Origin of the sequence: Phaeobacter sp. CECT 5382 (assembly GCF_001457775.1) — a bacterium.
Taxonomy (GTDB): Bacteria; Pseudomonadota; Alphaproteobacteria; order Rhodobacterales; family Rhodobacteraceae; genus Pseudophaeobacter.
This window is the reverse complement of sequence record NZ_CYSG01000001.1, coordinates 283,025-340,376: the sequence shown is the minus strand read 5'-3', so window position 1 is coordinate 340,376 and position 57,352 is coordinate 283,025. Positions and strand designations below refer to the sequence as shown.

General features: G+C 58.8%; 50 protein-coding genes (2 of these 50 cut by a window edge). 31 read left to right on the top strand and 19 right to left on the bottom strand.

Translation table 11 applies throughout. The features are described from left to right. Positions 1-2,030, bottom strand: the 5' portion of a protein-coding gene (pepN, locus tag PH5382_RS01580; RefSeq protein ID WP_058332579.1) for an aminopeptidase N. It extends 541 nt beyond the left edge of the window; the window shows 2,030 of its 2,571 coding nt (coding positions 1-2,030); the start codon lies at positions 2,028-2,030; its stop codon lies beyond the left edge, outside the window. After that, positions 2,027-2,347, bottom strand: a complete 321-nt coding sequence (locus PH5382_RS19660; RefSeq protein WP_156414814.1) for a hypothetical protein — start codon at positions 2,345-2,347, stop codon at positions 2,027-2,029. The genes pepN and PH5382_RS19660 overlap by 4 nt, the downstream gene beginning before the upstream one ends. Between PH5382_RS19660 and PH5382_RS01575 the strand changes: the two genes are divergently transcribed. The 3 genes from PH5382_RS01575 (at position 2,347) to PH5382_RS01565 (ending at position 6,029) form a co-directional block, all read left to right on the top strand. After that, complete coding sequence (locus PH5382_RS01575) at positions 2,347-4,479, top strand: malate synthase G (protein WP_058332578.1); 2,133 nt, start codon at positions 2,347-2,349, stop codon at positions 4,477-4,479. The genes PH5382_RS19660 and PH5382_RS01575 overlap by 1 nt on opposite strands. An 84-nt stretch (positions 4,480-4,563) precedes the next feature. After that, positions 4,564-4,989 carry a GlcG/HbpS family heme-binding protein gene (locus PH5382_RS01570; RefSeq protein ID WP_058332577.1) on the top strand — a complete coding sequence of 142 codons (426 nt, stop codon included), beginning with the start codon at positions 4,564-4,566 and terminating at the stop codon, positions 4,987-4,989. Between the two features lie 257 nt (positions 4,990-5,246). Next, the gene (locus PH5382_RS01565; protein WP_058332576.1) at positions 5,247-6,029 is read left to right on the top strand and encodes a gamma-glutamyl-gamma-aminobutyrate hydrolase family protein; all 783 of its coding nucleotides are present in this window, start codon (positions 5,247-5,249) and stop codon (positions 6,027-6,029) included. 91 nt (positions 6,030-6,120) lie between these two features. Here PH5382_RS01565 and PH5382_RS01560 read toward each other — a convergent pair whose 3' ends face one another. Together PH5382_RS01560 and PH5382_RS01555 are read right to left on the bottom strand one after the other, a co-directional pair. Further along, complete coding sequence (locus PH5382_RS01560) at positions 6,121-8,361, bottom strand: xanthine dehydrogenase family protein molybdopterin-binding subunit (RefSeq protein WP_058332575.1); 2,241 nt, start codon at positions 8,359-8,361, stop codon at positions 6,121-6,123. 4 nt (positions 8,362-8,365) lie between these two features. Then, a complete protein-coding gene (locus PH5382_RS01555; protein ID WP_058332574.1) occupies positions 8,366-8,830 on the bottom strand; it encodes a (2Fe-2S)-binding protein in 465 nt (154 codons plus the stop codon). A gap of 131 nt (positions 8,831-8,961) precedes the next feature. Here PH5382_RS01555 and PH5382_RS01550 point away from each other — a divergent pair, with 131 nt between their 5' ends. Next, positions 8,962-9,540, top strand: a complete 579-nt coding sequence (locus PH5382_RS01550; protein ID WP_058332573.1) for a TetR/AcrR family transcriptional regulator — start codon at positions 8,962-8,964, stop codon at positions 9,538-9,540. A 198-nt stretch (positions 9,541-9,738) separates the two neighbouring features. Here the strand turns inward: PH5382_RS01550 and kynA are convergent, their stop codons facing one another. The 4 genes from kynA to PH5382_RS01530 all read right to left on the bottom strand — a co-directional run bounded on the left by kynA (position 9,739) and on the right by PH5382_RS01530 (position 13,155). After that, positions 9,739-10,590: a tryptophan 2,3-dioxygenase gene (kynA, locus tag PH5382_RS01545; protein WP_058332572.1), complete on the bottom strand. Its 852-nt coding sequence runs from the start codon at positions 10,588-10,590 to the stop codon at positions 9,739-9,741. Positions 10,591-10,738: 148 nt separating this feature from the next. Next, positions 10,739-11,932: a kynureninase gene (kynU, locus tag PH5382_RS01540; protein WP_058332571.1), complete on the bottom strand. Its 1,194-nt coding sequence runs from the start codon at positions 11,930-11,932 to the stop codon at positions 10,739-10,741. 96 nt (positions 11,933-12,028) lie between these two features. Continuing rightward, positions 12,029-12,403: an MmcQ/YjbR family DNA-binding protein gene (locus tag PH5382_RS01535; protein ID WP_058332570.1), complete on the bottom strand. Its 375-nt coding sequence runs from the start codon at positions 12,401-12,403 to the stop codon at positions 12,029-12,031. Continuing rightward, on the bottom strand, positions 12,403-13,155 hold the full coding sequence (locus PH5382_RS01530) for an SDR family NAD(P)-dependent oxidoreductase (RefSeq protein ID WP_058332569.1): 753 nt from the start codon (positions 13,153-13,155) through the stop codon (positions 12,403-12,405). Before PH5382_RS01530 ends, PH5382_RS01535 begins: the two co-directional genes overlap by 1 nt. 164 nt (positions 13,156-13,319) lie before the next feature. Here PH5382_RS01530 and PH5382_RS01525 point away from each other — a divergent pair, with 164 nt between their 5' ends. The 5 genes from PH5382_RS01525 to PH5382_RS01505 all read left to right on the top strand — a co-directional run bounded on the left by PH5382_RS01525 (position 13,320) and on the right by PH5382_RS01505 (position 19,883). After that, positions 13,320-14,288, top strand: a complete 969-nt coding sequence (locus PH5382_RS01525) for an MBL fold metallo-hydrolase (protein WP_058332668.1) — start codon at positions 13,320-13,322, stop codon at positions 14,286-14,288. Positions 14,289-14,562: 274 nt separating this feature from the next. Further along, positions 14,563-15,012 (top strand): methyltransferase family protein, encoded by a 450-nt coding sequence (locus tag PH5382_RS01520; RefSeq protein WP_058332568.1) that lies wholly within the window; start codon positions 14,563-14,565, stop codon positions 15,010-15,012. 252 nt (positions 15,013-15,264) lie between these two features. Then, entirely contained in the window at positions 15,265-16,836 is a 1,572-nt protein-coding gene (locus PH5382_RS01515; RefSeq protein WP_058332567.1) for a Re/Si-specific NAD(P)(+) transhydrogenase subunit alpha, read from the top strand. 13 nt (positions 16,837-16,849) lie between these two features. Continuing rightward, positions 16,850-18,283 (top strand): NAD(P)(+) transhydrogenase (Re/Si-specific) subunit beta, encoded by a 1,434-nt coding sequence (locus PH5382_RS01510; RefSeq protein WP_058332566.1) that lies wholly within the window; start codon positions 16,850-16,852, stop codon positions 18,281-18,283. Between the two features lie 319 nt (positions 18,284-18,602). After that, the gene (locus PH5382_RS01505; protein ID WP_058332565.1) at positions 18,603-19,883 is read left to right on the top strand and encodes a DUF3422 family protein; all 1,281 of its coding nucleotides are present in this window, start codon (positions 18,603-18,605) and stop codon (positions 19,881-19,883) included. On the opposite strand, the gene PH5382_RS01500 is transcribed toward PH5382_RS01505, so the two are convergent. The 4 genes from PH5382_RS01500 to PH5382_RS01485 all read right to left on the bottom strand — a co-directional run bounded on the left by PH5382_RS01500 (position 19,819) and on the right by PH5382_RS01485 (position 24,955). Continuing rightward, positions 19,819-20,904, bottom strand: coding sequence for a YeeE/YedE family protein (locus tag PH5382_RS01500; protein WP_058332564.1), 1,086 nt, complete (start codon positions 20,902-20,904; stop codon positions 19,819-19,821). The two genes, PH5382_RS01505 and PH5382_RS01500, sit on opposite strands and share 65 nt — an antisense overlap. Positions 20,905-21,195: 291 nt before the next feature. Beyond that, positions 21,196-22,107: an ABC transporter permease gene (locus PH5382_RS01495; RefSeq protein WP_058332563.1), complete on the bottom strand. Its 912-nt coding sequence runs from the start codon at positions 22,105-22,107 to the stop codon at positions 21,196-21,198. Further along, on the bottom strand, positions 22,100-23,107 hold the full coding sequence (locus PH5382_RS01490; RefSeq protein WP_058332562.1) for an ABC transporter permease: 1,008 nt from the start codon (positions 23,105-23,107) through the stop codon (positions 22,100-22,102). Before PH5382_RS01490 ends, PH5382_RS01495 begins: the two co-directional genes overlap by 8 nt. A 147-nt stretch (positions 23,108-23,254) precedes the next feature. Further along, positions 23,255-24,955, bottom strand: a complete 1,701-nt coding sequence (locus PH5382_RS01485; protein WP_058332561.1) for a peptide ABC transporter substrate-binding protein — start codon at positions 24,953-24,955, stop codon at positions 23,255-23,257. 409 nt (positions 24,956-25,364) lie between these two features. Between PH5382_RS01485 and PH5382_RS01480 the strand changes: the two genes are divergently transcribed. The 6 genes from PH5382_RS01480 to PH5382_RS01455 all read left to right on the top strand — a co-directional run bounded on the left by PH5382_RS01480 (position 25,365) and on the right by PH5382_RS01455 (position 32,590). Then, complete coding sequence (locus PH5382_RS01480) at positions 25,365-27,185, top strand: ABC transporter ATP-binding protein (protein WP_058332560.1); 1,821 nt, start codon at positions 25,365-25,367, stop codon at positions 27,183-27,185. Positions 27,186-27,189: 4 nt separating this feature from the next. Beyond that, a complete protein-coding gene (gene argE, locus PH5382_RS01475; protein ID WP_058332559.1) occupies positions 27,190-28,356 on the top strand; it encodes an acetylornithine deacetylase in 1,167 nt (388 codons plus the stop codon). 77 nt (positions 28,357-28,433) lie between these two features. Continuing rightward, complete coding sequence (locus PH5382_RS01470) at positions 28,434-28,919, top strand: MarR family winged helix-turn-helix transcriptional regulator (protein WP_058332558.1); 486 nt, start codon at positions 28,434-28,436, stop codon at positions 28,917-28,919. A gap of 53 nt (positions 28,920-28,972) precedes the next feature. Continuing rightward, positions 28,973-30,139, top strand: a complete 1,167-nt coding sequence (locus tag PH5382_RS01465; protein ID WP_058332557.1) for a M20 aminoacylase family protein — start codon at positions 28,973-28,975, stop codon at positions 30,137-30,139. Between the two features lie 12 nt (positions 30,140-30,151). Beyond that, the gene (locus PH5382_RS01460; RefSeq protein ID WP_058332556.1) at positions 30,152-31,321 is read left to right on the top strand and encodes a M20 aminoacylase family protein; all 1,170 of its coding nucleotides are present in this window, start codon (positions 30,152-30,154) and stop codon (positions 31,319-31,321) included. 105 nt (positions 31,322-31,426) lie between these two features. Continuing rightward, positions 31,427-32,590 (top strand): M20 aminoacylase family protein, encoded by a 1,164-nt coding sequence (locus tag PH5382_RS01455; protein WP_058332555.1) that lies wholly within the window; start codon positions 31,427-31,429, stop codon positions 32,588-32,590. A gap of 93 nt (positions 32,591-32,683) precedes the next feature. Here the strand turns inward: PH5382_RS01455 and PH5382_RS01450 are convergent, their stop codons facing one another. From PH5382_RS01450 to moaA, 3 genes are read right to left on the bottom strand one after another with little or no spacing between them, the layout of a single operon-like run. After that, on the bottom strand, positions 32,684-33,727 hold the full coding sequence (locus PH5382_RS01450; protein ID WP_058332554.1) for a glycosyltransferase family 4 protein: 1,044 nt from the start codon (positions 33,725-33,727) through the stop codon (positions 32,684-32,686). Further along, a complete protein-coding gene (locus tag PH5382_RS01445; protein WP_058332553.1) occupies positions 33,724-35,052 on the bottom strand; it encodes a 3-deoxy-D-manno-octulosonic acid transferase in 1,329 nt (442 codons plus the stop codon). The genes PH5382_RS01450 and PH5382_RS01445 overlap by 4 nt, the downstream gene beginning before the upstream one ends. A gap of 10 nt (positions 35,053-35,062) precedes the next feature. After that, positions 35,063-36,073, bottom strand: a complete 1,011-nt coding sequence (gene moaA / locus PH5382_RS01440; protein ID WP_058332552.1) for a GTP 3',8-cyclase MoaA — start codon at positions 36,071-36,073, stop codon at positions 35,063-35,065. Positions 36,074-36,174: 101 nt separating this feature from the next. Here moaA and PH5382_RS01435 point away from each other — a divergent pair, with 101 nt between their 5' ends. Further along, entirely contained in the window at positions 36,175-36,690 is a 516-nt protein-coding gene (locus PH5382_RS01435) for a lipoprotein (RefSeq protein ID WP_058332551.1), read from the top strand. Between the two features lie 262 nt (positions 36,691-36,952). Here the strand turns inward: PH5382_RS01435 and PH5382_RS01430 are convergent, their stop codons facing one another. Genes PH5382_RS01430 through glmU form a run of 3 tightly spaced genes read right to left on the bottom strand, consistent with a single transcriptional unit; the run spans position 36,953 to position 40,878 of the window. After that, positions 36,953-37,693: a DNA alkylation repair protein gene (locus tag PH5382_RS01430; RefSeq protein WP_058332550.1), complete on the bottom strand. Its 741-nt coding sequence runs from the start codon at positions 37,691-37,693 to the stop codon at positions 36,953-36,955. Between the two features lie 4 nt (positions 37,694-37,697). Then, a complete protein-coding gene (gene glmS / locus PH5382_RS01425; RefSeq protein ID WP_058332549.1) occupies positions 37,698-39,521 on the bottom strand; it encodes a glutamine--fructose-6-phosphate transaminase (isomerizing) in 1,824 nt (607 codons plus the stop codon). Between the two features lies 1 nt (position 39,522). Further along, a complete protein-coding gene (glmU, locus tag PH5382_RS01420; RefSeq protein WP_058332548.1) occupies positions 39,523-40,878 on the bottom strand; it encodes a bifunctional UDP-N-acetylglucosamine diphosphorylase/glucosamine-1-phosphate N-acetyltransferase GlmU in 1,356 nt (451 codons plus the stop codon). 141 nt (positions 40,879-41,019) lie between these two features. Here glmU and PH5382_RS01415 point away from each other — a divergent pair, with 141 nt between their 5' ends. From PH5382_RS01415 to PH5382_RS01405, 3 genes are all read left to right on the top strand, one after another. Further along, positions 41,020-41,682 carry an HAD-IA family hydrolase gene (locus PH5382_RS01415; protein WP_058332547.1) on the top strand — a complete coding sequence of 221 codons (663 nt, stop codon included), beginning with the start codon at positions 41,020-41,022 and terminating at the stop codon, positions 41,680-41,682. 79 nt (positions 41,683-41,761) lie between these two features. Further along, positions 41,762-42,958 (top strand): DegT/DnrJ/EryC1/StrS family aminotransferase, encoded by a 1,197-nt coding sequence (locus PH5382_RS01410; protein WP_058332546.1) that lies wholly within the window; start codon positions 41,762-41,764, stop codon positions 42,956-42,958. A gap of 243 nt (positions 42,959-43,201) precedes the next feature. Then, complete coding sequence (locus tag PH5382_RS01405) at positions 43,202-44,362, top strand: isovaleryl-CoA dehydrogenase (protein WP_058332545.1); 1,161 nt, start codon at positions 43,202-43,204, stop codon at positions 44,360-44,362. A gap of 99 nt (positions 44,363-44,461) precedes the next feature. Here PH5382_RS01405 and PH5382_RS01400 read toward each other — a convergent pair whose 3' ends face one another. Further along, positions 44,462-45,064 (bottom strand): OmpW/AlkL family protein, encoded by a 603-nt coding sequence (locus PH5382_RS01400; protein WP_058332544.1) that lies wholly within the window; start codon positions 45,062-45,064, stop codon positions 44,462-44,464. Positions 45,065-45,214: 150 nt separating this feature from the next. Here PH5382_RS01400 and PH5382_RS01395 point away from each other — a divergent pair, with 150 nt between their 5' ends. The 12 genes from PH5382_RS01395 to nuoF all read left to right on the top strand — a co-directional run. Further along, entirely contained in the window at positions 45,215-46,765 is a 1,551-nt protein-coding gene (locus PH5382_RS01395; protein WP_058332543.1) for an AMP-binding protein, read from the top strand. Next, entirely contained in the window at positions 46,762-48,366 is a 1,605-nt protein-coding gene (locus PH5382_RS01390; protein ID WP_058332542.1) for a carboxyl transferase domain-containing protein, read from the top strand. Before PH5382_RS01395 ends, PH5382_RS01390 begins: the two co-directional genes overlap by 4 nt. An 87-nt stretch (positions 48,367-48,453) precedes the next feature. Continuing rightward, a complete protein-coding gene (locus tag PH5382_RS01385; protein WP_058332541.1) occupies positions 48,454-50,388 on the top strand; it encodes an acetyl/propionyl/methylcrotonyl-CoA carboxylase subunit alpha in 1,935 nt (644 codons plus the stop codon). Positions 50,389-50,469: 81 nt separating this feature from the next. Continuing rightward, on the top strand, positions 50,470-51,327 hold the full coding sequence (locus tag PH5382_RS01380; RefSeq protein ID WP_058332667.1) for a hydroxymethylglutaryl-CoA lyase: 858 nt from the start codon (positions 50,470-50,472) through the stop codon (positions 51,325-51,327). 51 nt (positions 51,328-51,378) lie between these two features. Continuing rightward, positions 51,379-52,161: a crotonase/enoyl-CoA hydratase family protein gene (locus PH5382_RS01375; RefSeq protein WP_058332540.1), complete on the top strand. Its 783-nt coding sequence runs from the start codon at positions 51,379-51,381 to the stop codon at positions 52,159-52,161. 272 nt (positions 52,162-52,433) lie between these two features. After that, entirely contained in the window at positions 52,434-52,799 is a 366-nt protein-coding gene (locus tag PH5382_RS01370) for an NADH-quinone oxidoreductase subunit A (RefSeq protein WP_058332539.1), read from the top strand. Beyond that, on the top strand, positions 52,790-53,323 hold the full coding sequence (locus PH5382_RS01365; RefSeq protein ID WP_082645529.1) for a NuoB/complex I 20 kDa subunit family protein: 534 nt from the start codon (positions 52,790-52,792) through the stop codon (positions 53,321-53,323). Before PH5382_RS01370 ends, PH5382_RS01365 begins: the two co-directional genes overlap by 10 nt. A 22-nt stretch (positions 53,324-53,345) precedes the next feature. After that, entirely contained in the window at positions 53,346-53,951 is a 606-nt protein-coding gene (locus PH5382_RS01360; protein ID WP_058332537.1) for an NADH-quinone oxidoreductase subunit C, read from the top strand. Further along, positions 53,951-55,162 (top strand): NADH-quinone oxidoreductase subunit D, encoded by a 1,212-nt coding sequence (locus tag PH5382_RS01355; protein WP_058332666.1) that lies wholly within the window; start codon positions 53,951-53,953, stop codon positions 55,160-55,162. The genes PH5382_RS01360 and PH5382_RS01355 overlap by 1 nt, the downstream gene beginning before the upstream one ends. Further along, complete coding sequence (locus PH5382_RS01350; RefSeq protein ID WP_058332536.1) at positions 55,162-56,346, top strand: NADH-quinone oxidoreductase subunit E; 1,185 nt, start codon at positions 55,162-55,164, stop codon at positions 56,344-56,346. The genes PH5382_RS01355 and PH5382_RS01350 overlap by 1 nt, the downstream gene beginning before the upstream one ends. 62 nt (positions 56,347-56,408) lie before the next feature. Beyond that, positions 56,409-56,648 carry a DUF5337 domain-containing protein gene (locus PH5382_RS01345; protein ID WP_058332535.1) on the top strand — a complete coding sequence of 80 codons (240 nt, stop codon included), beginning with the start codon at positions 56,409-56,411 and terminating at the stop codon, positions 56,646-56,648. 6 nt (positions 56,649-56,654) lie between these two features. Continuing rightward, positions 56,655-57,352 carry the 5' portion of an NADH-quinone oxidoreductase subunit NuoF gene (gene nuoF / locus PH5382_RS01340; protein WP_058332534.1) on the top strand. 601 nt of this gene lie beyond the right edge of the window, so only the first 698 of its 1,299 coding nucleotides appear in the window; it begins with the start codon at positions 56,655-56,657; its stop codon lies off the right edge, out of view.

Here is a 57,352-nt window from a genome sequence, read left to right as displayed (position 1 = left end):
AGCGACAGGATGCGGCCATTCAGGGCCCGTTTGCCAGCACTGGTTGCATCCGGCGAATAGGGGCCATCGACCGTGGTTGCCGCATAAAGCCGGGGCAAGCTGTCAGCGAGTTGCTGCGCCAGGGTCATGGCAAAGGTTTCAGCGGCATCGTCAATCTTTTGCGGATCCGGCACGGTGCCATCTTCGAACAGGGCCTGAGCAATATCGGATTGGCTGGGCGGCTGTAGCATCAGTGCCCGAAAGGCCGGATCAAGTGTGTCGTCACGCAGCAGTTTCTGCAACGCATCCAGATAGGCCGGATCCGGGGCTGAACCAGTTTTTACCATCGACAGGCGCGAGGCGCGCGCGAGGCTGTTTCCGGCTTCCCACTGATTAAAAGGGTCGCTGTCATGGGCCAGCAAAAAGGCCCGTTCGGCATTGCTGGTTTCGCGCTCCAAAACCACCGGGGCGGAAAACTCGCGCAGGATCGAAGGCACTGGTTTGCTGGCGAGATCTTTGAATTCAAAGACCTGCTTTGCCTCGGTCATTTCCAGAACCGTGGTAGGCAACACTTCATCACCGTTGTCATTCAACAGACCAATGGCGATCGGGATGACGCGGGGATCCTTTTGCGGCTGACCCGGTGTTGGTGCCGTGTCTTGTTCGAATGTCAGGGTGTAGGTGCCCTCTTCATAGGCCTCGTCTACCTTCAGGCGCGGGGTGCCGGCCTGGGAATACCAGCGTTTGAACTGGCTCAGATCGCGGCCAGTGGTGTCTTCGAACACTTTCAGCCAGTCTTCGATGGTGCAAGCTTGCCCATCGTGACGCTCAAAGTAGAGATCTAGCGCGCGACTGTAGGCCCCATCCCCGACCAGACGTTTCAGCATGCCGATGACTTCGGCGCCTTTTTCATAGATGGTGGCAGTGTAGAAGTTGTTGATTTCCTGAAATTCTTCGGGGCGTACCGGGTGCGACAGCGGGCCCTGATCCTCGGGGAACTGGCGCGCGCGCAGGTCAATCACGTCAGAGATCCGTTTCACCGGGGCCGAGCGCATGTCAGAAGTGAATTGCGCATCGCGAAACACCGTCAGCCCCTCTTTCAGGCAGAGCTGGAACCAGTCGCGGCAGGTGATGCGGTTGCCAGTCCAGTTGTGAAAATACTCATGGGCGATGATCGCCTCGATACGTTCGAAATTGGCGTCGGTGCTGGTTTCGGGGCTGGCTAGAACACAAGAGGAGTTGAAGATGTTCAGCCCCTTGTTTTCCATCGCGCCCATGTTGAAATCATCCACCGCGACGATGTTGAAGATATCTAGGTCGTATTCGCGCCCATAGGCCTGTTCATCCCAGGTCATGGATTTCTTCAGGGCATCCATGCCAAAGGCGCATTTGTCTTCGTCACCCGGACGTACCCAGATGTTGAGCTCGACCGCGCGACCGGACTTGGTGGTGAAGGTGTCCGGATGATTGACCAGATCACCGGCCACCAGTGCAAACAGATAGGCCGGTTTCGGCCAGGGGTCATGCCATTCGGCAGCACCTGCGCCCTGCGATACTGGATTGCCGTTTGACAACAAGACCTCTTCATCGCCCTCGATACGCACGGTAAAGGTGCTCATGACATCGGGGCGATCGGGGTAATAGGTGATCTTGCGAAAACCTTCGGCCTCACACTGGGTGCAATACATGCCATTGGACATATAGAGCCCCTCGAGGGCGGTATTGCCTGCGGGGTCGATCTCGACCTCTGCTTCCCACAGAAAGGCGGTGTCTGGGGTGGTGCAGACCAGACCTTCGGGGGTCACATCAGGCGTTACGGCGACACCATCAATACTGGCCGAGATCAGTTTGAGCTTTTCGCCATGTAAAAAGAACTGCGGATCAGCTGCGTCGGCCTTTGGCGTAAAATGGATCCGGCTGATCACGCGGGTGGCATTGGGAGCCAGACGAAAGGTCAGATCGACGCTGTCGACCTCAAACCCAAAGGGGGTGTAGTCCTTCAGATAAAAGGTTTGCTGCGCTGTGCTGTCGTGGCCTGTTGCTGCCGTCATCTTCGGATCCTTGCTGTCGCTATCAGGCTGGATTCCAAAGGCACTTGCAAAGTCGCAGTTCCGGGCATCTGGCCTGTCTCATCGGTTGCACCAGTGGTAGGCAATGGCTGCGCCGTCGGCAAGCAGGTGGTGGCAAAAATGCGATTTATGCCTCTTCGTTGAAAGTTCCCGAGATTTTGAAAATATCCGAGATTTGCAAATGGATTTTGAAGCAGCTGTGCGATAATTGGTAAAATAATATTACCACGCATGTTGCCGATAGGAAACTTATCCTGTATCCGAGAAACAGGATCGGCAACCCGCAGGGAGGAATTCAATGAGCGGCATGCGCAAAATCGAGGGGATGCAGGTGGCATCCGAACTGGCGGATTTCATTGAAACCAAGGCCTTGCCGGGAACCGGCGTAGCGGCAGATGCCTTTTGGGCCGGGCTGTCAGGGCTGGTCAATGACATGGGTGATGAAAATCGCGCCCTGCTGGCCAAACGGGCTGATATCCAGGGCAAGATCGACGCCTGGCACATTGAACATCGCGCAGCCCCACAGGATGCCGCAGCTTATCAGGCATTTTTGAAAGAGATCGGCTATCTGGTGCCTGAAGGCGATGATTTCGAGATCGACACGGCCAATGTCGACGCTGAAATCGCCATGACACCGGGCCCGCAGCTGGTGGTGCCGATCACCAACGCACGCTTTGCACTGAATGCCGCCAATGCCCGCTGGGGCAGTCTTTATGATGCACTCTATGGCACCGATGCGATGGGGGATCTGCCCTCCGGTGGTGGGTATGATGCCTCGCGCGGCGCAAGGGTGATCGCCTGGGGACGTAATTTCCTGGATGAGACTTTCCCGTTGGCCAGTGGTTCCTGGAGCGAGATTTCCGGCCTTGCGGTTGTGGATGGCGCGCTGGTGCCTGCGCCAAAGTCGGCGGATCAGTTTGTCGGCTATGTCGGTGACGCCGCGAACCCCAGTCGTGTCCTGTTGAAAAACAACGGGTTGCATGCGGTCATCGAAATCGACGCCGCAGGCAACATTGGGGCGTCAGATGCAGCAGGCATCAACGACATCACGCTGGAATCGGCGCTGTCGACCATCATGGATTGCGAAGATTCCGTGGCCTGCGTCGACGCCGAAGACAAGGTTGTTGCCTACTCCAACTGGCTGGGCCTGATGAAGCGTGACCTGACCGAAGAGGTCACCAAAGGTGGAGAGACCTTCATCCGGGCTCTGAATCCGGATCTGAAGTACACCACCGCCAAAGGCGAGACCGCCAGCCTTAAGGGGCGCTCACTTTTGCTGGTGCGCAATGTTGGTCATCTGATGACCAACCCTGCCGTGCTGGACAGTGCAGGCCGCGAGGCGGGCGAAGGCTTTCTGGATGCGATGATAACCGTGCTCTGCGCCATGCATGACCTGCAGGCTGAGGGCGGTAATTCGCTGCATGGCTCGGTCTATGTGGTGAAACCCAAAATGCACGGCCCCGAAGAGGTCGCTTTTGCCTGCCGTATCTTCGACCATGTCGAAGCGGCGCTGGGCCTGCCTGCCAATACGGTCAAGATCGGCATCATGGATGAGGAACGCCGCACCTCGGTGAACCTTAAGGAATGCATTCGCGCCGCGAAGTCGCGTGTTGCCTTTATCAACACAGGCTTCCTTGATCGCACCGGCGACGAGATCCATACTTCGATGGAAGCGGGTCCAATGCTGCCCAAGGGAGAGATGAAGGGAACCGCTTGGATTGCGTCCTATGAGGATCGCAATGTTGATATCGGTCTGGCCTGTGGCCTGAAGGGGCGCGCGCAGATCGGCAAGGGCATGTGGGCCATGCCGGATCTGATGGGCGAAATGCTGAAAGCCAAGATTGGCCACCCTCAGGCCGGTGCGACCTGCGCCTGGGTGCCGTCGCCGACTGCGGCGACCCTGCATGCGACCCACTATCACCAGTTTGACGTTCTGGCGCGGCAGGATGCTCTGCGTGCCGCAGGGCCACGTGGCACGTTGGAGGATCTGCTGACCATTCCCGTTATGCAGGGACAGAACCTGTCTGATGGTGAAATTACCCACGAGGTTGAAAACAACGCCCAGGGTATTCTGGGCTATGTGGTGCGCTGGGTGGATCAGGGGGTTGGTTGCTCGAAGGTACCTGACCTGAACAACGTCGGCCTGATGGAAGACCGCGCCACCTGTCGGATCTCCAGCCAAGCGCTGGCAAACTGGCTACATCACGGCGTCGTGGATGAATCCCGCGTGATGGAGGCGATGCAAAAGATGGCTGCAGTGGTGGACGGGCAAAATGCGGGGGATGCCAGCTATACCCCCATGGCGCCGGGGTTCGATGGCATTGCCTTTCAGGCGGCCTGTGATCTGGTGTTTAAGGGACGGATCCAGCCGTCTGGCTATACCGAACCGGTGCTGCATGCGCGCCGCCTTGAACTCAAGGCCTCCAGCTAGGATACTCGAAACAGACAAGGGTCAGGTCAGGTGCCTGACCCTCTTTGTTTGTAAGCGAACAAGATAAGACAGAAGGATAAGATCATGACAGTTTCCCTCAGACGCGCACGCACCATCATTCGCAAAGCTCTGGAAAAGGGCCGCGAGATGGAGTTGAAACCGCTTTCGGTCGTGGTGCTGGATGCCGGCGGCCATGTGCAGGCCTTTGAACGCGAAGATGGTGCTGCCCCGGGTAGGTTTGCCATTGCCCATGGCAAGGCCTACGGCGCAGTGATGCTGGGCATGGCGGGCACCGCCCAGATGGCACGGGCTGAAAATCAGGCCTACTTCATGGCAGCCGTGAACGGTGTCTATGGCGGTCAGGTGATCCCGGTTCCCGGAGGCGTGTTGCTGCGTGACAAAAAAGGTGCTGTGATTGGCGCTGTTGGGGTCACTGGCGACAGTTCGGACAATGATGCCATCGCGGCCATGGCTGGCATTGATGCGGTTGGCCTGACCGGAGAAATCTAACCGGAGAAATCTGGCTGAAAAACCTGACCGCGGCGCGGTGATGGCTGCAGTCTATCCCATACGATTGAGGAGTGCCAAGACCCTTGGCGCTCCTTTTGTTTGCGTGTTCTTTGTGCACGAGCTGCATATCCGGGCAAAGTGACGCTAGGATGTGCAGGGCTGAACAGTCGCCTGCGCACCTGTCGCACTGCTCGGCTGTTGCGAGATCCATGCGGAGCGCTTAGTTTTACAGGGTCCAATTCATATCCGGAGTCCCCATGGCGCGTCCCAAAGTCGGCATTATCGGCAATTCCTATCTGATCAACGATCAATACCCGGCCCATGCCGGCGGCACGATGAATTCCGAAGCCGTGGCCGAGGTTGCTGATTGCATGCCCTTGCTGATCCCCTCAGATCCGCGGTTTTTGTCAGTTGATGAGCTTCTTGAGACCTTTGACGGCTTTTTGCTGACCGGCGGGCGACCCAATGTGCACCCCAATGAATATGGCGAGGCGGAAACCGAAGCCCACGGCGCCTTTGACCGGGCCCGCGATGCTATTGCCCTACCGCTCGTGCGAGCCTGCGTGCAGCGCGGCCAACCGTTTCTGGGTATCTGCCGCGGCTTTCAAGAAGTGAATGTGGCGATGGGCGGCACGCTTTATCCGGAAATCCGTGATCTTCCGGGGCGCATGAATCACCGCATGCCGCCGGATGGCACGCTGGAAGAAAAATTTGCTTTGCGCCATTTGGTGAAAATGACCACAGGCGGAGTGTTTCATCAGCTGTTTGGCGCGGATGAGGTGATGACCAATACGCTGCACGGGCAGGGCATCAAAACGCCGGGCCAAAGCATTGTTATTGATGGTGAAGCCCCGGATGGCACACCGGAGGCGATCTATGTCAAGGACGCGCCCGGATTTACCCTTGCGGTGCAGTGGCATCCCGAATGGGACGCCGCAAATGATCCGGTCAGTCGTCCTCTGTTTCAGGCCTTTGGCGCCGCCGTGCATGCCTGGGCCGCAGGCGAACGCCCTGCGCAGGGCTTGCAGAAAACCGCCTGATGTTCTGATAAAACTGAAGCGATACAAAAAGGCCACCCGATGGGGTGGCCTTTTGCGTTGTGATAGGGATGACGCAAGGCTGGGCGCTGACTTAGCTCAGCAGATCGAAGTCATGCATCAGGGGCAGGCGGCGTGCGCGTGTGCCTGTGAGGTCAAAGATCGCATTTGCCAGTGCGGGGGCTGCTGGCGGCGTGCCGGGCTCCCCTGCGCCGCCCATGTGTTTTTGCTCCTGCAGCACGGCGACTTCGACCCGTGGCATGCTGGGCATGCGGATGGCGTCATAGTCAGGGAAGTTTTCCTGCTGCACCGCGCCACCGTCAAAGGTGATCTCGCCAAAGCAGGCCGCCGAAAGCCCATAGGCAAGGCCGCTGAACAGCTGTGCCTCGACATTGCGCGGATCCACAGCAGTGCCCAAATCAGCGGCAATCCAGGCGTTCTTGATGGCAATCTGCCCGTCCTGATCCGCCACCTCGATGACCTGCGCCACCGGGGTGCCAAAACTATAGACAAAGGCGACACCGCGGCCGATGCCCTCGGGTGTTTTGCCGCTCCAGCCGGACATATCGCGCACGGTTTCAAGAACCTTCGCACCCGGCTCCCATTCGGCACGGGCCAGCTCCAGCCGGAACTCCAGCGGGTCGCGCCCGGCCTTATGGGCCATCTCGTCGATGATACTGTCCGAGAAGAAACCGTTGAACGAGGCTGCAACCGACCGCCAGAACCCCACCGGGATCATCGGCTTGGTGATATAACCTTCGACGCGGAAATTGGGGATTGCCAGCGGCTGGTTAAAGGCGGCGTCCACATGACCCTTGTCAGGGCCTGACATCGGCAGTCCCAACATGCGGCCAGCGCCTTCCTGTGTGGTGGATTGCGCGGCGATCTTGCCGTGTACCATCACTGCCTTGCCATCCTTGATCGCAGCGCGATAGCGGCCGATGGCACCGGGGCGGTAAAAGTCATGGCGCATGTCTTCTTCGCGCGACCAGGTGAGCTGCACCGGCGTGCCTTTCATCTGCCGGGCGATCTGAACGGCGCGATCAGCGTAGTCCACCTCGATCCGGCGACCAAAACCGCCGCCCAGATAGGTGGTGTGGACCGTGACTGCCTCAGTTTCCAGACCGGCTAGCTCTGCGGCGGATTTCTGTACCACGGTCGGGCCCTGATTAGGGGCCCATATTTCCAGTGCGTCCCCAGTATACAGGGCCGTGGCATTCATCGGCTCCATGGTGGCATGGGCCAGATAGGGCAGCTGGTATTCGGCCTCAATCACCTCGGCCCCTTCGGGCAGGTCGTCCACATCGCCATCGTCACGCAGGGTTGAATTGGCAGAGCCGTCAAAGCTGGCGGCGATCTCTGCAAACAGTCCTTCGGTGGTTTGCGGATAGCTCGCAGGCTCCCAGTCGACTGTGATCGCATTCACAGCCTGTTGCGCCAGCCAGGTATTGCTGCCGACAACCGCAACCGCGTCACCCAGATCAAGGATCTGTTCCACCCCGGCCATGGCTTCGGCCGCTGAAGCGTCAAAGCTGCGCATGCCCGCACCAAAATGTGGGTTCTGCTTGATGGCGGCAAATTTCATACCTGGGATGCGGGTGTCCACACCAAATCCAGCGGTACCAGTGACCTTGGCCACCATGTCAATGCGCGGCACGGTCTTGCCGATGTATTTCCACTGCGCGGCAGGGCGCAGCTCAACCTCTTGCGGGGCAATGCCTGCAGCTTCAACAGCGAGCTCAGCATAAGATAGCGTCACACCACCGGGGGCCAGCACATGCCCGTCTTTTGTTTCAAGCAGGGCACGCGACACACCCAGTTTTTGAGCGGCCGCCTCTTTCAGGGTTTCGCGCGCAGAGGCGCCAGCGCGGCGCATGCGCTCAAACCCGTCCTTCATCGAGGAGGAACCACCTGTGACCTGCAGATCCAGGAACTTGGAGAAATTGCCGACAACCTGTCCCAATGAGTGCTGGAAATCGCTGGCGTTGTAGCCGCGCCCGGGCAGGGCTTCGGCCATCATGGCACTGTTGTAATAGGCCTTGGCGGCGGGGCCGTGGATCACGTTCACCGCATTCGGATCCACATCCAGTTCTTCGGCGATCAGCGCCGCCCAGGAGGTGCGCACGCCCTGTCCCATCTCGGCGCGGGGGGCAATCAGGGTGACTCCTGACTGGTCCAAAAACACAAAGGGATTGAGCACCGCTTTGCCCGCACCGGGCTCCAGCGGGTTGGGAGCGGGCTGGTGATATTTGTAGGTGCCAAAGGCGACCCCGCCCAGAATGGCGGCAGAACCGACCAGAAAGCTGCGGCGGGCAATTTTTTTCAAGCTGGCCATCGGATCACGCCTCCTGCATCATTTTGGCGGCGGAATGGATGGCGGCGCGGATACGGGGGTAGGTGCCACAGCGGCAAAGGTTCCCCTGCATCGCCTCGTCGATGTCCGCGTCGCTTGGCGTGGGGTTTTCCGCCAGAAGGCTGGCCGCCTGCATGATTTGACCTGACTGACAGTAGCCGCATTGCGCGACCTGGTGTTCGACCCAGGCCGATTGGATTGCTGCCATATTGTCTGGCGTGCCGAGACCTTCGATGGTGGTGATGTCGCCCTCAACATCGCCAAGCGGCAGCTGGCAGGATCGGATGGCCTCGCCGTTCACTTGCACGGTGCAAGCACCACAGGCAGCGACGCCGCAGCCGAATTTGGTGCCGGTCAGGCCGATCTCATCGCGCAGCACCCACAGCAGGGGCACATCGTCGGGCAGATCCACCTGATGTGGTTTTCCATTGATGCGGAGGGTTTTCGACATGGAACTGGCCTTTTTGCTGGGTCCGACTGGGGCTGGAATATTTTGAGTCATGCATTTTGAGTTGTGACAAAATGCACGAAATATGTCAGCGCGTCAATTGACATTTTTCACCCAAAGTGTCAGATGGAGATATGAGCACCGCAAATCCCGATCCAAAAACTCAAATCATCCTTCAGGCCGCCTGGGAGGGTTTTTCCGCCTATGGGTTTCGCAAGACCTCAATGGATGACATAGCGCGCGGTGCGGGCATGTCACGCCCGGCGCTCTATCTGCATTTCAAAAACAAGGAGGCGATTTTTCGCGCCCTGGTCGAAGGCTATTATGCCACCGCCCGTGCCGAGATCACTGCTGCTTTGCAGGTCGACGGCGCGCTGTCGCAAAAGCTCGCGCGTGCCTTTGCCGCACATGGTGGCGAAACCATGGAGGCGATGATGACTTCGGCGCATGGGATGGAGTTGTTTGAGGCCAGTATGAGCGTGGCGGGTGAGGCGATTGAGGCCGGTGAAGCAAGCCTTCGTGATCTTTACACAGATTGGTTGGCCGATGAGGCCGCGCAGGGACGTCTGCGCCTGAGCGGCGAGGCGTGCGACATGGCCCGCCTGTTCTGCGCTTGTCTGAAAGGGGTGAAACATACCTCCCAGAGCTTTGAGACCTACCGTCGTGGTGTGCAAGACTATGCTGCACTTTGTGCGCAGGCATTGCAGCTCTAGGCCTTTTTGGGAAACCCGACTGTGAACCGGAAAAGGGGCCCATTTCTTATTTGGTCTTATTTGGCCCCGTTTTCTGTTACGGCCAAGTTTGACTGAAAGAGCTGCCGCGCCGCGTGAAACGCGGCGCCGGGCCCAACGGGATGTGGCATTTCCAATGCCGAAAGACGGGCGGGAGCCCGCCGTTATATCTGTGTGAGGCTAGAGTGTTGTGCGCAGGTGCCAGAGTTCAGGAAACAGTTCCACCTCCAGCATGCGTTTCAGGTAGTTCACCCCGCCGGTGCCACCGGTGCCGCGTTTGAAGCCGATGACCCGTTCGACGGTGGTCACGTGATTAAAGCGCCAGCGGCGGAAGTAATCCTCGAAATCCACCAGTTTTTCCGCCAGCTCATACAGCTCCCAATGGGCCTCAGGGGCGCGGTAGACTTCGGACCAGGCGGCCTCTACCGCATCACTGGCCTGATAGGCCGCAGATAGATCGCGGGTGATGACCTCCTCGGGGAGGGCAAAGCTCTGATGCAGAGCCTGTAGTGCGACATCATAAAGCGACGGCTGGGCGAGTTCATTCTCAAGCAGGGCCACCAGATCGGGGCGGTGTGCATGCGGTTTCAGCATCGCCTTGTTGCGGTTGCCCAGCATGAATTCAATCTGCCGGTACTGATGTGATTGAAACCCCGAACTTTGCCCCAGGGCGTCGCGGAACGCGGTATAATCCGACGGCGTCATGGTGCGCAGCACGTCCCAGGCCGAATTCAGCTGTTCAAAAATGCGCGCCACCCGTGCCAGCATTTTGAAGGCCTGACGAAATTCACCTGCGATCAACCGTGCACGGGCGGCCTGCAATTCGTGAATGGCCAGCCGCATCCATAGCTCAGAGGTCTGGTGTTGGATGATGAAAAGCATCTCATCATGAGTGTCGCTCCAGGTCTTCTGGGACGTCAGCAACATGTCCAGCGACAGGTAGTCACCATAGGACATACGCCCGTCAAAATCCATCTGGGCGCCATCGTCAGCCGGATTGAAAGGGCAGTTTGGGGTCTTGGAATCGCTCATCGGATCCCTCCTTTTCCTAGATATTATCGTGTTCAGGGAAAGGTGGAGATCCTTTTATTCAACGCACCACTTTGGGCCAGGCGGCGCCACTGCGCTACCCAGCCAAAGGGCCGGCACAGGGGCAAGGCCTTTGTGCCAAGACAGCTCATCAGGTCACGGCCGCGCGGATTTTATATTCGGGGCGGTCCCATAGGCGGTTGTTCATCACGTCGGCGATAATTTCGACCGCGCCGTCCACGTCTGCCTCGTCGATATACAGCGGGGTAAAGCCAAAGCGCATAATGTCAGGCGCGCGGAAATCGCCGATCACGCCGCGGGCAATCACGGCCTGCATCGCAGCATAGCCATTTTCAAAGGCAAAAGAGACCTGGCTGCCGCGCGCAGTGCCATCCCGGGGGGAGGCCAGCGTCAGTTCCGGGCATTTTGCCTCGACCCCAGCAATGAAGCGATCACACAGGGCAATGGATTTGGCCCGGACATCCGCCATCTCAACCTGATCCCAGATATCCATCGAGGCCTCAAGCGCGGCCAATTGGATGACAGGCGGGGTGCCGACGCGCATGCGTTCGATGCCAGTGCCGGGGCGGTAGTCCAGATCAAAAGCAAAAGGGGCTTCATGCCCTAGCCAACCAGACAGCGCCGGACGTGCAGTATCGACGTGGCGGGGTGCCACATAGATGAAGGCCGGGCCGCCGGGACCAGAGTTGAGATACTTATAAGAACAGCCCACCGCAAAATCCACCTTGCAGCCAGCCAGATCGACCGGCAGCGCGCCTGCGGAATGGGCCAGATCCCAGACTGTGACCACGCCTTTGGCATGGGCCAGCTCGGTCAGGGCCTTCATGTCGTGCCTGCGTCCCGACCGGTAGTCGACTTCGGTGAGCATCAGCACGGCAAGGTCATCGGTGATATTGTTGGCGACATCCTCGGGGTTCACCACCCGCAGCTCATAATCATCGCCAAGCGATTTCAGCAGCCCCTGCACGATATAGAGGTCTGAGGGAAAGTTGCCGTTGTCCGACAGGACCACTCGGCGGCCGGGGTTTAGCTCCAGTGCCGAAGCGACGGCCTGATAGACCTTGATCGATAGGGTGTCGCCCATCACCACATGGCCCGCTTCGGCCCCGATCAGCCGCCCAATACGGTCGCCGACCGATGTGGGCTTCTGCATCCAGCCAGCCTTGTTCCAGCCGGTGATCAGCATCTTGCCCCATTCGTCCTCGATCATCGAGGCAACACGATCCTTGGCGGCCTTGGGCAGGGGGCCAAGAGAGTTGCCATCGAGATAGATCATCCCCTCAGGCAGGTCGAACATTGCCTTGGTGGCAGCAAAATCAGTCATGAGAGCCTCGCTGGGTCGTGCATTTACTTCAAGCTTAAAGCTTTTGATATTTCGTATCCGATCCGCGCAGGCCTGTCCAGTGCCTGATACGACGTTCTAAGTGTTTGACACCGGGTCGGGAATGCCCAGTTCAACCCGCTTCTTTTTGGAAAGTCCCGCCGTTACCATCTGATAGGAGAGAGTGATGCAGTCGCGCAGCTCTTCGTCTGTCAGGCCATCATCGGCGTATTGCTGCAGCCATTTCATCCCGCGTGAGGCGAGATAGGGGGCGGGGCGCACCCCTGGGCGTGATTGCAGGACCTCATAGGCGATCTCGCCTGCCTTGAAGGTAAAGGCGTCGTCACCATCGGCCCAGCCGCAGACGGCAAAGAGCTTGCCGCCTGCTTTCCAGACATCGGAATTGCCCCATTGCACCACATGCTCCGCCGCTTGGAATGTGGCGCAGAACTGGTTGAATTCCGCCCGGTTCATCAGGTTTGCCCACCTGCAATTTCGATGGTCTGGCCGTTGATCGACTGCGATCCGGGACCGCACAGCCAAAGCGCTGCAGCTGAGACCTCTTCGGGTTCAATCAGGCGCTGGTGGCGGTTGGCATTGACCATGACCTTCAGCGCTTCATCTTCACTGATGCCAGCGCGGGTCGCGATCGAGGAGATGTTGCGATCCACAATCGGGGTGTCGACATAGCCCGGGCAGATGGCATTCACGGTGAAAGCGGTGCCCATGTAGTCTTCGCTCAGCGCGCGGGTGAGACCAATCATGCCGTGTTTGCTGGCACTGTAGCAGGCGCCGCCTTTCAATCCGCGCAGCCCGGCGATCGAGGCCACGGTGATGACCCGGCCCCAGTCGGTCTGATGCATCGATTTCAGACATTCGCGAATGGTCAGAAACGCGCCGTCCAGATTGGTTGCCATCATGTTGCGCCAGAACTCCATCGAGGTCTTGTGCAGGGCTTTGCCTTCGGCGACGCCAGCATTGGCGACACAGATCTGAATGGGGCCGCGTTCGTTCACGGCGGCTTCGATCTTGGCCACCACATCGGCTTCGTCGCGCACATCCATGGCCATCGGAAACAGGCCTTCGGTTGCGACCTCTTCCAGCACCTCCTGGCGGCGCCCGGTGATGGTCACCTTGGCGCCCTGATCGGCCAATGCTTTAGCGATGGCCAGGCCGATGCCGGTGCCGCCGCCGGTGACCAAAGCATGCTTTCCTGTCAGGTTCATTGTTCTTTCCTCCCGTTTTGCGCCAGCCTATCCGGGGCAGGGCAAGGCGCAAGCGCGCCGTTCCGTCACAGCCAGAGGCAGTGGCAGCGATGGGGGATTTACAATCATATTCGCAAGTGTGAATAGTTATGGCGAAAATTGCATGAATGATCTGGGAGGCAGGAATGAATTTTGCATCGATTACACAGAGGATAGCCCTCGCACTGGCCACGACAGCCATCGCAACCGCGACCACCGCCAGTGATGATATCGCAGACCAGTACCCCCAGTCAGAGCTCTATTCAAAGCCGGTTGAGGTGATCCCGCATGTGTTTTCCGCCATCGGCGCTACGGCACCTCCTCGATATGAAAACGCAGGGCACAACAACAACCTGTCGTTCATCGTGACGGATGCAGGCGTTGTGGTGGTGAATGCAGGCGCATCAGATGCGCTGGCCGCGGCCTTGCATGCCGAGATCAAAGCGCAAACGGATCAACCTGTTGTGCTGGTGATCAATGAAAACGGTCAGGGTCACGCCATGCTGGGCAATGGCTATTGGCGCGACCTGGGCGTTGATGTGTTGGCCCATGCCGACGCCATTGCCGAAACCAAAAAGAACGGCGATTTCATTCTTCAGCGAATGCAGAGCTACAACAAGGACCGGGCAGGCGACACGCGTATTGAGCATGCTAACCTCAGCTTTGAGGATCGATATGACCTGACGCTGGGCGGGGTCAAGATCGAGGTGCTGCATCTGGGACCTGCCCATGATCCCGGTGATCTGCAGGTCTGGATTCCCGAATGGAAAATGATGATTGCCGGCGATATTGCCTTTCACGAACGCATGTTGCCAATCTTTCCCCATACCTGCACCAGCTGCTGGATCGAGACTTGGGTTGAAAAGCTGGAACCGATGAACCCGACCTATCTGGTGCCGGGTCACGGCCATCCCACCAATCTGGCCCAGGTCCGGCGCTATACGCTGGATTATCTGACGGATCTGCGGGCCAAGATCGGTGCCCATATTGAGGACGGCGGTGATCTCGCTGAGGCCTATTATGTCGATCAGGATCAGTGGCGTCGTCTCGACACCTTTGATGAGCTGGCGACCAAGAATGCCGGCCGCGTATATGAGGAAATGGAGTGGGAGTAACATTTCCGACAGAAGTATAGCATTGACGCCGTAAGGGGCTCATTTTGTCGCAGAAGGCGCGCGGTACGTTGCGGGTCGGAACAGAGTCGTGAATTGTCGGGAATGCATAGGTGTTTCGTCCTTTTCTTTTGTCAGTCTCTCGCCAGGTCCCTATGGGATCTGGACCTTGTTGGCTGATCCGGAAAAGGTGCAGCGGTGCAAAACCTGTAGCACGAAACCTCTGATTTGCGGTCCTGTTGGCCAAAGTTTGTAGCCTGATAGAGAGAATGCTCGAATGAAATGGATTGATATCCCACCAGTCTGGCTTGGTGCCTGTGTTGCCCTAGCCTGGGCGCAGGCGACATATCTGCCGTTTGGACTGGGGTTTGGAGAGATCTGGGCGGATCTTCTGGGCGGGCTTCTGGTTGGCGGTGGTCTGGTGCTGATGCTTTTGGCCCTGACCGAAATGCGTCGTCAGAAAACAACGATCATGCCACATGAAACTCCGTCACAGCTGGTTCAGTCAGGGATTTTCACCCGCAGCCGCAATCCGATTTATCTCGGCGATGTCCTGATCCTGGCCGGGTTGATCCTGCGTTTTGATGCAGTTCTCTGCCTGCCACTGATCCCGATCCTGACCTGGGTGCTGGAAAAGCGCTTTATCATCGGGGAAGAGGACAGAATGCGACGCACGTTCCGGGCGGACTGGGCCAGATACGAAGCAAAGGTGCGCCGATGGCTGTAAGACCGGCTTTGGCCGCAGGCTCTAGAAGCCGTGGAACGCCTGCAGACAGGTTGGCGACAAACAGGTCACGCAGGGAAGTGGTTGCAAAATCGGCTTCCATTGCGTTGACTGGTGCAGAAATGCGGCAACGCGGCAGTGAAATGCGGCGACGCAGCGAAACGCTTGCGCAAAGATGTTGCGCAATATAGCTAGAATATTTGCGATCCGAACCCGGCCGATGTCGGCACGGGCGAGACGAGGGGGACCGACAAGGTGAAAATTGGAACACCCAAAGAGGTGATCAACGGCGAGGCGCGTGTCGCCATGACGCCCGATTCTGCGCGTCAGTTGCAGAAACTGGGTTACGACTGCGCCATTGAAAGCGGTGCCGGGCAACTGGCCGGCTTTAGTGATGCCACCTACGAGGCAGCCGGGGTTGAGGTGATCAAGACCGCTGCGGCGCTGTGGAAGGCATCAGACATCATCGCCAAGGTGCGCCAGCCCAACGAGGCTGAGCTGAAACGCCTGAATTCGAAGAAGACGCTGATCTCCTTCTTCAATCCCGGTGGCAACGAAGAAGGCCTGGAGCTGGCCAAATCCAAAGGCGCCAGTGTGGTTGCCATGGAAATGGTGCCGCGTATCAGCCGGGCGCAAAAGATGGACGCGCTGTCGTCGATGGCCAATATCGCGGGCTACCGCGCGGTCATTGAGGCGGGCAACAACTTTGGTCGCTTCTTTACCGGCCAGATCACGGCTGCGGGCAAGGTGCCCCCAGCCAAGGTTCTGGTGGTTGGCGCTGGTGTGGCCGGTCTGGCTGCTATCGGTACCTCGACCAGCCTTGGCGCGATTACCCTGGCCTTTGACGTGCGTCCCGAAGTGGCGGAACAAGTCGAAAGCATGGGCGCCGAGTTCGTCTATCTCGACTTCGAAGAAGATCAGGCAGATGGTGCGGCAACCGGTGGCTACGCCTCTGTGTCCAGCCCCGAGTTCCGCGAAGCCCAGCTGGCCAAGTTCCGCGAATTGGCACCCGAGGTGGATATTGTTATCACCACGGCACTGATCCCCAACCGCGAGGCTCCTGAGCTCTGGACCGAAGACATGGTTCAGGCGATGAAGCCCGGTTCGGTCATTGTCGACCTTGCGGCGGAAAAGGGCGGCAACTGCAAGCTCACCATGATGGACGAAAAGATCGTGACCGACAATGGCGTGACCATTATCGGCTACACCGACTTCCCATCGCGCATGGCGGCGCAGGCTTCGACGCTTTATGCCACCAACATTCGCCACATGATGACCGACCTGACCCCTGAAAAAGACGGCCAGATCAATCACAACATGGAAGACGACGTCATCCGTGGCGCCACCGTGACCCATGGTGGTGAAATCACTTTCCCGCCGCCACCACCTAAAGTGGCTGCAATCGCTGCCAAACCCAAAGAGGTGGTGCCGGAACTGACGCCCGAAGAAAAACGCGCCGAAGAGGTTGCGGCTTTCAAGGCGGCGACCAAGCAGCAGGTGACCCTGCTGGCCGTTGGCGGTGCGCTATTGCTGGCTGTTGGCCTAGTGGCCCCTGCCAGCTTCATGCAGCACTTCATCGTCTTTGTTCTGTCGGTCTTTATCGGCTTCCAGGTGATCTGGGGTGTGGCGCACAGCCTGCACACACCGTTGATGGCGGTGACCAATGCGATCTCCTCGATCATTATTCTGGGGGCCCTGATGCAGATCGGATCGGGCAGCTTCCTGGTGATCCTGCTGGCGGCGCTGTCGGTCTTTATGGCGGGTATCAACATCTTTGGTGGCTTCCTCGTCACCCGGCGCATGCTTGCCATGTTCCAGAAATCTTAAGGAGGCTACAGAGATGGAATATGGATTTACCACTGCTGCCTACGTGGTTGCAGCTGTTCTCTTCATCCTGTCGCTGGGTGGGCTTTCCGGTCAGGAAAGCGCCAAGCGCGCGGTTTGGTACGGCATTGTCGGCATGGCCCTTGCGGTTTTTGCAACCTTGGTCGGGCCGGGCTCGGGCCTGTGGCTGCTGTCGATCCTGCTGATCGCAGGCGGCGGTGCCATTGGTTATCAGCTGGCAACGCGGGTTCAGATGACCCAGATGCCGGAACTGGTGGCTGCGATGCATTCGCTGGTTGGTCTGGCGGCGGTCTTTGTGGGCGTGATTGCCCATGTTGAGCTGGGTCGTGTCCTGGCGATGGACGCCGAACAGAAACAGGCGCTTGAAGGTTTTGCCAAGCTTTTGGCCAAAAAGGACGGCGTTGAAGTCTCGATCCTTCGGGTTGAGTTGTTCCTCGGCATCTTTATCGGCGCGGTGACCTTCACCGGCTCCGTCGTGGCCTATGGCAAACTGGCAGGCAAGCTGACCTCGGCGGCGACCAAGCTGCCCGGTGGTCATATGCTGAATGCCGGCGCTGGCGCGCTGTCGCTGATCTCGCTGATCTGGTACTTCAACACCGGTGGTCTGCTGCCGCTGGCGCTGATGACCCTGGCGGCCTTGTTCATTGGCTATCACCTGATCATGGGCATCGGCGGCGCCGATATGCCTGTCGTGGTCTCGATGCTGAACAGCTATTCCGGCTGGGCTGCTGCCGCGATCGGCTTTAGCCTTGGCAATGACCTGCTTATCGTTGTGGGGGCTCTGGTTGGCTCCTCGGGTGCGATCCTGAGCTACATCATGTGTAAGGCGATGAACCGCTCGTTCATCTCGGTGATCCTTGGCGGCTTTGGTGGTACCACCGGCCCGCAGATGGAGGTCGAAGGCGAACAGGTGGCAATCGATGCCGATGGTGTCGCAACCGCGCTGGAAGAAGCCGACAGTGTCATCATCATCCCCGGTTACGGCATGGCGGTTGCTCAGGCGCAACAGAACGTGGCAGAGCTGACCCGCCGCCTGCGTGCCAAAGGCAAAAACGTGCGGTTCGCTATCCACCCCGTTGCGGGGCGTCTGCCGGGCCACATGAACGTGCTGCTGGCCGAGGCCAAGGTGCCTTATGACATCGTCATGGAAATGGACGAGATCAACGAGGACTTCCCGGAAACCGACGTAGCGATCGTTATTGGCTCCAATGACATCGTCAACCCGGCGGCACAGGAAGACCCCAACTCGCCCATCGCCGGCATGCCGGTTCTGGAGTGCTGGAAGGCCAAGCAGGTCTTTGTTTCCAAGCGTGGCCAGGGCACCGGCTACTCTGGTATCGAGAATCCGCTGTTCTTCAAAGAGAACACCCGGATGTTCTATGGCGATGCCAAGGCCAGCCTCGATCAGCTACTGACGCTGATCCAGTAAGGTCGAAATATTCCATTCAAAGGGCGCGCCAGAGAGATCCGGCGCGCCCTTTTGTTTTGTGACTCTACGCAACAGCTTGGCAGTGCCCAATAGAAGTTTCCTATAAAGGACCATCCGTCTTGCCTTGGCACGCAGCAGATATTGGTTAAGCGGAGGGGCAAGTCGCCATTGGGATGAAATGCGGCCATCCAATTGAGCTAACCGGCGGAAAAGGACCATTGTATACGAAGGTATTCGTCTAACGCATTGAAATAAAAGAACTCTGTACAGATTTTGCGCATTAAGCTATGCTCACTCCCACTTTGTTGGAGACCCGCCCATGCCCCCGATCCAGGATCACCCCTTGCGCTATCATCTCGCGAACGAGCTGCACGCACGTCCCTTTCCGGCGATGCAAAGCCCGAGCACGGTGATCTATCTGGCGGTGAAACAGCCCAAAGAAGCAGTGCATCGTGACCGTACGCTGGATCTGGCGCATCTGCGTGCCTTGCTGGACCGTCACGGTGCCGCACACCCGCAGCCAGGGTCTACGCATCACTCGGCGCAGCTGGGGCGCTACACGCTGAAATGGGAACAGCACACAGAATTCGTCAGCTATACGCTCTATGGCGATGGCGTCAGCGAGCGCGCCTTTGATCCGGCGGATTTTGATATTTTCCCATCTGATTGGCTGACGGAGGCCCCTGGTCAGCGCGTGACCTCACTGATGATGCGGATCCTGCCGCGACCAGATCCCGATGACATCCGCGCCAAACTGCAGGACTGGTTCGTACCCGAAAGCCTGGCAGTGGCCGAGGTTCTCGATGACAGCGCGGTCGTGGCGGGCGATTTTCGCATTGATCCGGCCGGGCATATGCGGGTCGCGGGGGTTGCCCATGCCACCACCGGCAGCCAGCGCATCGGTCGCGGGGGGCCGCGGCTCTGCGAGATCGAGACCTATCGCGCCATGTCGATGCTGGGCTTTTCCCGCGCCCGCGGTCTGGCGCCGACAATTGGCGCCCTGGACACCTATCTGAGCGAGATGATGGCTGAGATGACCTCGGACACGGTTCCGGCGGAACAGACGCTGACGCAGCTTCTGCAGGTCTCTGCTCAGCTGGAGGCAATGGCCGCGCAATCGGCTTTTCGCTTTGGGGCCACTGGCGCCTATGAGGCGTTGGTCAACCAGCGGATCAGTCTTTTGCGTGAGACGCGTCATGGCGGCTTTCAGATGTTTTCGGAATTCATGCTGCGCCGCTATGAGCCGGCCATGCGCACGGTGAAATCCACCGAGAAACGCATTGCTACCCTGGCGGATCGGGCACGGCGCGGCGGAGAGCTTTTACGGACGCGTGTGGATGTGGAGCGCAGCGCGCAGAACCAGGCGCTGTTGGCGAGCATGGATCGCCGGGCCGATCTGGCGCTGCGGTTGCAGCACACGGTCGAAGGACTGTCGGTGGTGGCGATCAGTTATTACGCAGTCTCGCTAGCTGCCTATCTGATGTATCCCCTCGCGGATGTTATGGGCATCAGCAAGGGGATGATGACGGCGATGATCACGCTGCCGGTTGTGGGGCTGGTGTGGCTTGCGGTGCAGCGGGTGCGAAAGAAGCTGCATTAGCACGCCTTTGCAGCAGCCGGTGTGCGGCCCAGCCACCCAGACCTATGGAGGTCAGCGCCAGCAGTGCAGCGACGCCGAGCGTGGAAATCCCGGCGAGCCCGGCCCCAAGGGTACAGCCGCCGGCCAGAACACCGCCAAACCCCATCAGGGCAGCACCCAGCATGTAGCGACCGGTTTGACGCGGGTTTTCAAAGCTCTGCCATTGGAATTCGCGGCGCAACAGTGCGGCGATCAGGGCACCGCCAAGTGCGCCTGCCATCAAGCCGGGGCCAAACCCTGCAGGCACTGCACTGGCAGCGATGACGTAGAACAGCCCTTCGGTCATGGGTGCTGTGAAGGACAGGCTTTCCATAGCGATGGGGTCGAATTCATCAAACAATACAAAACCGGTGCCGACCCAGGCCAGTGGGACCAAGGCACCGATCAGCGCGCCGCCCAGCAGGGCTGTTGCCCGGTTTTCGGACCGTAGCGCCAGCCAAAGGGCGGGCAGGGCAATCGCTAGGCTCCAGACCTGGGCACCACCGGGCAGGGCTGCCAGCGAGGCTGCATCGCCTAACGGAACGGTATAGCCGCTCACAAGGGTGCGCAGCGGCGCCAGAACACCTTTGAGCGTGGCGTGGGCGATGATGGCGAAGATACCGACACAGAGCAATGCGCGCAGGTTGCCAGTCGCGGACAAGACTGTGAGACGGGATATGCAGCCGCGCGTCAGCACCATGCCGGTGCCGAACATGACGCCCCCCAGAACAATCGCCAGCAGCGGTAGGTCTGAGGCAAGCAGGCGGTGGCCCTCGAAATTGATCCAGCCCATGGCCACAGAACCCTGGGTGCCAAGCACGGAGACTGCCAGTGCCAGTGCCCAGACGCCTGCGGCCTGACGGCGATCCTCGCCAACCACAGCGCGGCGGAAACAGAAACGGGTGATCTGCGCCAGAAGGCCAAAGACAAGCCCGAGCCCGAGGGCAAACAGGACAGAGACCTCGCGAGCACTGGTGTCTTCAAATCCAAAGGTTTCAAACATTGGTATCTCCTGTGGAGTGGCTTGCTGGGAGGGGTGCAGCAAAGGGTGGAGTTGGAATTATCTCCCGAAATGGCCGGGAGGTTTCAGCAAAGCAAGGAGTCCTTTGCCGCTCAGCCTTGGTTGTTGTGGGAAATAATTCCACTGCAGGCGGTTTGACAGGGATGGCGGTTTTCTGAACTTCTGGCGCGCAAAACAAAGTGGCCGCCCCCGAGGGAGCGGCCAAATGTCATGTTCTTATTTGAATATGTCTCAGTGATCCGCTGATTTTAGCCGCCGGATCTTGAAACGCTTCTAACGGCCGCGAATCCGTGGATCCAAGGCATCGCGTAGGCCATCACCGAGGTAGTTCACGCTCAGTACTGTCAGCGAGATCGCCATGCCGGGCCAGAACACCCGTTCGGGGTATTGCTGTAGATAGTCAGTCGCATCAAACAGCAGCCGTCCCCAGGTCGGGAAATCCGGCGGAAAGCCCAGGCCCAGGAACGAGAGCGAGCTTTCGGTGATGATCGCCGTCGCGATACCCAGCGTCGCTGAAACCATGATCGGAGACAGCACATTGGGCAGGATGTGACGGGTGACCAGCTTGTTGTCTGGTGTGCCGATAGAGCGGGCTGCCATCACAAACTCGCGTTCCTTGATGGCCAGAACATCACCGCGCACGATCCGCGCAGTTGGCATCCAGGAGGTGATCCCGATGGCCCCGACGATGAGGATGAAAATCCCCTGTTCCGGTCCAAAGGCGGCGTTCAGCGGTTCGCGGAACAACAGCATCATCACCAGTAGCAAAGGCAGCAAGGGCAGGGCCAGAAACAGATCCGTCAGCCGCATCAAAGGCCCGTCGAGCCGCTTGAAGAAGCCAGCCAGTACGCCAATGAAAGAGCCGAGAAACAGCGCCAGCAGCATCGCGGTGAGACCAACCGAAACCGAGGTCGACCCACCGGCCATCATCCGGGCCAGCATATCGCGCCCCAGCTGGTCGGTGCCAAAAGGATGCGCCCAGCTGGGGCCCTGATTACGGGCACGGATGTCAATATGGGTAGCCTCAATGTCCCAGATCAACGGCCCCAGATAGACAGAGGCCACGATAAGCAGGAACAGGATACCGCCCATCAAAGCGCCGCGGTGCGATTTGAACTGGTCCCAAACATCCAGCCACTGGCTGCGCGGCGGGTTGCTGGGAATGGGATTGCTAAGATCAGTCATAGCGGATCCTCGGGTCTAGAATACCATACAGAACATCGGCGATCAGGTTGAACAGCACGATGAGCACGGCAAAGATAAAGGTGAGCGTCTGCACCATCGGCAGGTCATTGGCTTGGATCGCACCAATCAGCAGCTGGCCGATACCATTCACCTTGAATACCTGCTCGGTGATGATGGCGCCGCCAAAGATCGCAGGGATCCCCAAGGCAATCACGGTAACCACCGGGATCATCGAGTTCCTGAGCACATGCACCATGACTACGACATATTCGCTGAGCCCCTTGGCGCGGGCGGTACGGACATAATCCTGGTTGAGGTTGTCCAGCATCGAGGCCCGCATGAAACGGCTGAGCTGTGCGGTAATCTGCAGGGCCAGAACCATGACGGGCATGATCATCTGTCGCAACTGGTAGACAAAGCTGTCCCAGCTGTCGACCACATGGGTGGTGTCATAAATCGACGGGAACCAGCCCAGCTGTACCGAGAAGATCACGATCACCAAAACGCCGGAAAAGAAGGGCGGCACGGAGAACCCCACCATGGAGACGAAAGTCCCCATTTGGTCGAACCAGCTGTACTGGCGATAGGCGGAATAGATACCGATAGGCAGCGCAATGATGATAGCGACGACATAGGCGGTGCCCACAACCCACAGGGTCTGCGGCATGCGCTGGATGACGATATCCATCACTGGCGAACGGGTCTGCCAGGAGATGACCCGCAGATCACCCTGCGAGAATGTGGTGCCAAAGTAATGGTCGATCATCACCTGGGGTTCGATCCAGAAGAACTGAACCAGCCATTTCCAGAACCGGATCGGCGCGGGTTGGCCAAGGCCAAGCGCTTCGCGCATCTTTTCTTTGACTTCAGGGGGAACAGTAAGGGGAACCTGGGCCATCGGGTCGCCCGGGGCGAGCTCGAGCAGCAGAAAAATCACGAGACTGATGAACAGCAATGTCGGAACCGACAGGATCAGTCGCCTGATTGTAAAGGTCAGCATGGGGTGTGCGCCTTTTGTTATTTGTTGTTGTTGATTGGGGCAGAGGGAGGAGCCACTGCCAAAGTGCAGGTGCGGTAGAACGGATCGCAGCACTCAAGGCAAGAGGCCCCGGTGATATCACCGGGGCCTCGTTAGGCTCTGGACCACTTACTTGATGCGATACCAGTCAGCAGCATTCCAGATTTCGCTGTCCCAAACGTTCAGCACAACACCGCCAAGAGTATTGGCATGTGCTGAAAGACGGCCACGGTGAACCAGCGGGATCATACCGCCGTTTTCAACGATGATGTCATTGAGACGCTTGGAGATTTCGGCACGGGCTGCGGCACCGGCTGTGGTTGTCAGCTCAGCATGCAGCTTGTCGAACTCTTCGTTACAGAAGCGCGAGATGTTCTCACCCTGCCACTGCGATGCAGGAGTAGGTGCCTTGTCGCACAGACCGTTGGCCAAGTAGGACTGAGGGTCGGTGCCGTTGAAGGTATTTGCATACATTTCAACGTCAGCATAGAACTTCTGGAAGGTGTCGGGCGAGCCGGGATCACCACCAAAGAACACGGAGCCGCTGAGGTTACGCAGTTCGGATTCGATACCGATTTCGCTCCACCACTGTTTGATCAGCGCCTGGAAATCCTGACGCACGGCATTGGTCGAGGTCTGGTACAGGATCTTCATTGGAACGCCAGCAGGGGTTTCGCGTACGCCGTCACCATTGGTGTCTTTGTAGCCCGCTTCGTCCAGCATCGCGTTTGCAGCTGCGATGTCTTGCTTGTCGCAGGTGAAAGTGTCGGAATTCACCGCCGCAGGAGCCGGGATCCAGTTACAGGTGACTTTACCCGCTTTGCCGTAGCCGATTTCGACCAGCAAAGGACGGTCGATCGCCAGCGACATGGCTTTGTAGACGGCAGGGTCGCCCAAGAAGGGGTGCGGACGGATCACCGAACGCTCATCCGGGCCAAGCGCCGGATCAGGGTTGGTGTTGTTTAGCATGATGCGCTCAACCAGCGGGCCGAAACCAGCGACGGGGGTACCTTTGCCGGCTGCTTCCATGCGGGCAATGACTTCGGGTGCCAGCTGCAGGTTCCAGGCGTAGTCGAATTCGCCGGTTTCCATTACGGCACGACCAGCAGCGGTTGCGTCGCCGCCCCCTTTGAACAGGACCTTGGCAAAGGCAGGCTTGGCCGGGTCACGGTAGTTCGGGTTGGCTGACAGGGTGATCACGTCGTTTGGTTTGAATTCATCAACCACAAAGGGGCCGGTGCCGATGGGGCCAAAGTTGGCCTCGGTGCATTCAGGTGCTTTGGCGCCCATGCAGTTGGCGAACTGGGCTGCCTGGATGATGGGGCTTTCACCGCCAACGAAGGGGCCATAAGGGAAGGGGGTAGGCTTTGCGAAGGTGACTTTGACGGTCAGATCGTCCAGCGCTTCAACCGAGCTCACGCCTTCGTATTTTGTAACCTGGGCACAGCCGCCTTCGGGATCCATGCAGTAGTCGGCAGTGAATTTCACGTCGTTGGCAGTGAAGGCAGAGCCATCGGACCATTTGAGGCCGGGGGCAATTTTCCAGGTGATGGTGGTCAGATCTTCGCTGACGCCGCCATTTTCAACCGTTGGGATCTCGGCGGCCAGGAAAGGCACCATCTCACCAACTTCGTTGTAGCGCGCCAGAGGTTCGATAACCAGCGAGGCGGCTTCGACGTCTTTGGTACCACCAGAAAGGAAGGGGTTCATGATCGAGGGCGCTTGCCAATAGATGATATTGACCTGGCCGTCGGAGCCGCGCTCGGCAAAGGCCGCAGGCGCGATAGCAGCCGAGGCGATGGCTCCCATCAATAGGGTTTTGAGTTTCATTACACTCTCCTTGTCGGACACATTACGTGTCTTTTTGTGCCAGGCGTCAGTCGGTCCCGGCTTGTTGCCGCATCGCTGCGGATATGAGGTCGCTCTGCTCAGGATCATTTATGGGAACAATTGCAACTGAGCGTTTTCAAAAGAATTCGATCAATTAACGAACACCGCTCCCCAAGCAGATACTGGCCGTATCGAAACAGAGTTTGAGGAAAATGCAAGCCTTACCGTCGGGAATTTTCCGCGATAGATTTGACGGGACGTCCGGGATAGTCTTAGATCCCGTCCTCATACTAAACGCGAACTATACGAGAGTATAACAGCGAAAATCTGCGTCTTAGGCGCCAAATAAACATCAATGCGACACTGGTTCAAAGGCCTGTGGAACGCGGATTAACAAGGGGAAGACCGGGTGCTGGATCAACCAATTGCACAAATTAAGGGCTTGCGAGTCGAATTTCAGACCAAAGACGGCCCGGTTGTTGGCGTCGAAAACGTCTCGTTTGACGTCAACCCCGGAGAAACCGTCTGTGTGGTTGGCGAATCTGGCTCGGGAAAATCGGTTTCCTCGCTGTCTTTGATGCGACTGGTCGAGTTTGGCGGTGGTGAAATCGCGGCCGGAGAGCTGATGTTTGATCGCGGCGATGGCGCCCTGCAAGACCTCGCAGATGCCTCCGGTGACCTGATGAAAGAGATTCGCGGTAACGAGATTGGCATGATCTTTCAGGAGCCGATGACCGCGCTGAATCCGGTGTTTACCGTTGGCCGTCAGTTGACCGAAGGGCTGCGTGTCCACAAAAACATGAATAAATCAGAGGCCGAGGCCCGCGCACTTGAGCTGCTTGTCCAGGTCCGTATTCCTGAACCGGAACGCCGCCTGAAGCAGTATCCGCACGAATTGTCGGGCGGGATGCGTCAGCGGGTGGTGATCGCCATGGCCATGGCCTGTGAGCCGCGCCTTTTGATCGCGGATGAGCCGACAACGGCGCTGGATGTGACCATTCAGGCCGAAATCCTCGCCTTGATGGACCGCCTGAAGCGCGAAACCGGCACGGCAGTGATGTTCATCACCCATGATATGGCCGTGGTGGCGCAGATGGCTGACCGCGTTGTCGTCATGTTCCGCGGCAACAAGGTCGAAGAAGGCACCGTTCAGGAGATCTTTGAAAACCCGCAGCACGACTACACTAAGGCGCTGTTGGCCGCGGTGCCAAAGCTGGGTGAGATGCAGGGCAAAGCCTATCCCGAACCGATGAAGCTGATGGGCGTTGAGGATCAGAAAATCGCACCAATCACCGGCAGCGACGAGGTGCTGCTCAATGTGGAGCACCTCACCACGCGCTTTCCGGTCAAAGGTGGCTTGCTGCGGCGCACCGTGGCCAATGTGCATGCGGTTGAAGATGTCTCTTTCAAGGTGTTCAAGGGCCAAACCCTGTCATTGGTTGGCGAATCCGGTTGTGGGAAATCCACTGCCGGGCGGTCGATCCTGCGTCTGGTTGAACCTCAGTCCGGCAAGGTCGAATTCGAGGGGCGCAATATTCTGGATTTGAACCATGCCGATATGCACAAGGCGCGGCTGGACATGCAGATGATCTTTCAGGATCCCTTCGCCTCCCTGAACCCGCAGATGCAGCTGCTGGATCAGGTGGCTGAACCTTTGCACAACTATGGTCTCGCTTCGGGGTCCGAACTGCAGGATCGGGTGGCCACCCTGTTTGACCGGGTGCAGCTGCCGCGCAGTTTCATGCGCCGCTACCCGCACGAGATGTCCGGTGGTCAGCGTCAGCGCATCGCCATTGCCCGTGCCTTGGCGTTGAACCCGAAACTCATTGTCGCAGACGAGGCCGTATCGGCACTGGATGTGTCGGTGCAGGCGCAGGTGTTGAACCTGATGATGGAACTGCAGGCGGATCTGGGGCTGTCTTTCCTGTTCATCAGCCACGATATGGCGGTGGTCGAACGAGTCAGCCATCAGGTTGGCGTGATGTATCTGGGCCGCATCGTTGAGCTGGGCCCCCGCGCGCGGGTGTTTGAAAACCCGCAGCACGCCTATACGCAGGCGCTGATGAAAGCGGTTCCAATCGCTGATCCGCATCGTCGCAAAAGCGAGAAGGATCTGAACTTCAAACCGATTCCCTCTCCCATCCACGGTCTCGATTATCAGCCAGAGCCCTCGCAATATCTTGAGGTCGAACCGGGGCATTTCGTGCTTACCACCGACAGCGGGTACTGACTCGATGACGACAGTTTTGACGCCGCTCCAGATCATGGAGCATCTTGTTGCTTTCCCGACGGTGAGTCGCGATAGCAACCTGCCGCTGGTTGATTGGGTTCAGGGGTATCTGTCCGATCAAGGGATTGCCTCGCATCGTTGGGTCGACCCGGATCAGCCGCACAAGGCGGCCGTCTTTGCCCATGTCGGCCCTATGGTCGAAGGCGCGATTGTACTCTCAGGGCATACGGATGTGGTGCCGGTCGATGGCCAGCCCTGGGATACGGATCCTTTCACCGTGGTCGAACGCGACGGCAAGTATTTCGGCCGCGGCACCTGCGACATGAAAGGCTTTGACGCGCTGGCGATCTGGGCCTTGGTCGCGGCACATCAGCGTGGTGTGAAACGACCTTTGCAACTGGCGCTCAGCTTTGACGAAGAAATCGGCTGCACCGGGGCGCCGCCCATGATCGAGGCGATGCAGCCACTGCTGCCCAAAGGTTCGGCCGTTATTGTGGGCGAGCCTTCGATGATGCAGGCCGTGACCGGTCACAAGGGGGGCACAGGATACCGCACGCATATGATCGGGTTCGAGGTGCACAGCTCGCTGATGCACACCGGCGTCAGCGCCATCATGCAGGGGGCGCGTCTGATCGACTGGGCCAACCAGCGCAACGCTGAAAACATGGCCCGCGAGCCGGGAGAGATGCAGGCCCTGTTCAACCCGCCCTTTACCACCTGTCACGTGGGCATGATATCGGGTGGCACCGCCCATAACATCACCGCCAAGGACTGCGAATTCATGATGGACTTCCGCGTGGTGCCCGGTGAACAGGCAGGGGATTGGGAAGCCGCCTATCGCCAGCGTGTGCAAGAGATCGAAGCGGAGATGCAGGCGGTCCACCCCGAGGCGCGTATCGAGATAGAAAAATCCTTTGACGTGCCCGCCTTGGTTCCCGAGGAGAGGGGTGAGGCCGAAGCACTGGTGCGTAGCCTGACTGGTGACAATGCAACCCATGTCGTCAGCTACGGCACAGAAGCCGGGCAATTTCAGGCGGCGGGCTATTCGGCGGTGATATGTGGTCCCGGTGATATCGCTCAGGCGCATCAACCCAACGAATTCATCACAGTTGCACAACTTAATGCCGGCCATGATTTCATGAGAAAACTGGTTGAGAGAATGTCTGAATAACCTTTCGGGTAGAGACGGGATCCCGCGCAGAAAGGTATCCATGATCAGGCCGGGAAAAACAGAAAGCCGGGGGAATAATGTCCGATATTGATAGGGACGAAGCCGAAACAGACCTGCCGCGCGGAATCTATGAGGACATAGATTTTGCGGTTCTGGTGCAGATCGCGGGGCGCATGATTGCGCAATACGTTGAGGCGATTGGCAAGGATCTCGGCCTGTCTGCGGGCCATCTCAGTGTGTTGGGCATGGTGCGCCGCAAGCCCGGACTGGTGCAGAATGTCTATGGGTCGATCCTGGCGATCAATGATGCCACTTTGGGCCGCTATGTGGACAAGCTTGCCGAACGGGGCCTGCTGCGCCGTGAACGCTGTGACGAAGATCGCCGGACCGTACGCCTGACGCTTACAGATGAAGGTATGACCTTCATTCTTGAGGTCAAAACGCGTCTCTCTGGCGTTCAGGACGACATCACCGCTCGACTTAGTGCTCCGGAAATTGCGCAGCTGCAGGCCAACCTCGTCACCTTTTTGTCCGCCGAAGGCCCCGATTTGCAAGAAGCGTAGACAAGCCTATTTTACTTTTGTACCAATCATCTCAAATGATAGGAGTTGCGCCTGTGCCAATCAAAAACAGATTTGCCGAAATGCAGGAAGAGATCACCGCCTGGCGGCGCCACCTGCATGAGAATCCCGAACTTATGTACGAAGTCCACAAGACGGCGGCCTTTGTCGTCGACCAGCTGAAGGGGTTCGGCGTCCGCGATATCACCACGGGCATTGGCCGCACGGGCGTTGTTGCTGTCATTGAGGGCAAGACCAATACCTCCGGTCGCGTTATTGGCCTGCGAGCTGATATGGATGCGCTGCCCATCCATGAGGCCTCGGGGGTGGACTATGCGTCGAATACGCCCGGCGTGATGCATGCCTGTGGCCATGACGGCCATACGGCGATGCTGCTGGGCGCGGCAAAATACCTGTCTGAGACGCGTAATTTCGATGGTAAGGCCGTGCTGATCTTTCAACCCGCCGAAGAGGGCGGCGCTGGCGGGCTGGAGATGTGCCAGGACGGGTTGATGGACCGCTGGGGCATTCAGGAGGTTTACGGGCTGCACAACATGCCGGGCATGCCAGTGGGGGAATTCGCCATTCGCCCTGGTGCTTTGATGGCCTCCTCGGATGAGTTCGAGATCAATGTGACCGGCAAGGGCGGCCATGCGGCAGCCCCGCATGATTCGATTGACACCACGCTGGTGGCCTCGCAGATCGTGGTCTCGCTGCATTCGATCGTGTCGCGCAATGTTGACCCGATCAAACGCGTGGTACTGACCGTTGGCACTTTTGAAACCGACAGTACGGCGTCAAATGTGATTGCCCATACTGCCAAATTGCAGGGCACGGTGCGTACGCTCGATACCGAATATCGCACCCTGGCCGAAGACTGGGTCCGTCAGGTCGCGACCGGCACAGCTGCGGCCTTTGGCGCCACGGCCGAGGTCATCTGGTCGCCCAGCTATCCGGTTACTGTCAATTCTGACGTTGAAACCGGCTATGCGATTGAGGCGGCCCGCGCAGTCGGGGCTGCGGTGGATGAGGACACGCCTCCCATCATGCCGTCGGAAGATTTTTCCTACATGCTCGAAGAGCGCCCCGGCGCCTATATTTTTCTTGGCAACGGGGACACAGCCATGTGCCACCACCCGGCCTATGTCTTTGATGACGAAGCCATTCCGCTGGGCTGCAGCTGGTTTGCAGAGCTTGTCGAACGACGAATGCCAGCGACCTGAAGGAGACGCGCGATGCCAGTCAGAAACCGAATTGCAGATCTGCACGCGGAGGTGACGGCCTGGCGCCGCGACATCCACGAAAACCCCGAAATTCTGTATGAAACCCACCGCACCAGCGCGCTTGTGGCAGAAAAGCTCAAAAGCTTTGGCTGTGATGACGTGGTGACCGGCATTGGTCGCACCGGGGTTGTGGCGGTAATCCGTGGCCGCACGGATACCGTGGGGCGGGCCATCGGATTGCGCGCCGATATGGATGCGCTGCCGATGCAGGAACATACCGGGCTGGAGCATGCCTCCAAAACACCGGATGCAATGCATGCCTGTGGCCATGATGGCCACACGGCGATGCTGCTGGGAGCGGCGAAATACCTGGCCGAGACGCGCAATTTCGACGGCACGGCGGTGGTGATCTTTCAGCCCGCCGAAGAAGGCGGCAATGGCGCCGAGGCAATGTGCAAAGACGGCTTGATGGAGCGCTTTGGCATCGACGAGGTCTATGCGATCCACAACGCGCCTGGGCTTGAATTGGGCAAATTCACTATCCGTCCCGGCCCGATCCTAGCATCCGTGGATGAGTTCACCTTGAGCCTGCAGGGGCGTGGCGGCCATGCTGCCAAACCGCAGGAAACTGTCGATACTTCGGTGATGATGTCTCATATCATTTGCGCGCTGCAGACCGTGCTGTCGCGCAATGTCGACCCAGTGCTGCAAGGCGTTCTCTCGGTGACCTCGGCTGAGACCTCCTCCAAGGCCTTTAACGTGATTCCGGATCGCGCTGAGATCCGCGGCACCGTTCGCACTCATTCCCCCGAGGCGCGCAAGCTTATCCCCGAACGGATCCAGGCCATTGCCGATGGTATTGCCCAGACATTTGGCGGCTCGGTAGACCTTTCCTTCCATCTGGGGGTGCCGGTGACAATCAATGACGACGCGGCAGCGGATTTTGCCCGTCTAGCTGCGGAAACGGTTTCTGGTGCCGGCGCCTGCAAAGAGGCGGACCTTTCTATGGGGGGCGAAGATTTCTCCTTCATGTTGCAAGAGCGTCCCGGCGCGATGATCCAGTTGGGCAACGGCCCATCAGCTGGGCTGCACCACCCGGAATATGATTTCAACGACGAGGCCATTCCAACCGGTATCAGCTGGTTTGCCGAGGTTGTCGAACAACGCATGCCCATCGCCTGAGGGCCCGTGGCCTGAGGGCTCACCGCCCAAGGGCTATGCCAACAAAGCCATTCAAAACAAACCCGGACCAAAGTTCCGGGGCATCAAATACCAAGGAGAGTTTCCATGCCGGTCAAGAACCGCTTTGCCGAATTGCAGAATGAAATCACCGCCTGGCGCCGTGACATCCACGAAAACCCCGAGATCCTGTTTGAAACCCACCGCACCAGCGCGCTGGTCGCCGACAAGCTCAAGGAGTTTGGCTGTGATGAGATCGTCACCGGCATTGGCCGCACCGGCGTTGTCGGTGTGATCAAAGGTAAATCCGACAGCTCAGGCAAGGTGATTGGCCTGCGCGCCGACATGGATGCGCTGCCAATCCACGAAGCGACCGGACTGGACTATGCTTCCAAGACCCCCAACGCCATGCATGCCTGTGGCCATGACGGTCACACGGCGATGCTGCTGGGCGCGGCCAAATACCTGTCCGAGACGCGCAACTTCGATGGAACCGTTGTGGTGATCTTCCAGCCTGCCGAAGAAGGCGGCGGCGGCGGCAAGGAAATGTGCGACGACGGCATGATGGAGCGCTGGGGGATCCAGGAAGTCTACGGCATGCACAACTGGCCGGGTAAACCCACAGGCGCCTTTGCCATCCGTTCTGGTGCGTTCTTTGCCGCAACCGACCAGTTCGACATCACCTTCGAGGGGCGCGGCGGCCATGCGGCGAAGCCACAGGAAACCATCGATACCACAGTGATGTCGGCGCAGGCCGTGCTGGCGCTGCAGACGATTGCGTCGCGCAACGCCGATCCGGTTGAGCAGATCGTGGTGTCGGTCACTTCGTTTGAGACCTCCTCCAAGGCCTTTAACGTGATCCCGCAGCGGGTGCAGATCAAAGGCACCGTGCGCACCATGTCGAGCGAGATCCGCGATCTGGCGGAACAGCGTATCAAGGAAATCTGCGCAGGGGTTGCAGCCACCTATGGCGGCACTGCGGATGTGACCTATCACCGGGGTTATCCGGTCATGGTCAACCATGAAGAGCAGACAGAATTTGCCGCCAAGGTCGCCACTGGAATTGCGGGTGACTGCGAAGAGGCTCCCCTGGTCATGGGCGGCGAAGATTTCGCCTTTATGCTGGAAGAACGTCCGGGCGCCTATATTTTGGTCGGCAATGGCGACAGTGCGTCGGTGCACCACCCGGAATATAATTTCAACGACGAAGCCATCCCGGCTGGCTGCAGCTGGTGGGCCGAGATCGTCGAGCAGCGGATGCCATCTGCTTGATCGGGATGCCTACACAGTAGGCGACAATTAGAAAAGGCCCGGCATCTGCTGGGCCTTTTTTGTTCTGCAAAACAAAAGGGAGCAATAGAGTGCCTAACCTTTGCGCCAAAGCTCTTGATAGACGGTGTCGATGCCTTGGGCCTCATGGGTGGCGCTAAAGCTATGTTGGGCAATTTCGCGTGCAGACTGCGCCATTGCGGCGTGTCTCCCCTTGTCCAGCAGCAGGGAAAGCGCCGCTGTAGCGGCATCTTCGGCGGCCTCAAGCGGCACTACCAGACCACTTTTGCCCTGTGCGCAAAAAGCTTGATAATATCCGGTCTTCGAGCCGATGAAAGGCACGCCGCTGGCCATACCTTCGAGCGGCACCATGCCGTAGCCCTCATAGCGGGGAAGCTGCATCACCAGGGATAGCGCACGCATGACCTTTGGCAGATCAGCAGCGGCGATTTCGCCGGGAAACACAATACGGTCGGTCAGACCAGCCGCTGCGATCCGGCTCTTCAGGTCTTTCAGAAACCCCTGGTGTTCACGGCTGGCCCGGCCCAGAACAAGAGCCGTTGCGCCAGGTAGCTGAGGCAGCAGGCGCAGCATGGCTTCGACAAAAAGATCGGTGCCCTTTTCGGGCCGAATGCGCCCGATGCTGGCGATCCCCATGCTGCCGCCGTAGCCCAATGCCTTCCAGGCCGTTTTGCGGTTTTCAGCCGGGCAAAAGGTGTCGGTATCGACCCCATGTGGCACCACGGCGCGCACATGCGGGACAAAGGCTGCGGCCTCGTCGGTGGTGGCGACCACCGCATCCATGCGCGAAATCAGCCAGCGGGGCAGGGCGGAATGACGCCGTTGAGCGGCTGAGGTGAAGACGACACGGATCGGCAGGCGCAGGACATCCCGGCTCCAGATGGCGGCGCGCATTTCGGTGTTGCGGCGCACATGCCAGATGGCAAAGGGAAGGCTGGCCGTAGGGCTGCGGGACATCCGCCGCGCCGTCGCCAATGTGATGGGGGCGGGACAGGCGGGCAGCGGCTGGCCTACCAGTTGCAAGTCATAGGTCTTTTGCTGTTGGCGCAGAACATTTGCGCAGGTGGCCGAAACCCCCGTGAAGTTCTTGTTGAAATTAGTGACAAAAAGTTCGCTCATGCGTCGCTTTCCAATGCGAGGCCGGATATCAACCGGTCAATGACCTGATCCAATTGTCCGGCTTGCTGTTGGGCAAAATCACTGGCCCTTCTGCGCGCCTGATCCAGTGTGTCTGGCTGGGAGATCCAGAGGTCCAGGGTAGTCGCCAACGCCTCTGCATCGGCCACTTCGATTGCGCCACCCGCCGCGATCATCGGCGGAAAGGTCTCGGCGAAATTACTGTAGCCGGGACCGGTCAGCACGGCAGCTCCGGCTTTTGCCACTTCGAAGGGGTTGTGCCCACCAATGGGCAGGAAGGAGCCACCGAGAAAGACCAGAGGCGACAGTGCGTACCAGGTGCCCAGCTCTCCCAATGTGTCGGCGAGATAGATCTGGACCGTGTCATCCACCGGCGCGCCTTTGCTGCGCTGCGCCACGGACAATCCTTGAGCGCGGGCAAGCTGGGCGACCTCGTCGCCGCGTTCGGGATGGCGCGGGGCCAGCAGCAGGCAGAGATCGGGATGAGATTTGAGCAGACTGTGATGGGCGGCAAGCACAGCTTCCTCTTCGCCCTCATGGGTGGAACTGGCAATCCAGAGCGGCCGATCGCCAAGCGTCTGGCGCATCTCGGCCTCCAGCGTTGCATCCACGGGCAGGGCCTCGGCTCCGGCCTTCAGATTTCCGCTGGGAAAGACGTTCTCTGGTTTCGCGCCAAGCGACAACAGGCTTTGTGCCATCTGGTCGTTCTGGGTCAACACAAGGTCGAACAAGCCCAGGACGTAACGGGCTGTTGGTTCCTTTTTACGCCAGCTTGCGATCGAGCGTTCAGACAGGCGGGCATTGACCAGCGCCAGTTTGACCCCCTGCGTCCTGGCGGCAGACAGGGTGACCGGCCAAAGCTCGCTTTCGACAAAAACCCCGGCATCGGGGCGCCAATGCGCCAGAAATCTCTGGACAGGGCCGGGGGCATCCAGCGGTGCAAACTGGTGCTGGCAACAGGCAGGTATACGTTTTTCCGCCATAGCAGCGGAGGTGGCGGTGCCCGAGGTTAGCAGAAAACGTGCCTGTGGCAGGCGTTCTGCCAGCCGGTTGATCAGGGTGATGGCTGCCAGGCTTTCTCCGACGGAAGCGCCATGAAACCAGATCAACGGAGATGATCCTTTCAGGACCGGACGTGGCGCGCTGGAGTATCCCAGACGCTCACGTTGGCGGAGCCTGCTTACATTCTGGCCGGCAAGCTTTGCTGCGACCTTGCGATAGGCAAAAGGGGCGATCAGCCGTGTGAGGGTCCGATAGACATGGAATAGCAGGGTCGGCGAGGCGTCGCCGGGCGCGTCATGAGACATCGACTGCTGCTTAACCGCCTGTATGGCTCATGTGGCGGGACATGGTGCCTGCCACTTCCTGTCGGGAATAGTCAAAATCATGGCCTTTGGGTTTGTCACCGATGGCTGCGCGAATGGCATCGTCCAGTAGATCAGGTCCATCCACGCTGGCCCGCAGCGGAGCGCGCAGATCCGCAGAGCCCTCCTGGCCAAGGCAGGTGTAAATCTCACCAGTACAGGTGATGCGTACCCGGTTGCAGCTTTCGCAAAAATTATGGCTAAGCGGCGTAATGAAGCCGATCTTCTGGCCGGTTTCAGCGAGCTGCACATAGCGGGCAGGACCACCGGAGCGTTCCGAGAGATCGCTGACGGAATAGTGGTTTTCGTATTCGGCGCGCACATCTTTCAGAGACCAGAATTGGCCGATGCGGTTTTCGCTGCCGATGTCCTCGCCCATTGGCATCACTTCGATCCAGGTCAGGTCCATATCACGCTCGGCGCACCAGCGGGTGATCGCAGGCAGCTCTTCTTCGTTGAAGCCTTTGAGGGCAACGGCGTTGATCTTGACACGAAGCCCGGCCTTTTGCGCCGCATCAATGCCGCGCAGCAACTGGGCCAGACGCCCCCAGCGGGTCACCCGGGCGAATTTCTCTTCGTCCAGGGTATCAAGCGAAATATTGACCCGCCGCACCCCGGCCGCAAACAGCGCTTCAGAGTATTTCTCCAGCTGAGAGCCATTGGTGGTCAGCGTCAGTTCCTTGAGAGCACCAGTCTCCAGGTGCCGCGACATCGCTTGAAAAAAGGTCATGATATCACGCCGCACCAAAGGCTCGCCGCCAGTGATGCGCAGCTTTTCGACACCCATGTTGATAAACGCGCTACAAAGACGATCCAGCTCTTCCAGCGTCAGCAGCTCTTTCTTGGGCAGAAAGGTCATGTTTTCGGACATGCAATAGACACATCGGAAATCACAGCGGTCCGTAACAGAGACACGCAGATAAGTGATGGCGCGGGCGAATGGATCGATCAGCGGAGCTTTCATGCAGTATAGCTAAAGCGCAGACCCGCCTAGGGCAAGAGTAGAGTGGTATTTCCACTGCTTTCAGGCTGGCAAAACAGCAATTCCGCAGCTAATCTTTGAGGATGAAAAAGATGTTTTTGATCCTCAGCTCTGCGACGTTGCTTGCGGCCTGCAACAGCCTGCAGTGGAATTCCGACATTCTTGGAGGCGGCTCCGCGAAAACGGAACCTGTGCCACAGGGGACGTCCGATCTGGGTGCATCCGATCCGGGTGCGCCGCTTTCGGCGCTGAACCCCGAGGCAACCGCTGCGGTGGCAGCTGATCCTGTAGCGGCGGCGCAGTCCGCAGCACAAGCGACTGATCTAGCCAGTGCAGCGGCCCCGGTTTTTTCAGGGCGTGCCAGCACGGTTGCGGGCTTGGGGGATCCCTCGATCCCAGGGCTGTGGATGGAGACGCCGCTGGTCAGTTCAGAGCAAAGAGCACGCCTGCGTAGCCCCAAAGGCACTGAAGTGACCGTGACGTTGAGGCCAATTGCGGGGTCTGCGACGGCAGGAAGCCGGTTGTCTATCAGTGCTATGCGGGCTCTTGGTGCGCCCCTTACCGAACTGATCGAAGTGCAGGTTCTGCCCGCGACCTGATGGGCAATTCCATCAAGACTTTCAAATGATACAGTATCCGCTGGGTTGAATGACTCGGATTGAAACTCGGATTGAAACTCGGATTGAAACTCGGATTGAAACAAGGGTCCCTTTCTTTTGAAGAGGGGCCCTTGTTTCATTTTTTTGAGTCCTGTTCGGCTTTGGCCAAGTTGGTCGGCTGTTGCCTGTGAAGTCCTGTGAAGTCCAGTCGTGACATCCGGCAGTGCACATCAGCAACGACAGACTAGCGCAGTTCAGTTCGTCACAAGTTCTCTGGGGACGCGTTCTGATCGGCAGGTTTGGCTGCAACAGGGGTTTTCAGATACTTGCCGGCCTCTTTGCGGGCAAAGGGCTTCATGGCGTCACCATGTTGGGCCAGAAAGCTGTGACTGGCCTCTGCGTCATGCTTGCTCAGATCTCGGATCCACCAGGCGATGGATTTCTGGATGAACCAGTTGCGATCCGGCACATAAGACGCAGCCCAACCCAGAATGCGGTCCCGACGGGCCTGATCCTCGGGCTTCAGATGGTTCAGTTTGGCCCAAGGCAGGCAAGCGACCAGAGCCGCGCGGCGGGTCCAGATGTGATCGGAAGTGGTCCAGGTCTCCACATCATCAAGCCGCGCAGGGTCGGCCACCAGCCGCTTTTGTGCCGCCATGCAGGCGTGATCGGCAATCGCCCAGCCATCGAAATCGGGCAGCCAGCTTTGCAGCAGGTTCCAGACTTCGGTATCTTCCTTGATCCGGGCCTGGGTCAGCAGTTTGGCGGCGGCAATCCGGGCCTCGAAGATATCCGTTTTCCACAGCTCATCTGCCAGGCTCAGACGGTCTGCCAGGCTCAGATCCTGGCGCCACGCTTTGGTGATATCGTTGAGTGCGGTGTTGGGAACCCCCAGCACCGGGCGGCTTTGCTTGTGATAGGCAACCATCTGTTCAACGCGGTCAGGTTCGGCTGCGGCGGTCAGTGCGGCGAGGGCCTCTTCGAGGGGGATGTTCAGGGTCATGGTATCACTCCACCGTTACGGATTTGGCAAGATTGCGTGGCTGATCCACATCCGTGCCCTTGGCCACGGCCGTATGATAGGCCAGCATTTGGGCGGGGAGCGCATAAAGTATCGGTGTGAGGTTCTCGTGGACCTGGGGCATCTGGATCGAACTCCAGACCTCATCCCCGGCTGTTTCCAGCCCGGCAGCATCGGAAATCAACAAAACCTTGCCCTTGCGCGCCATGACCTCCTGCATGTTGGAAATGGATTTGTCGAACAACCTGTCACGCGGCGCCATAACCACCACCGGCATCTGTTTGTCAATCAGCGCGATGGGGCCGTGTTTCAGCTCGCCGGACGCATAGGCTTCGGCGTGGATGTAGCTGATCTCTTTCAGCTTCAGCGCGCCCTCAAGGGCCAGCGGGAACATCAGCCCACGCCCTAAAAACAGCACATCACGCGCCTCGCTCAGCTTCTGTGCAGTCTGACGGATGGCGTCGTTCTGCTCGAGACCAGCGGCCAGCACATTCGGCAGCCCGCGCAGGGCGGTAACATGCGTCTGCAGATCTTCGTCGCTTATGACACCGCGATCCGAGGCGGCCTTGAGCGCCAGCATCAGCAACACACTCAGCTGACAGGTGAAGGCCTTGGTCGAGGCGACGCCAATCTCGACACCGGCATGGATCGGCAGCGCCAGATCGCTTTCGCGCGCGATAGAGCTTTCGGGGACATTGACCACTGACAGGATTTTGTCGGCCTTGCCTTCGCAGTAGCGTAGCGCGGCAAGTGTATCAGCCGTCTCACCGGATTGCGACACAAACAGCGCCGCCGTCTTGCCGGGAATGGGCGGCTCGCGATAGCGGAACTCAGAGGCGATATCGACTTCGACCGGCAGGCGGGCGATCTGTTCGAACCAGTATTTGGCGGTCAGGCAGGCATAAAAAGCGGTACCACAGGCGACCATGGTCAGCCGGTCGATTTGGGAAAAATCAATCTCGGCACCGGGTAGATGCACACGGTCCTCGCCAACCAGCAGGTAGTGGCGGATGGCCTCGGCGATGACGGTGGGCTGTTCGGCGATTTCCTTGGCCATGAAATGCTTGTGGCCAGCTTTGTCGACCTGACCAACATCGATCTGGATGGTCTTGATGGCGCGATTGGCGAGCTGGCCGTTTTCATCGCGGATTTCCAGGCTGGTGCGCGTGAGCACAGCGCGGTCGCCTTCTTCAAGATAGGTGATGCGATCGGTGAGCGGGGCAAGGGCGATGGCATCGCTGCCGACAAACATCTCTCCATCGCCGTGACCGATTGCCAGGGGGGAGCCACGACGGGCGGCCACCATCAGATCCTCTTCGCCGTCAAACAGGAACGCCAGCGCAAAGGCGCCTTCGAGTTTATCAAGGGTCTGGTTGGCGGCCTCTACAGGGGACGATCCTTCATCAAGGTAGCGCTGGGTCATCAGGGCGACGGTTTCGGTATCGGTTTCGGTCTGAAACTCGATACCGCACCCGGCCAATTCCGCGCGCAATTCGCGGTAGTTCTCAATGATGCCATTGTGGACCACAGCAACGCCACCGGCGCGATGCGGATGGGCATTGCCCACCGAGGGCACCCCATGGGTGGCCCAGCGGGTGTGGCCGATGCCGGACTTTCCGGGCAGCGGATCATGCACCAGCAAGTCACTCAGGTTCACCAGTTTGCCCAGGGCCCGGCGACGTCCCAGCGTGCCATTGTTGACCGTGGCAATGCCGGCGCTGTCGTAACCGCGATATTCTAGCCGTTTCAGGGCCTCAACCAGAATGGGGGCTGCCTCATGATTGCCAAGGACTCCTACGATGCCGCACATGTTATTCGGATCCTTTCACAAGACGAGCCTTTTTCGCACGCAGAATGTCCATCAGCTTGCGGGCACGACCGGGTTTGTTTTCCTGTTTGGCGCGCGCAATGGCCAGTGCGCCATCCTCGACATCCTGCGTCACCACGGTGCCCGAAGCGGTCATCGCCTCGTTGCCGACTTTGACAGGAGCCACCAGTAGCGTGTTGGAGCCAATGAAGCTGCGTGCGCCGATCTCGGTGCGGTGCTTCATCACGCCATCATAGTTGCAGGTGATGGTGCCGGCGCCGATATTGCTGGCCTTGCCGACCGAGGCATCGCCGATGTAGCTCAGGTGGTTGACCTTGGCACCTTCGGCGATTTCAGCGTTTTTGATCTCAACAAAGTTGCCGATATGGGTGTCTTCGGCGAGCTCTGCGCCGGGGCGCAGACGCGCATAGGGGCCAACCTTGGCACCGCGGCTGACATGGCAGCCCTCCAGATGCGAAAAGGCGCGGATCAAGGCGCCGCTCTCAATCGTGACACCGGGGCCAAAGACCACATTGGGTTCAATCACCGTGTCGCGGCCAATGACCGTGTCAAAGGCCAGATAGACCGTATCTGGCGCCATCAGGGTGACACCCAGCTCCATCAGCTCAGCGCGGGCCTTGCTCTGAAACAATGCGTCGGCGCGGGCCAGATCGCTGCGTGAATTCACACCCAATGTTTCGGCCTCGTCACAGGCCACGGCAGTCACTGTGCGGCCTGCAGTGCGAGCCAGTTCTACCAAATCGGTGAGGTAATATTCGCCCGAGGCATTGTCATTGCCGATCTTGGCAAGCAAATCGAACATCAGCGCCGCATCACAGGCCATCAGGCCGGAATTGCAGAAGGTGAGCGCGCGTTCGGCCTCTGTGGCGTCTTTGTATTCGACGATCCGTTCCAGGCTGTCACCCTGCATGACCAGGCGTCCATAGCGGCCTGGATCTGCAGCCTCAAAACCCAGAATGACCAGATCAGCGCTGGTGCGGGCGGCGACCATCCTCTCCAGCGTATCGGCGCTGACAAAGGGGGTGTCGCCATAAAGAACCACAACGTCGCCTTCAAACCCCTGCAGGGCCTCGCGGGCCTGATCCACTGCATGGGAAGTGCCAAGCTGTTCTTCTTGCAGGACAACTTCGGCTTCCTCGTCAATTTCAGTGACGGCGTTGCGCACCAAATCAGCACCATGCCCTGCCACCACAACAGTGCGGGCAGGATCAAGCGCACGACCGCTGCGCATGGCATGTTCCAGCATCGACGCCTGGGCAATGGGGTGCAGAACCTTGGGCAGGTCTGAGTTCATCCGGGTGCCTTTGCCTGCGGCGAGGATGACGAGGGCTGTGCTCATGATTGCTTTTCTCTTTGTCTTTTTTGCGCCCCCGTTTTATCCGCTAACAGGGGCGGCGCAAGCCATAGTGCCATCAAACATGGTTGCGGCTTGCAATATTGAACAGCGAAAACACGCCGAGTGCGGCCGAGTGAGGAAAACATGCGAACGGTTATCTTTGATCTGGACGGAACACTTGCCGATACATCAGGCGATCTTTTGGCGGCGGCAAATGCCTGTTTCCGCCAGATGGGGCTGGGAGATGTCCTGACCGAACCCGGCGATGCGGCGACAGCGCTGCGTGGTGGCAAGATGATGCTGACGGCCGGCTTGAAACGGGTCGGTCAGTATGACGTGCAAACCGTTGACGACTACTACCCGGTCCTGCTCGAGGCGTATCAAGGTGCCATTCATCACCATAGTTATCTTTATCCCGGTGCCATGGATGCGGTCGAGGCGTTGAAAACTGCGGGCTACGGTGTGGGGATCTGCACCAACAAGCCCGAAGCCCTGGCCGAGCAGCTGATGCAGTCCCTTGGGGTGCGGGATGCTTTTGCCTCGCTCGTTGGTGCGGATACCTTGCCGGTGCGCAAACCTGACCCGGCGCCTCTGTTTGAGGCGGCACGCCGTGCCGGAGGGGATCCGGCAAAAACCATCTTGATTGGCGACAGTGACACCGATCGCAACACATCCGCCAATGCAGGCGTGCCTTCGGTGCTGGTGACCTTTGGCCCTGCGGGGGGCGATATGGCCGCGCTGAAGCCCGAGGCACTGTTGCATCGCTATGAGGATCTTCCGGGGCTTGTAGCTGAACTGATCGGCTGATCCCGCAACTCAGTTTCGGGTTTTCCATCGCGCATTCTTCCCCCTTGACCAGGGGCAAGGGGCGGCTCACAAATGCGCCATGAGTGAGAAATTTACCGGTAGCTTCACCCAGCAAGAAGCCCTTCCTGAGGCGGCAATCGAGGCCGCCTTGAACGTCATGCGCCACGGCCGCCTGCATCGCTACAATGTGGCCGAAGGAGAGTTGGGGGAGACGGCGCTGCTGGAGCAGGAGTTCGCAGCTCAGGTTGGGGCGAAATATTGCCTTGCGGTGGCTTCGGGCGGCTATGCCATGGCGACTGCACTGCGGGCGGTGGGCGTAAAACATGGCGACAGGGTGCTGACCAATGCCTTTACGCTGGCGCCTGTGCCGGGATCGATTGCTTCGGTCGGGGCAGAGCCCGTGTTTGTGGATGTTACTGAAAATCTGACAATCGATCTGGAAGATCTGGCGGCCAAGGCAGATCAGGCCAAGGTGCTGATGCTGAGCCACATGCGCGGGCATCTGTGTGACATGGATCGTCTGATGCAGATCTGTGATAACGCGGGCATTATCGTGATCGAGGATTGCGCCCATACCATGGGGGCGGCCTGGAACGGGGTGCCCTCGGGTCGGCAAGGTTCTGTAGGCTGTTATTCCTGTCAGACCTACAAGCATGTGAATTCGGGCGAGGGCGGGCTATTTGTCACTGACGATGCCGAGATCGCAGCGCGGGCCATCATGCTGTCGGGGTCTTACATGCTGTTCGAACGCCATCTGGCGGCGCCGCCCGCTGAAGCGTTTGAGCAGGTGAAATTCGAGACGCCAAACATTTCCGGTCGCATGGACAATCTGCGGGCTGCGATCTTGCGCCCGCAACTGCGTGATCTGGAGACACAGGTCGCGCGCTGGAATGCGCGTTATCAGGTGATCGAAGCCGGGCTGCGCGACACGCCGGGCCTTACGGTGGTAGAGCGCCCGGAGGCCGAGACCTATGTGGGCTCGTCCATCCAGCTTCTGTTGCTGGACTGGGCTGCTGACGCGCTGCAGGAGGTGATCGCCCGCTGTGCTGCGCGCGGGGTGGAGCTGAAATGGTTCGGCCCGCCAGAACCTGTCGCTTTTACCTCACGCTATGACAGCTGGCGCTATGCCAAGGCTCAGAGCTTGCCAAAAAGCGATCGCATCCTTGCAGGGATCGTTGATATGCGGGTGCCGCTGACCTTTAGTCTGGAGGACTGCGCCCAGATTGCCCGGATCATCCAGGCCGAGGTCAGTGCGGTTTTTCAGGCCGCAAGCTAAAGCGGATTGTCCGGCGCGTGAGCTGACCGCATTTGAACCATAGATATTTGCCTAAAAAGAGCCTCCGTGACGGGGACTCTTTTTGCGTTGCACGGCCTAGTTGGGCGCGGCAACTGCGGCGTCGTGACCTGCCGTTGCGACGCAAGATGTGGCGCGGGGGATTGACCCGAATCGCCGTTGCACCGTATGAAATGAACAACTGTTCAGATAATTTGCTGATAACTCGGAAAAAGGGAGCACGTCATGTTCAACGCAAGCATGCAATTCGATCTCGGAGAAGAAGTGAACGCACTGCGCGACATGGTGCACCGCTGGGCGCAGGATCGCGTCAAGCCGATGGCGCAGGAGATCGACCAGAAAAATGAATTCCCACCAGAGCTGTGGAAAGAGATGGGCGATCTGGGCCTGCTGGGCATTACCGTGCCCGAGGAATTCGGCGGCGCTGGCATGTCCTATCTGGCCCATACCGTGGCAGTCGAAGAAGTGGCGCGGGCCTCTGCTTCGGTGTCGCTGTCTTATGGCGCGCATTCCAATCTCTGCGTCAACCAGATCAAGCTGAACGCAACAGATGAGCAGAAAAAGAAATATCTGCCCGGCCTGGTCTCCGGTGAACATGTCGGCGCGCTGGCAATGTCCGAAGCGGGCGCAGGCTCTGACGTGGTGTCGATGTCACTGCGGGCAGAAAAGCGCAATGATCACTACCGTCTGAACGGCAATAAATACTGGATCACCAATGGCCCCGATGCCGACACGCTGGTGGTTTATGCCAAGACCGACCCGGATGCAGGTTCCAAGGGGATCACTGCCTTTATCATCGAGAAATCGATGAAAGGCTTCTCGACCTCGCCGCATTTCGACAAGCTGGGCATGCGTGGGTCAAACACCGCCGAGCTGATCTTTGACGATTGCGAAGTGCCGTTTGAAAACGTGCTGGGCGAAGAGGGCCGGGGCGTTAAAGTTCTGATGTCTGGCCTCGACTACGAACGTGTGGTGCTGGCTGGAATCGGTACCGGGATCATGGCCGCCTGCATGGACGAAATGATGCCCTACCTGAAAGAGCGCAAACAGTTCGGTCAGCCCATCGGGAACTTTCAGCTGATGCAGGCCAAGATCGCCGATATGTACACCGCAATGAACTCGGCCCGCGCCTATATCTACGAGGTCGCCAAGGCCTGCGATAAAGGCACTGTAACCCGTCAGGATGCGGCCGCCTGCTGTCTCTATGCCTCGGAACAGGCCATGGTGCAGTCGCATCAGGCGGTTCAGGCGCTGGGCGGCGCGGGCTATCTGTCCGACAACCCCGTTGGCCGGATCTTCCGCGACGCCAAGCTGATGGAAATTGGCGCTGGCACCTCTGAAATCCGACGCATGCTGATCGGTCGCGAGCTGATGGGTACGATGTAAGTCAAACAAAACCCCACCTGCCCGAGGGAGAACAGGTGGGGTTTGCAGAACTGGGTGGCAGGCCCGCGCGGGCCCGCCGGTAGATGTTAGATCAAAGGATCAGAACCTGTGAACGTAGCTGACGCCAATGGTGACCGGATCGATCTCGGCTTTGCCGATGGACGCACCGTTCAGGTAGGCGTCGGATTCGATATCCATGTAGCGCACGTTCAGGCGCAACGCGCCATTGTCAGAGATCTGCCAGTCGGCACCAGCCTGGAGCGCAAAGCCCCAGCTGTCGTCCAGCTTCAGCACACCCAAGCCGGATTCCTCCTCAAAGAAGGTGGTGTAGTTGATACCGGCACCGACAAAGGGCTTGATCTTGCCCTTAGTGGGAAAGTGGTAGTTCAGCGACAGGGTGGGCGGCAGTTGCTTGGCTGTGCCTGCAAAGGCACCACCGATATTGATGTCGTGCTCAAAGGGGGTCGCGGCCAACAGCTCGATACCGATGTTGTCACGGATGAAGTACTCAACAGTCAGCGAGATCTGAGTGTCGTCATTGATGGTTGCAGCAGCACCAGCCAACATCCCGTTGTCGGACTTGGGATTGACGTTGATAATACCAGCACCAAAGGTCCAGTCGCCCTGAGATTGAGCAAGGGCTGGGGTGGCGAAAGCCGCACATGCGGTGATCAAGGCCAAGGTGGAAGCGGTGCGTTTCATGGGGGAAATCCCTTTTCTTGTATTTACCCTGTCTCTGTGCACTTTTTGGCTGATGTTTCCTCTGATCTGGATCAAGCAGGATCGGGCTTTCCCTTTGGGAATGTTGGAAAATACTGCATACCCGTTATGCAAATTGGGAATGGCTGAAAGATGACCAATATGACGAAGAATCCCGGCCTGTTGGCAGATGGATCCTGGGCGCTGCCTGCGCAGCTGAACATGGCGCAGCAAGCGATGGATCATCCCGGTGCTTCGTTGGCGATCCTTGATCTGACAGGGCCAGAACGTCGCGATATCACCCATGCAGACCTGGCAGAGATGGTAGATGGTCTGGCGCGCTATCTGATGACCCGCATTCAGCCCGGAGACCGGGTTGGCGTGTTACTGAGCCAGTCGCCTTGGTGCGCAGCCTCTCATCTGGCGATCTGGAAACTGGGGGCGATCTCTGTGCCCCTGTTCAAATTGTTCAAACGCGACGCGCTGGCGTCGCGGGCCGGGGATGCAGGTGTTTCCTTTGTGCTGACCGATCCTGAAGGTGCGGATCTGCTGGGGGATCTGGCCGAGGCGGTGATGGTGGATCAGGTCTCGCTACCTGGCGGTCCGGTGGAGTTTGCAGAAACGACGCCAGAGACCCCCGCCATCCTGATCTATACTTCTGGCACCACAGGCAGCCCCAAGGGCGCGCTGCATGCACATCGGGTGCTGACGGGGCATCTGCCGGGCGTCGCCAGCAGCCATGACCATCTCGGCCAGCCTAGAGACTGCCTTTGGACGCCCGCGGACTGGGCCTGGATTGGCGGTTTGTTCGATGTTTTGATGCCGGGCCTCGCGCTGGGCGTGCCTGTGGTTGCGGCACGACTGGACAAGTTCACGCCAGAGGCCTGTGCCGATCTGATTGCACGCGGCGATGTGCGCAATGTGTTCTTCCCGCCCACAGCCCTGCGTATGCTGAAAGCAGCCGGGCAGGGGCTCGCCGGTCTGCGCTCGGTTGCCTCTGGCGGAGAGCCCCTGGGCGCAGAGATGCTCGCTTGGGGGCGGGCGAACTTTGGCGTGACCATCAACGAATTCTATGGCCAGACCGAATGCAATATGGTGGCTTCCTCCTGTGGTGCTGACTACGCGCCGCGCCCGGGTTGCATTGGCAAGGCGGTTCCGGGCCACGAAGTGGCCGTGATCAATGAGGCTGGCACCCCCACCGATCAGGAGGGCGATGTTGCCGTGCGTCGAGGGTCTGCCTCGATGATGCTACGATACTGGAACCGCCCGGAAGAGACGGCTGCCAAATTCAATGGCGACTGGCTGGTGACCGGCGACCGCGGCATTTTTGAAGGGGATTTCCTGCGGTTCGTGGGCCGCGAAGACGACGTGATCACCTCCGCCGGCTACCGTATTGGCCCCGCCGAGATCGAAGACTGTCTGATGACCCACCCGGCGGTTGCCACTGTCGGTGTCGTTGGCAAGCCAGATCCGTTGCGGACGGAAATTGTCAAAGCCTACGTGGTCTTGAAGGGCGATGTTTCAGCAACCGAAAAAGAACTGCAGACCTATGTCAAAGACAGGCTTGCTCACTATTCCTACCCTCGTGAAATCGCCTTTGTGGAGGCCCTGCCAATGACTGTGACCGGCAAGGTGATCCGCAAAGACCTGAAGGCCCGTGCGGCCCAGGAATGCGCAGAACTGCAACAGGAGTCTTCCTCATGAAACTCAAATCAAAGGCGATGCCTTCTTCCGAAGGCTTCAAGGCAAACAAGGCAGCGCATCTTGATGCACTGGCGCAGATTTCTGACGTGGCCGAGGCTGCACGTCTGGGCGGCGGCGAGAAATCCCGCGCTCGTCATGAAAGCCGTGGCAAGATGTTGCCGCGTCGCCGGGTGGCAAACCTGCTGGATCCGGGGTCTCCGTTCCTTGAGGTTGGCGCAACCGCAGCCCACAACATGTATGACGGAGCCGCGCCAGCAGCGGGTGTGATCGCAGGCATTGGCCGCGTCCACGGCCAAGAGGTCATGGTGGTCTGCAACGATGCCACCGTGAAAGGTGGCACCTATTTCCCGATGACGGTGAAAAAACACCTGCGCGCGCAGGAGATCGCCGAGGAAAACCGCCTGCCCTGTATCTACCTGGTCGACAGCGGTGGCGCCAACCTGCCGCAACAGGACGAGGTCTTCCCGGACCGCGACCATTTTGGTCGTATCTTCTATAATCAGGCCCGCATGTCTTCCAAGGGCATTCCGCAAATTGCCGTCGTCATGGGATCGTGTACCGCAGGCGGTGCTTATGTGCCTGCGATGTCCGACGTCACCATTATCGTCAAAGAACAGGGCACGATTTTCCTCGCAGGTCCCCCCTTGGTAAAGGCCGCAACCGGCGAGGTGGTCTCGGCCGAGGATCTTGGCGGTGGCGATGTGCACACGCGCCTTTCAGGCGTGGCGGACTATCTGGCCGAAGATGACGCCCATGCCTTGGCACTGGCACGTCGCGCGGTGCAGTCGCTCAACATCCTCAAGCCACAAACGGTGAACTGGGCCAGCCCGGAAGAGCCCGCCTATGATCCCGAAGAGATTTTGGGCGTGGTGCCGGGGGATCTGCGCACGCCTTATGACATTCGCGAAGTGATCGCGCGCCTGGTGGATGGCTCGCGCTTTGATGAATTCAAACCGCGCTATGGTGAGACATTGGTCACCGGCTTTGCTCATGTCAAAGGCTGCCCGGTGGGCATCATTGCCAACAATGGCGTGTTGTTCTCGGAAGCGGCCCAGAAGGGCGCGCATTTTGTCGAGCTCTGCTCGCAGCGCAAAATTCCACTGGTCTTTTTGCAAAACATCACCGGCTTCATGGTAGGCCGTAAATATGAAAACGAAGGCATTGCCCGCCACGGCGCAAAGATGGTGACGGCTGTTGCCTCAACCAATGTGCCCAAGATCACCATGCTGGTCGGCGGCTCTTTTGGGGCGGGCAACTACGGTATGGCCGGTCGCGCTTATCAGCCGCGCTTTCTGTGGACCTGGCCTAATTCGCGCATCTCTGTGATGGGCGGCGAACAGGCTGCTGGCGTGCTAGCAACGGTGAAACGCGATGCGATTGAACGTCAGGGCGGCAACTGGTCGGCGGATGAAGAAGCTCAGTTCAAGCAGCCCACCATCGATATGTTCGAAGAACAAAGCCACCCGCTGTATGCATCGGCGCGGCTTTGGGATGACGGCATTATTGATCCGCGCAAATCGCGGGATGTGCTGGCGCTTTCGCTGAGTGCTGCCTTGAATGCCGAAATAGATGAAACAAAGTTCGGCGTCTTCCGGATGTAGGCCGACCCCTTTTCATCTTTCCAAAAATATTCCGGGGGTCCGGGGGCAGCGCCTCCGGTCCGACGTTCCAGACAAAGGACCAACCCCATGTTCGATAAAATTCTGATTGCCAACCGCGGTGAAATTGCCTGCCGTGTGATCGAAACCGCCCGGTCCATGGGCGTAAAGACAGTGGCGGTTTATTCCGACGCTGACCGGGCCTCCAAACATGTGGTCATGGCGGATGAAGCCTTCCACATCGGCCACGGGCCAGCCCCGGCTGACAGCTATCTGCTGGGTGATGAAATCATCGCCATCGCCAAACAATCCGGGGCCAAGGCCATCCATCCGGGTTATGGGTTTCTGTCTGAAAACCCAGATTTTGTCGACGCAGTCGAGACCGCAGGCCTCGTCTTCATCGGTCCTTCAGCGGATGCGATCCGCAAGATGGGTTTGAAAGACGCGGCCAAGGTGTTGATGGAGAAGGCAGGCGTGCCCGTCGTGCCCGGCTATCACGGCTCCAATCAGGATACCGACCATTTGTGGGGCGCAGCTGATGCAATCGGCTATCCGGTGCTGATCAAAGCGGTGGCCGGAGGCGGCGGCAAGGGCATGCGTCTGGTTGAGCGGTCCGAAGACTTCACCGATGCTCTGGCGAGTGCGCAGGGCGAAGCCACCACCTCTTTTGGCAATGCGGATGTCCTGATCGAGAAATACATCCAGCAGCCGCGCCACATCGAGATCCAGGTCTTTGGCGACGGCACTCATGCGGTGCACTTGTTTGAACGCGATTGTTCGTTGCAGCGTCGCCACCAAAAGGTGATCGAGGAAGCCCCCGCACCGGGTATGACGCAAGAAATGCGGGATGCAATGGGGCAGGCGGGCGTGCGCGCCGCCGAGGCGATCGGCTACAAAGGGGCCGGTACGGTCGAATTCATCGTTGATGGCACCAATGGTCTGCGCGCCGATGGCTTTTGGTTCATGGAGATGAATACCCGCCTGCAGGTAGAACACCCGGTGAGTGAGCTGATCACCGGCGTTGATCTGGTCGAGTGGCAGCTGCGTGTAGCTGCGGGGGAAACTCTGCCTGCGCAACAGGGCGAGCTGTCGATCACTGGCCATGCTTTCGAGGCTCGGCTCTACGCAGAAGACGTGCCAAAAGGGTTTTTGCCTGCCACCGGCACGCTGACCCATCTGCACTTCCCCGCTGGCTGCCGCGCCGACAGTGGCGTGCGCGCGGGCGACACCATCAGTCCCTGGTATGACCCGATGATCTCCAAGGTGATTGTGCATGGCCCAACCCGCGAAATCGCCTTGTCGCGCCTGTCGCAGGCGCTGGAGGGAACCGAGGTCGGCGGCACCGTCACCAATCTGGCCTTCCTTGGCGCTTTGGCCGCCCATGCGGGTTTTGCCAAAGGTGATGTGGATACCGGGCTGATCGCCCGTGATCTGGACGCATTGGTCGCCGCCCCCGAGGTGAAGCCGCATCACCGGGCAGCGGCTGCGATGCAGGCTCTCGATCTGGTCGAGGCAACCTGGGATACAGGGTTCACACTCTGGGCGGATTTGCATCGTTCGGTGCATCTGATGCATCAGGACGAGATATTCGAGGCCATGGTGGAGGTCGACGGGCCGGATCGCCAGATCTGGACCATCGGCGAGGACCAGATTGTTGCCAACCGTATTGGTGGCCGCTGGGATCTGGGCGGGCACAGCTTGCCGACCCTGTCGCAGGCCGGTGCGCGCATCACCGTCTACGATGACTACGGCCTGGTCTTTGACGTGATTGATCCGCTGGATCGTGATGCCAGCGCTGGCGGCGATCTCAATGTGATCGAGGCGCCGATGCCGGGTCTGGTCAAGGCGGTCTTTGCTAAACCAGGCGACGCGGTAAAAGAGGGCGACCGACTCGCCATTTTGGAAGCCATGAAGATGGAGCATTCTTTGCTGGCGGCGCGCGATGGTGTGGTGGCCGAGGTTCTGGCTACCGATGGCGATCAGGTCGAAGCCGGCGCAGCACTGGTGCGTCTGGAAGAAGACTGAGGCGATCCATTCAGGCGGCGCCTTTCGGGGCGTCGTTCGGGATCAGGAATTTTGAGCAAAATGAAAGAGGGGGCGGGGGGCATGACGCAAACTGTCGAAATCTTTGAGATGGGGCCGCGTGACGGGCTGCAGAACGAAAAACGCGAAATCCCGGTGGCAGAGAAAATCGCCCTGGTGGATTGCCTGTCCGAGGCAGGTTTTCGCCGGATCGAGGTGGCGAGCTTTGTGTCCCCCAAATGGGTGCCGCAGATGGCCGGCAGCGCCGAGGTTCTTGCCGGTATTCGTCGAGCGCCGGGGGTGTCCTATGCGGCATTGACGCCGAATATGCGCGGCTACGAAGATGCGGTGGCGGCAAAGGCTGACGAGATTGCCGTCTTTGCTTCGGCCTCGGAAGGGTTTTCCAAGGCTAATATCAACGCGAGCATTGCCGAAAGCATCGAGCGGTTCAAACCCATCATGGAGGCCGCTGCCGCGATCGGTCTGCCGGTGCGCGGCTATGTCTCCTGCGTGACGGATTGCCCTTTTGACGGCGCGACCGCTCCGGACCAGGTCGCACTGGTGGCGGAAACCTTGCATCTGATGGGCTGCTATGAGGTGTCGCTAGGCGACACCATTGGGCAGGGCACACCGGACTCCATCAGCAAAATGCTGACTGCCGTAACGAAACGGGTGCCAGCAACGCAGCTGGCCGGCCATTATCACGACACGGCAGGGCGGGCACTGGCAAATATCGAAGCCTCGCTGGATCATGGCGTTCGGGTGTTCGATGCCGCAGTCGGCGGGCTGGGCGGTTGCCCCTATGCGCCGGGTGCCGCGGGCAATGTCGCCACCGAGGCTGTTCAGGATCACCTGACAGCTCTTGGCTATGAAACGGGCCTGGATCGGGCGGTTTTGGGCAGGGCTGCAGAAATGGCAAGGGCTATGCGCAGCCCCGACTGAGCTGAGGCTTGGCCGCGAGATTGCGCATCAAAGAGGCAAGAGGGAAGAGAGATGTACAAAACGGTTTTGATCGAAACGGATACGCGCGGTGTTGCGACACTGACGCTGAACCGTGCCGAAAAGCACAATGCAATGTCTGGTGAGATGCTGCTGGAAATCAAGGCGGCGGCAGCGCAGCTTGCGGCAGATGACAAGGTGCGCGTCGTGGTGCTGACCGGGGCGGGCAAGAGTTTCTGCGCTGGCGGCGATCTGGGGTGGATGCAAAAGCAAATGCAGGCGGATGCGGCGACGCGCGCCTCTGAAGCGCGTATTCTGGCAGAAACGCTGATGTTGCTGAACACGCTGCCCAAACCGCTGATCGGCGCCATTCAGGGCAATGCCTTTGGCGGTGGTGTCGGTATGGCCTCGGTCTGTGATGTGGCGATCGGTGTTGATCACCTGAAGATGGGTCTGACGGAAACCAAGCTCGGCCTGATCCCGGCCACCATCGGCCCCTATGTCGTCGCGCGAATGGGCGAAGCCTGCGCGCGTCGGGTCTTTATGTCGGCCCGTCTGTTTGGCGCAGCCGAGGCGGTGGATCTGGGGCTGCTGGCAAAGACGGTCCCGGCCGAGGATCTTGCCGCTGCTGTCGAGGCCGAAGTCGTCCCCTATCTGTCCTGTGCACCGGGTGCTGTGGCAGCCGCGAAAAAACTGACCCGTGATCTGGGACCGCGTCTGGACGATGCTGTGATCGACATGACCATTCAGGCGCTGGTGGATCGTTGGGAAGGCGACGAGGCCTCTGAGGGAATCGGCGCCTTCTTTGACAAGCGCAAACCGCGCTGGCAGGGGTGAACAAAGCAGTTTTTTGAATGTGTATTTGAATGTGTTTATGTTCGGGCGCCGCAGCTTTTTGCGGCGCCTTTCCTTATGGAAATAATAAGAAATTAACTCCTAAAGCTGCAAATAGCGCTAAGTGATGCGGCAGGGTCGCGACTTGTGCAGAAAGGCTCTCTCTTCATCATCGGTTCGGTTGACGATGCGGGGGTGCGCGAGTAGACACGACGCCAAGTCAACACGCCAATTGACGGCGCGCGAGAATCCGCGCGCTCGGAAAGGAGCCACTCGTGGAAGAGATGTTGCGGGAATACCTCCCGATTCTGGTGTTTCTGATCGTCGCGGTCGGACTGGGAATTGTTCTTATCTTGGCGGCAGTTGTGCTGGCCGTGCGCAATCCGGATCCAGAAAAAGTCAGCGCCTATGAATGCGGTTTCAACGCATTTGATGACGCGCGTATGAAATTCGATGTGCGGTTTTATCTGGTGTCGATTCTGTTCATCATTTTTGATCTGGAAATTGCTTTCCTCTTTCCCTGGGCCGTCGGCTTCAAGGACATGAGCGATACCGGTTTCTGGTCGATGATGGTGTTCCTGGCCGTTCTGACCATCGGCTTTGCCTATGAATGGAAGAAGGGAGCTCTGGAATGGGAGTGATGACCGGAGCCAATACCGCTGGGGTCGACAAAGAGGTTGTCACCCAGGCTCTGAACGCAGAGCTGCAGGACAAGGGCTTCCTGCTGACTTCGACCGAAGACATCATCAACTGGGCCCGCACCGGTTCGCTGCACTGGATGACCTTTGGTCTGGCCTGTTGCGCTGTTGAGATGATGCATACCTCAATGCCACGCTATGATGCCGAACGGTTCGGCATTGCCCCGCGTGCCTCCCCGCGTCAGTCCGACGTGATGATTGTGGCCGGGACCCTGACCAACAAGATGGCACCGGCACTGCGCAAAGTCTATGACCAGATGCCCGAGCCACGCTACGTGATTTCCATGGGCTCTTGTGCCAATGGCGGTGGCTATTACCACTACCGCTATTCGGTGGTGCGCGGTTGTGACCGCATCGTACCGGTAGATATCTACGTGCCGGGCTGCCCGCCCACTGCTGAGGCCCTGCTTTATGGTCTGATGCAGCTGCAGCGTAAAATCCGCCGTACCGGCACCCTGGTGCGCTAAGCGATCTGGCTGGAGAGACAAAATGACTGAAGCACTGCAAGAACTTGGTACTCAGATCGCAGCCAAACGCCCGGACTGTGTTCTGTCCTGGGCTATCGCTTTTGGTGAATTGAACGTCGATGTGGCCCCGGCCAATATCGCCGGTCTGGTTGAGTTTCTGAAAACCGACAGCAACTGCAAGTTTTCCTCGCTGGTGGATATCACCGCCGTAGATTACCCCGAGCGCGGCAAGCGCTTTGACGTGGTTTATCACTTCCTGTCGATGTATCGGAACCAACGCATTCGCCTGCGGGTCTCCATCCGCGAAGACGACATGGTACCTTCGATCACCGATGTGCATCCTTCGGCCAATTGGTTTGAGCGCGAAGTTTTCGACATGTTTGGCATCCTGTTTTCTGGCCACCCGGATCTGCGTCGCATCCTCACCGACTATGGCTTTCGCGGCTATCCGTTGCGCAAGGATTTCCCCACTACGGGCTACACCGAAGTGCGCTATGACGAGGCCGAAAAGCGCGTTGTCTATGAGCCGGTGAACCTGGTGCAGGAATACCGTCAGTTTGATTTCATGTCTCCCTGGGAAGGTGCCGAATACATTCTGCCCGGTGATGAAAAAGAGGGGGCGAAATGATGGACGGTTCCAAGTTTGACGACGCCGTAACCGGCGAGCAGAAAATCCGTAACTTCAACATCAACTTTGGCCCTCAGCACCCGGCGGCACACGGCGTCTTGCGTCTGGTGCTGGAACTCGACGGCGAGATCGTAGAGCGGTGTGACCCGCACATCGGCCTGCTGCACCGTGGCACCGAAAAGCTGATGGAAAGCCGCACCTATCTGCAGAACCTGCCGTATTTTGATCGGCTTGATTATGTAGCACCGATGAACCAGGAACACGCCTGGTGTCTCGCCATTGAAAAGTTGACCGGCGTTGAAGTTCCACGCCGTGGCTCTCTGATCCGGGTGCTCTACTCCGAGATCGGCCGCATTCTGAACCACCTGCTGAACGTGACCACGCAGGCCATGGACGTGGGCGCGTTGACGCCGCCGCTCTGGGGCTTTGAAGAACGCGAAAAGCTGATGTGTTTTTATGAGCGCGCCTGTGGTGCCCGTCTGCACGCTGCTTATTTCCGCCCCGGTGGTGTGCATCAGGACATACCTGACGATCTGCTTGACGATATCGACCTCTGGGCGATCGAATTCCCCAAAGTTCTGGCGGATATTGATGGGCTTCTGACTGAGAACCGCATCTTCAAGCAGCGCAACTGCGATATCGGCGTCGTCACCGAAGAAGAGATTCTGGACTACGGTTTCTCTGGTGTGATGGTGCGTGGATCCGGCATGGCCTGGGATCTGCGTCGCGCACAGCCCTATGAATGCTATGATGAGTTCGATTTCCAGATTCCCGTGGGCAAGAATGGTGACTGCTATGATCGCTATCTGGTGCGGATGGAAGAGATGCGCCAGTCGCTGTCGATCATCCGTCAAGCGATTGCCAAACTGCGCGAAGCCACCGGTGACGTGCTGGCGCGTGGCAAGATCACGCCGCCCAAACGTGGTGACATGAAGACCTCGATGGAGAGCCTCATTCACCATTTCAAACTCTACACCGAAGGCTTTCACGTGCCCGCCGGTGAGGTCTATGCCGCCGTTGAAGCCCCCAAGGGCGAATTCGGTGTTTATCTGGTGGCAGATGGGTCCAACAAACCCTACCGCAGCAAGATCCGCGCGCCGGGCTTCCTGCACCTGCAGGCCATGGACCACGTTGCAAAAGGCCATCAGCTGGCCGACGTCGCTGCCATCATTGGCACCATGGACGTCGTATTTGGAGAGATTGACCGCTAATGCTTCGTCGCCTTCATTCCGAACAGCCCGAAAGCTTTGCTTTCACGCCAGACAACCAGAAATGGGCCGAGGCGCAACTGACCAAATTCCCCGAAGGCCGCCAGGCCTCGGCTGTGATCCCACTGTTGTGGCGCGCGCAGGAGCAGGAAGGCTGGGTCTCCAAGCCTGCGATTGAATATATCGCCGACATGCTGGGTATGGCCTATATTCGGGTGCTCGAAGTGGCCTCCTTCTACTTCATGTTCCAGATGCAGCCCACGGGCTCCGTCGCGCATGTGCAGGTCTGCGGGACTTTGTCCTGCATGATCTGCGGCGCGGAAGATCTGATCGCGGTCTGCAAAGACAAGATTGCGCCCAAGCCCTTTACCCTGTCGGCAGATGGCAAGTTCACCTGGGAAGAGGTCGAGTGTCTGGGGGCTTGTACCAATGCGCCCATGGCACAGATCGGCAAGGACTATTACGAGGATCTCACAGCTGAGGGCTTTGCCCAGATGCTGGACGATCTGGCCGCTGGTAAAGCGGTTGTGCCGGGGCCGCAGAACGGTCGTTATGCGGCAGAGCCCAAATCAGGTCTGACCTCTCTGACCGAATATGACAGCGGCAAGACGCAGTATAACGCTTCTGTCCAGCTGGCGACTGATATTGGCGATGGTGTGAAACGTATCCAGGGCGACGAAGTCCCCCTGCTGACGCCTTGGATTGGCAAGGATGGTGTGGTTGCTGGCCGTGCGGCGACTGACGCTCCACCCAAGGCCGCTGAAGCCCCCAAACCTGCTGTGAAACAGGCGAAAGAGGCTAAGAAAAAAGAGGCTGAAAAAGCTGCACCTGCGAAAAAGGCAGAAGCCAAACCTGTAGCTGCCAAGCCAGAAAAAACCGCTGAGGTGGCTGAAGCGGCACCCGAAACGCTGAAAGAGGCGCGGGGCGGTCTGGCGGATGATCTGAAACTGCTCAAGGGCGTTGGCCCCAAGCTGGAGCAGACCCTGAACGAGCTTGGCTTCTTCCACTTTGATCAGATTGCAGCCTGGGGCGCGGCCGAAGTGGCTTGGGTCGACAGCCGATTGACCTTCAAGGGGCGCATTGAGCGGGATGGCTGGATTGCACAGGCTGCCAAATTGGCGGTGGGCGACGAAACAGATTTTGCCAAGAAGGCCAAGAAAGACGGCCGTTACGACGACGACAAATGAGTAAATGACAGTGATCTGTGCCACTTCAACTTGGCGGTACAGGGCAGAAGAAGAGGACCTGAATGAGCGCGGATCTGGACAAGGCTATCGCAGCAAAAGGGCGGCACATCTCATTGGTGATTGCCGGGACCATGCTGGCTTGGATGGCCCTGACCCTGATCATTGGCCCGGCAATCGGATTGCCTGGCCGGTACGCGCTCCTGTTCGATTTCGCCGCGCTTGCGGGGATGATCTATGCAGGGGTCAACATAATGCAACTCTGGCGCATGCGTCAGGCCAGTAAGAACGATAACCAAGGGTAGGCAGACATGCTGAAGGACCAGGACCGGATCTTTACCAACCTTTACGGTATGCATGAGCGCACCCTGAAAGGGGCTCAGGCACGGGGCCATTGGGATGGCACCTCGGGGCTCATCGACAAGGGCCGCGACTGGATCATCCAGACGATGAAGGATTCTGGCCTGCGGGGCCGGGGTGGTGCGGGTTTCCCCACCGGCCTGAAATGGTCGTTCATGCCAAAAGAAAGCGATGGTCGTCCGTCCTATCTGGTGATCAACGCTGATGAATCAGAGCCGGGCACCTGTAAAGACCGCGAAATCATGCGTCACGATCCGCATACGCTGATCGAAGGCGCGCTGATCGCCAGTTTCGCGATGCAGGCCCATACCTGCTACATCTACCTGCGCGGCGAATATATCCGCGAGCGCGAAGCACTTCAGGCCGCTATCGACGAATGCTACGACAAGGGACTTTTGGGCCGCAACGCGGCTGGCTCCGGCTGGGATTTCGACGTTTTCCTGCATCATGGGGCAGGGGCCTATATTTGCGGTGAAGAAACCGCATTGATCGAAAGCCTTGAGGGCAAAAAGGGTATGCCGCGGATGAAACCGCCGTTTCCTGCGGGCGCTGGTCTTTATGGCTGTCCGACAACTGTGAACAACGTGGAATCCATTGCCGTTGTACCCACCATCCTGCGCCGCGGTGCGGATTGGTTCGCAGGTTTTGG

Excerpts from the sequence above, each read along its gene's own strand:
- PH5382_RS01575 (WP_058332578.1), top strand. The coding sequence starts at position 2,347 with ATGAGCGGCATGCGCAAAATCGAGGGGATGCAGGTGGCATCCGAACTG.
- PH5382_RS01570 (WP_058332577.1), top strand. The coding sequence starts at position 4,564 with ATGACAGTTTCCCTCAGACGCGCACGCACCATCATTCGCAAAGCTCTG.
- PH5382_RS01565 (WP_058332576.1), top strand. The coding sequence starts at position 5,247 with ATGGCGCGTCCCAAAGTCGGCATTATCGGCAATTCCTATCTGATCAAC.
- PH5382_RS01560 (WP_058332575.1), bottom strand. The coding sequence starts at position 8,361 with ATGGCCAGCTTGAAAAAAATTGCCCGCCGCAGCTTTCTGGTCGGTTCT.
- PH5382_RS01555 (WP_058332574.1), bottom strand. The coding sequence starts at position 8,830 with ATGTCGAAAACCCTCCGCATCAATGGAAAACCACATCAGGTGGATCTG.
- PH5382_RS01550 (WP_058332573.1), top strand. The coding sequence starts at position 8,962 with ATGAGCACCGCAAATCCCGATCCAAAAACTCAAATCATCCTTCAGGCC.
- kynA (WP_058332572.1), bottom strand. The coding sequence starts at position 10,590 with ATGAGCGATTCCAAGACCCCAAACTGCCCTTTCAATCCGGCTGACGAT.
- kynU (WP_058332571.1), bottom strand. The coding sequence starts at position 11,932 with ATGACTGATTTTGCTGCCACCAAGGCAATGTTCGACCTGCCTGAGGGG.
- PH5382_RS01535 (WP_058332570.1), bottom strand. The coding sequence starts at position 12,403 with ATGAACCGGGCGGAATTCAACCAGTTCTGCGCCACATTCCAAGCGGCG.
- PH5382_RS01530 (WP_058332569.1), bottom strand. The coding sequence starts at position 13,155 with ATGAACCTGACAGGAAAGCATGCTTTGGTCACCGGCGGCGGCACCGGC.
- PH5382_RS01525 (WP_058332668.1), top strand. The coding sequence starts at position 13,320 with ATGAATTTTGCATCGATTACACAGAGGATAGCCCTCGCACTGGCCACG.
- PH5382_RS01520 (WP_058332568.1), top strand. The coding sequence starts at position 14,563 with ATGAAATGGATTGATATCCCACCAGTCTGGCTTGGTGCCTGTGTTGCC.
- PH5382_RS01510 (WP_058332566.1), top strand. The coding sequence starts at position 16,850 with ATGGAATATGGATTTACCACTGCTGCCTACGTGGTTGCAGCTGTTCTC.
- PH5382_RS01505 (WP_058332565.1), top strand. The coding sequence starts at position 18,603 with ATGCCCCCGATCCAGGATCACCCCTTGCGCTATCATCTCGCGAACGAG.
- PH5382_RS01500 (WP_058332564.1), bottom strand. The coding sequence starts at position 20,904 with ATGTTTGAAACCTTTGGATTTGAAGACACCAGTGCTCGCGAGGTCTCT.
- PH5382_RS01495 (WP_058332563.1), bottom strand. The coding sequence starts at position 22,107 with ATGACTGATCTTAGCAATCCCATTCCCAGCAACCCGCCGCGCAGCCAG.
- PH5382_RS01490 (WP_058332562.1), bottom strand. The coding sequence starts at position 23,107 with ATGCTGACCTTTACAATCAGGCGACTGATCCTGTCGGTTCCGACATTG.
- PH5382_RS01485 (WP_058332561.1), bottom strand. The coding sequence starts at position 24,955 with ATGAAACTCAAAACCCTATTGATGGGAGCCATCGCCTCGGCTGCTATC.
- argE (WP_058332559.1), top strand. The coding sequence starts at position 27,190 with ATGACGACAGTTTTGACGCCGCTCCAGATCATGGAGCATCTTGTTGCT.
- PH5382_RS01470 (WP_058332558.1), top strand. The coding sequence starts at position 28,434 with ATGTCCGATATTGATAGGGACGAAGCCGAAACAGACCTGCCGCGCGGA.
- PH5382_RS01460 (WP_058332556.1), top strand. The coding sequence starts at position 30,152 with ATGCCAGTCAGAAACCGAATTGCAGATCTGCACGCGGAGGTGACGGCC.
- PH5382_RS01455 (WP_058332555.1), top strand. The coding sequence starts at position 31,427 with ATGCCGGTCAAGAACCGCTTTGCCGAATTGCAGAATGAAATCACCGCC.
- PH5382_RS01450 (WP_058332554.1), bottom strand. The coding sequence starts at position 33,727 with ATGAGCGAACTTTTTGTCACTAATTTCAACAAGAACTTCACGGGGGTT.
- PH5382_RS01445 (WP_058332553.1), bottom strand. The coding sequence starts at position 35,052 with ATGTCTCATGACGCGCCCGGCGACGCCTCGCCGACCCTGCTATTCCAT.
- moaA (WP_058332552.1), bottom strand. The coding sequence starts at position 36,073 with ATGAAAGCTCCGCTGATCGATCCATTCGCCCGCGCCATCACTTATCTG.
- PH5382_RS01435 (WP_058332551.1), top strand. The coding sequence starts at position 36,175 with ATGAAAAAGATGTTTTTGATCCTCAGCTCTGCGACGTTGCTTGCGGCC.
- PH5382_RS01430 (WP_058332550.1), bottom strand. The coding sequence starts at position 37,693 with ATGACCCTGAACATCCCCCTCGAAGAGGCCCTCGCCGCACTGACCGCC.
- glmS (WP_058332549.1), bottom strand. The coding sequence starts at position 39,521 with ATGTGCGGCATCGTAGGAGTCCTTGGCAATCATGAGGCAGCCCCCATT.
- glmU (WP_058332548.1), bottom strand. The coding sequence starts at position 40,878 with ATGAGCACAGCCCTCGTCATCCTCGCCGCAGGCAAAGGCACCCGGATG.
- PH5382_RS01415 (WP_058332547.1), top strand. The coding sequence starts at position 41,020 with ATGCGAACGGTTATCTTTGATCTGGACGGAACACTTGCCGATACATCA.
- PH5382_RS01410 (WP_058332546.1), top strand. The coding sequence starts at position 41,762 with ATGAGTGAGAAATTTACCGGTAGCTTCACCCAGCAAGAAGCCCTTCCT.
- PH5382_RS01405 (WP_058332545.1), top strand. The coding sequence starts at position 43,202 with ATGTTCAACGCAAGCATGCAATTCGATCTCGGAGAAGAAGTGAACGCA.
- PH5382_RS01400 (WP_058332544.1), bottom strand. The coding sequence starts at position 45,064 with ATGAAACGCACCGCTTCCACCTTGGCCTTGATCACCGCATGTGCGGCT.
- PH5382_RS01395 (WP_058332543.1), top strand. The coding sequence starts at position 45,215 with ATGACCAATATGACGAAGAATCCCGGCCTGTTGGCAGATGGATCCTGG.
- PH5382_RS01390 (WP_058332542.1), top strand. The coding sequence starts at position 46,762 with ATGAAACTCAAATCAAAGGCGATGCCTTCTTCCGAAGGCTTCAAGGCA.
- PH5382_RS01385 (WP_058332541.1), top strand. The coding sequence starts at position 48,454 with ATGTTCGATAAAATTCTGATTGCCAACCGCGGTGAAATTGCCTGCCGT.
- PH5382_RS01380 (WP_058332667.1), top strand. The coding sequence starts at position 50,470 with ATGACGCAAACTGTCGAAATCTTTGAGATGGGGCCGCGTGACGGGCTG.
- PH5382_RS01375 (WP_058332540.1), top strand. The coding sequence starts at position 51,379 with ATGTACAAAACGGTTTTGATCGAAACGGATACGCGCGGTGTTGCGACA.
- PH5382_RS01365 (WP_082645529.1), top strand. The coding sequence starts at position 52,790 with ATGGGAGTGATGACCGGAGCCAATACCGCTGGGGTCGACAAAGAGGTT.
- PH5382_RS01360 (WP_058332537.1), top strand. The coding sequence starts at position 53,346 with ATGACTGAAGCACTGCAAGAACTTGGTACTCAGATCGCAGCCAAACGC.
- PH5382_RS01355 (WP_058332666.1), top strand. The coding sequence starts at position 53,951 with ATGGACGGTTCCAAGTTTGACGACGCCGTAACCGGCGAGCAGAAAATC.
- PH5382_RS01350 (WP_058332536.1), top strand. The coding sequence starts at position 55,162 with ATGCTTCGTCGCCTTCATTCCGAACAGCCCGAAAGCTTTGCTTTCACG.
- PH5382_RS01345 (WP_058332535.1), top strand. The coding sequence starts at position 56,409 with ATGAGCGCGGATCTGGACAAGGCTATCGCAGCAAAAGGGCGGCACATC.